The sequence below is a fragment of the Agarivorans sp. D1326 genome (genome assembly GCF_056958115.1).
Genome location: NZ_JBTWEN010000016.1, coordinates 1 through 56,628, shown reverse-complemented (window position 1 = coordinate 56,628; position 56,628 = coordinate 1). Strand labels below are relative to the sequence as shown.

Annotated in this window: 61 protein-coding genes and 2 tRNA genes (1 of these 63 only partly in view); 30 read left to right on the top strand and 33 right to left on the bottom strand. The window is 42.6% G+C overall.

Annotation, left to right across the window (positions count from 1 at the left end; genetic code table 11):
* Both ACYFDN_RS21015 and ACYFDN_RS21010 read right to left on the bottom strand, forming a co-directional pair.
* A protein-coding gene (locus tag ACYFDN_RS21015) for a response regulator (protein WP_152784898.1) crosses the window boundary here: on the bottom strand, nt 1–716 show its start. The gene continues 859 nt to the left of window position 1, outside the view; only the first 716 of its 1,575 coding nucleotides appear in the window; its start codon is at nt 714–716; its stop codon lies beyond the left edge, outside the window.
* A 29-nt stretch (nt 717–745) separates the two neighbouring features.
* Entirely contained in the window at nt 746–1,780 is a 1,035-nt protein-coding gene (locus tag ACYFDN_RS21010; RefSeq protein ID WP_406611380.1) for an HD-GYP domain-containing protein, read from the bottom strand.
* Nucleotides 1,781–2,260: 480 nt separating this feature from the next.
* Between ACYFDN_RS21010 and ccoN the strand changes: the two genes are divergently transcribed.
* From ccoN to ttcA, 11 genes are all read left to right on the top strand, one after another.
* The gene (ccoN, locus tag ACYFDN_RS21005) at nt 2,261–3,694 is read left to right on the top strand and encodes a cytochrome-c oxidase, cbb3-type subunit I (protein ID WP_016401486.1); all 1,434 of its coding nucleotides are present in this window, start codon (nt 2,261–2,263) and stop codon (nt 3,692–3,694) included.
* Nucleotide 3,695: 1 nt separating this feature from the next.
* Nucleotides 3,696–4,298 carry a cytochrome-c oxidase, cbb3-type subunit II gene (gene ccoO, locus ACYFDN_RS21000; protein ID WP_016401487.1) on the top strand — a complete coding sequence of 201 codons (603 nt, stop codon included), beginning with the start codon at nt 3,696–3,698 and terminating at the stop codon, nt 4,296–4,298.
* Between the two features lie 10 nt (nt 4,299–4,308).
* Entirely contained in the window at nt 4,309–4,491 is a 183-nt protein-coding gene (locus ACYFDN_RS20995) for a cbb3-type cytochrome oxidase subunit 3 (protein ID WP_016401488.1), read from the top strand.
* On the top strand, nt 4,488–5,456 hold the full coding sequence (gene ccoP / locus ACYFDN_RS20990) for a cytochrome-c oxidase, cbb3-type subunit III (RefSeq protein ID WP_016401489.1): 969 nt from the start codon (nt 4,488–4,490) through the stop codon (nt 5,454–5,456). The genes ACYFDN_RS20995 and ccoP overlap by 4 nt, the downstream gene beginning before the upstream one ends.
* 84 nt (nt 5,457–5,540) lie before the next feature.
* Nucleotides 5,541–6,023, top strand: a complete 483-nt coding sequence (locus ACYFDN_RS20985) for a FixH family protein (RefSeq protein WP_483512593.1) — start codon at nt 5,541–5,543, stop codon at nt 6,021–6,023.
* Nucleotides 6,013–8,400, top strand: a complete 2,388-nt coding sequence (locus ACYFDN_RS20980; RefSeq protein WP_483512592.1) for a heavy metal translocating P-type ATPase — start codon at nt 6,013–6,015, stop codon at nt 8,398–8,400. Before ACYFDN_RS20985 ends, ACYFDN_RS20980 begins: the two co-directional genes overlap by 11 nt.
* Nucleotides 8,397–8,570, top strand: coding sequence for a cbb3-type cytochrome oxidase assembly protein CcoS (gene ccoS, locus ACYFDN_RS20975; RefSeq protein WP_016401492.1), 174 nt, complete (start codon nt 8,397–8,399; stop codon nt 8,568–8,570). Before ACYFDN_RS20980 ends, ccoS begins: the two co-directional genes overlap by 4 nt.
* Nucleotides 8,554–9,219 carry a sulfite exporter TauE/SafE family protein gene (locus ACYFDN_RS20970; protein ID WP_483512590.1) on the top strand — a complete coding sequence of 222 codons (666 nt, stop codon included), beginning with the start codon at nt 8,554–8,556 and terminating at the stop codon, nt 9,217–9,219. The genes ccoS and ACYFDN_RS20970 overlap by 17 nt, the downstream gene beginning before the upstream one ends.
* A gap of 68 nt (nt 9,220–9,287) precedes the next feature.
* A complete protein-coding gene (locus tag ACYFDN_RS20965; RefSeq protein WP_016401494.1) occupies nt 9,288–10,034 on the top strand; it encodes an FNR family transcription factor in 747 nt (248 codons plus the stop codon).
* Between the two features lie 135 nt (nt 10,035–10,169).
* The gene (uspE, locus tag ACYFDN_RS20960; RefSeq protein ID WP_016401495.1) at nt 10,170–11,102 is read left to right on the top strand and encodes a universal stress protein UspE; all 933 of its coding nucleotides are present in this window, start codon (nt 10,170–10,172) and stop codon (nt 11,100–11,102) included.
* An 80-nt stretch (nt 11,103–11,182) separates the two neighbouring features.
* Nucleotides 11,183–12,079, top strand: coding sequence for a tRNA 2-thiocytidine(32) synthetase TtcA (gene ttcA, locus ACYFDN_RS20955; protein ID WP_483512588.1), 897 nt, complete (start codon nt 11,183–11,185; stop codon nt 12,077–12,079).
* Here the strand turns inward: ttcA and ACYFDN_RS20950 are convergent.
* Together ACYFDN_RS20950 and cobB are read right to left on the bottom strand one after the other, a co-directional pair.
* Nucleotides 12,076–12,834 carry a glucosaminidase domain-containing protein gene (locus ACYFDN_RS20950; protein ID WP_483512587.1) on the bottom strand — a complete coding sequence of 253 codons (759 nt, stop codon included), beginning with the start codon at nt 12,832–12,834 and terminating at the stop codon, nt 12,076–12,078. The genes ttcA and ACYFDN_RS20950 overlap by 4 nt on opposite strands.
* Nucleotides 12,831–13,550 carry a Sir2 family NAD+-dependent deacetylase gene (gene cobB, locus ACYFDN_RS20945; protein WP_483512602.1) on the bottom strand — a complete coding sequence of 240 codons (720 nt, stop codon included), beginning with the start codon at nt 13,548–13,550 and terminating at the stop codon, nt 12,831–12,833. The genes ACYFDN_RS20950 and cobB overlap by 4 nt, the downstream gene beginning before the upstream one ends.
* Nucleotides 13,551–14,066: 516 nt before the next feature.
* Here cobB and ACYFDN_RS20940 point away from each other — a divergent pair.
* From ACYFDN_RS20940 to ACYFDN_RS20925, 4 genes are all read left to right on the top strand, one after another.
* A complete protein-coding gene (locus ACYFDN_RS20940; RefSeq protein ID WP_016401499.1) occupies nt 14,067–15,092 on the top strand; it encodes an amino acid ABC transporter substrate-binding protein in 1,026 nt (341 codons plus the stop codon).
* Nucleotides 15,093–15,162: 70 nt separating this feature from the next.
* A complete protein-coding gene (locus tag ACYFDN_RS20935) occupies nt 15,163–16,359 on the top strand; it encodes an amino acid ABC transporter permease (protein WP_483512585.1) in 1,197 nt (398 codons plus the stop codon).
* Nucleotide 16,360: 1 nt separating this feature from the next.
* Nucleotides 16,361–17,452: an amino acid ABC transporter permease gene (locus ACYFDN_RS20930; protein ID WP_483512584.1), complete on the top strand. Its 1,092-nt coding sequence runs from the start codon at nt 16,361–16,363 to the stop codon at nt 17,450–17,452.
* Nucleotides 17,453–17,466: 14 nt separating this feature from the next.
* Nucleotides 17,467–18,225, top strand: coding sequence for an amino acid ABC transporter ATP-binding protein (locus tag ACYFDN_RS20925; RefSeq protein WP_016401502.1), 759 nt, complete (start codon nt 17,467–17,469; stop codon nt 18,223–18,225).
* Between the two features lie 73 nt (nt 18,226–18,298).
* Here the strand turns inward: ACYFDN_RS20925 and ihfA are convergent, their stop codons facing one another.
* The 7 genes from ihfA to thrS form a co-directional block, all read right to left on the bottom strand.
* Nucleotides 18,299–18,592 (bottom strand): integration host factor subunit alpha, encoded by a 294-nt coding sequence (ihfA, locus tag ACYFDN_RS20920; RefSeq protein ID WP_016401503.1) that lies wholly within the window; start codon nt 18,590–18,592, stop codon nt 18,299–18,301.
* Nucleotides 18,593–18,594: 2 nt separating this feature from the next.
* The gene (pheT, locus tag ACYFDN_RS20915; protein ID WP_483512583.1) at nt 18,595–20,982 is read right to left on the bottom strand and encodes a phenylalanine--tRNA ligase subunit beta; all 2,388 of its coding nucleotides are present in this window, start codon (nt 20,980–20,982) and stop codon (nt 18,595–18,597) included.
* 12 nt (nt 20,983–20,994) lie between these two features.
* The gene (gene pheS / locus ACYFDN_RS20910; RefSeq protein WP_016401505.1) at nt 20,995–21,975 is read right to left on the bottom strand and encodes a phenylalanine--tRNA ligase subunit alpha; all 981 of its coding nucleotides are present in this window, start codon (nt 21,973–21,975) and stop codon (nt 20,995–20,997) included.
* Between the two features lie 259 nt (nt 21,976–22,234).
* Nucleotides 22,235–22,588, bottom strand: a complete 354-nt coding sequence (rplT, locus tag ACYFDN_RS20905; RefSeq protein ID WP_016401506.1) for a 50S ribosomal protein L20 — start codon at nt 22,586–22,588, stop codon at nt 22,235–22,237.
* 18 nt (nt 22,589–22,606) lie between these two features.
* Nucleotides 22,607–22,804, bottom strand: coding sequence for a 50S ribosomal protein L35 (rpmI, locus tag ACYFDN_RS20900; protein ID WP_016401507.1), 198 nt, complete (start codon nt 22,802–22,804; stop codon nt 22,607–22,609).
* Nucleotides 22,805–22,904: 100 nt separating this feature from the next.
* Nucleotides 22,905–23,447, bottom strand: coding sequence for a translation initiation factor IF-3 (gene infC, locus ACYFDN_RS20895; protein WP_084681800.1), 543 nt, complete (start codon nt 23,445–23,447; stop codon nt 22,905–22,907).
* Nucleotides 23,448–23,450: 3 nt separating this feature from the next.
* Nucleotides 23,451–25,376, bottom strand: coding sequence for a threonine--tRNA ligase (thrS, locus tag ACYFDN_RS20890; RefSeq protein WP_483512581.1), 1,926 nt, complete (start codon nt 25,374–25,376; stop codon nt 23,451–23,453).
* A gap of 206 nt (nt 25,377–25,582) precedes the next feature.
* Here thrS and ACYFDN_RS20885 point away from each other — a divergent pair, with 206 nt between their 5' ends.
* Nucleotides 25,583–25,786 carry a CPXCG motif-containing cysteine-rich protein gene (locus tag ACYFDN_RS20885; RefSeq protein ID WP_152784874.1) on the top strand — a complete coding sequence of 68 codons (204 nt, stop codon included), beginning with the start codon at nt 25,583–25,585 and terminating at the stop codon, nt 25,784–25,786.
* Here the strand turns inward: ACYFDN_RS20885 and ACYFDN_RS20880 are convergent.
* Entirely contained in the window at nt 25,783–26,403 is a 621-nt protein-coding gene (locus tag ACYFDN_RS20880) for a riboflavin synthase subunit alpha (protein ID WP_483512580.1), read from the bottom strand. The two genes, ACYFDN_RS20885 and ACYFDN_RS20880, sit on opposite strands and share 4 nt — an antisense overlap.
* Between ACYFDN_RS20880 and ACYFDN_RS20875 the strand changes: the two genes are divergently transcribed.
* From ACYFDN_RS20875 to ACYFDN_RS20855, 5 genes are all read left to right on the top strand, one after another.
* On the top strand, nt 26,402–27,799 hold the full coding sequence (locus tag ACYFDN_RS20875; RefSeq protein ID WP_483512578.1) for an MATE family efflux transporter: 1,398 nt from the start codon (nt 26,402–26,404) through the stop codon (nt 27,797–27,799). The genes ACYFDN_RS20880 and ACYFDN_RS20875 overlap by 2 nt on opposite strands.
* Nucleotides 27,796–28,788, top strand: coding sequence for a DUF3080 family protein (locus ACYFDN_RS20870; protein WP_483512576.1), 993 nt, complete (start codon nt 27,796–27,798; stop codon nt 28,786–28,788). The genes ACYFDN_RS20875 and ACYFDN_RS20870 overlap by 4 nt, the downstream gene beginning before the upstream one ends.
* A 157-nt stretch (nt 28,789–28,945) precedes the next feature.
* A tRNA-Val gene (locus ACYFDN_RS20865) sits at nt 28,946–29,022 on the top strand.
* Between the two features lie 403 nt (nt 29,023–29,425).
* Nucleotides 29,426–30,451, top strand: a complete 1,026-nt coding sequence (locus tag ACYFDN_RS20860; RefSeq protein ID WP_483512575.1) for a hypothetical protein — start codon at nt 29,426–29,428, stop codon at nt 30,449–30,451.
* Nucleotides 30,452–30,686: 235 nt separating this feature from the next.
* Nucleotides 30,687–30,763: transfer RNA gene (locus tag ACYFDN_RS20855), tRNA-Val, on the top strand.
* A 29-nt stretch (nt 30,764–30,792) separates the two neighbouring features.
* On the opposite strand, the gene modC is transcribed toward ACYFDN_RS20855, so the two are convergent.
* From modC to nifL, 10 genes are all read right to left on the bottom strand, one after another.
* Entirely contained in the window at nt 30,793–31,506 is a 714-nt protein-coding gene (modC, locus tag ACYFDN_RS20850; protein WP_483512574.1) for a molybdenum ABC transporter ATP-binding protein, read from the bottom strand.
* Entirely contained in the window at nt 31,497–32,177 is a 681-nt protein-coding gene (gene modB, locus ACYFDN_RS20845) for a molybdate ABC transporter permease subunit (protein WP_016401516.1), read from the bottom strand. Before modB ends, modC begins: the two co-directional genes overlap by 10 nt.
* A 22-nt stretch (nt 32,178–32,199) precedes the next feature.
* A complete protein-coding gene (gene modA, locus ACYFDN_RS20840) occupies nt 32,200–32,967 on the bottom strand; it encodes a molybdate ABC transporter substrate-binding protein (protein WP_483512573.1) in 768 nt (255 codons plus the stop codon).
* A gap of 16 nt (nt 32,968–32,983) precedes the next feature.
* Nucleotides 32,984–33,820, bottom strand: coding sequence for a TOBE domain-containing protein (locus ACYFDN_RS20835; RefSeq protein WP_483512572.1), 837 nt, complete (start codon nt 33,818–33,820; stop codon nt 32,984–32,986).
* A 258-nt stretch (nt 33,821–34,078) separates the two neighbouring features.
* Nucleotides 34,079–34,705: a nitrogen fixation protein NifQ gene (locus ACYFDN_RS20830; RefSeq protein WP_483512570.1), complete on the bottom strand. Its 627-nt coding sequence runs from the start codon at nt 34,703–34,705 to the stop codon at nt 34,079–34,081.
* 8 nt (nt 34,706–34,713) lie between these two features.
* Nucleotides 34,714–34,977: a 4Fe-4S dicluster domain-containing protein gene (locus ACYFDN_RS20825; protein WP_483512569.1), complete on the bottom strand. Its 264-nt coding sequence runs from the start codon at nt 34,975–34,977 to the stop codon at nt 34,714–34,716.
* Complete coding sequence (nifB, locus tag ACYFDN_RS20820; protein ID WP_483512568.1) at nt 34,977–36,293, bottom strand: nitrogenase cofactor biosynthesis protein NifB; 1,317 nt, start codon at nt 36,291–36,293, stop codon at nt 34,977–34,979. The genes ACYFDN_RS20825 and nifB overlap by 1 nt, the downstream gene beginning before the upstream one ends.
* A gap of 145 nt (nt 36,294–36,438) precedes the next feature.
* Nucleotides 36,439–36,906 carry a transglutaminase-like domain-containing protein gene (locus tag ACYFDN_RS20815; protein WP_483512567.1) on the bottom strand — a complete coding sequence of 156 codons (468 nt, stop codon included), beginning with the start codon at nt 36,904–36,906 and terminating at the stop codon, nt 36,439–36,441.
* Nucleotides 36,906–38,453: a nif-specific transcriptional activator NifA gene (nifA, locus tag ACYFDN_RS20810; protein ID WP_016401524.1), complete on the bottom strand. Its 1,548-nt coding sequence runs from the start codon at nt 38,451–38,453 to the stop codon at nt 36,906–36,908. Before nifA ends, ACYFDN_RS20815 begins: the two co-directional genes overlap by 1 nt.
* Entirely contained in the window at nt 38,453–39,994 is a 1,542-nt protein-coding gene (gene nifL / locus ACYFDN_RS20805) for a nitrogen fixation negative regulator NifL (RefSeq protein ID WP_483512566.1), read from the bottom strand. The genes nifA and nifL overlap by 1 nt, the downstream gene beginning before the upstream one ends.
* Nucleotides 39,995–40,302: 308 nt before the next feature.
* Here nifL and rsxA point away from each other — a divergent pair, with 308 nt between their 5' ends.
* The 8 genes from rsxA (at nt 40,303) to ACYFDN_RS20765 (ending at nt 46,254) form a co-directional block, all read left to right on the top strand.
* Entirely contained in the window at nt 40,303–40,881 is a 579-nt protein-coding gene (gene rsxA / locus ACYFDN_RS20800) for an electron transport complex subunit RsxA (RefSeq protein WP_483512565.1), read from the top strand.
* 12 nt (nt 40,882–40,893) lie between these two features.
* Complete coding sequence (locus tag ACYFDN_RS20795; protein WP_483512564.1) at nt 40,894–41,418, top strand: RnfABCDGE type electron transport complex subunit B; 525 nt, start codon at nt 40,894–40,896, stop codon at nt 41,416–41,418.
* A 9-nt stretch (nt 41,419–41,427) separates the two neighbouring features.
* A complete protein-coding gene (gene rsxC / locus ACYFDN_RS20790; RefSeq protein WP_483512563.1) occupies nt 41,428–42,897 on the top strand; it encodes an electron transport complex subunit RsxC in 1,470 nt (489 codons plus the stop codon).
* Complete coding sequence (locus ACYFDN_RS20785; protein WP_483512562.1) at nt 42,897–43,901, top strand: RnfABCDGE type electron transport complex subunit D; 1,005 nt, start codon at nt 42,897–42,899, stop codon at nt 43,899–43,901. The genes rsxC and ACYFDN_RS20785 overlap by 1 nt, the downstream gene beginning before the upstream one ends.
* Nucleotides 43,902–43,903: 2 nt before the next feature.
* Nucleotides 43,904–44,518: an electron transport complex subunit RsxG gene (gene rsxG, locus ACYFDN_RS20780; RefSeq protein ID WP_338626358.1), complete on the top strand. Its 615-nt coding sequence runs from the start codon at nt 43,904–43,906 to the stop codon at nt 44,516–44,518.
* Nucleotides 44,515–45,201: an electron transport complex subunit E gene (locus ACYFDN_RS20775; RefSeq protein ID WP_483512561.1), complete on the top strand. Its 687-nt coding sequence runs from the start codon at nt 44,515–44,517 to the stop codon at nt 45,199–45,201. The genes rsxG and ACYFDN_RS20775 overlap by 4 nt, the downstream gene beginning before the upstream one ends.
* A gap of 9 nt (nt 45,202–45,210) precedes the next feature.
* Nucleotides 45,211–45,477: an RnfH family protein gene (locus ACYFDN_RS20770; RefSeq protein WP_483512560.1), complete on the top strand. Its 267-nt coding sequence runs from the start codon at nt 45,211–45,213 to the stop codon at nt 45,475–45,477.
* A gap of 237 nt (nt 45,478–45,714) precedes the next feature.
* Nucleotides 45,715–46,254, top strand: coding sequence for a flavodoxin (locus ACYFDN_RS20765; RefSeq protein ID WP_016401533.1), 540 nt, complete (start codon nt 45,715–45,717; stop codon nt 46,252–46,254).
* Nucleotides 46,255–46,305: 51 nt separating this feature from the next.
* On the opposite strand, the gene ACYFDN_RS20760 is transcribed toward ACYFDN_RS20765, so the two are convergent.
* The 7 genes from ACYFDN_RS20760 to ACYFDN_RS20730 form a co-directional block, all read right to left on the bottom strand.
* Entirely contained in the window at nt 46,306–46,488 is a 183-nt protein-coding gene (locus ACYFDN_RS20760; protein WP_483512559.1) for a hypothetical protein, read from the bottom strand.
* 101 nt (nt 46,489–46,589) lie between these two features.
* Nucleotides 46,590–46,997 (bottom strand): DUF3465 domain-containing protein, encoded by a 408-nt coding sequence (locus ACYFDN_RS20755; protein ID WP_483512558.1) that lies wholly within the window; start codon nt 46,995–46,997, stop codon nt 46,590–46,592.
* Nucleotides 46,998–47,392: 395 nt separating this feature from the next.
* Nucleotides 47,393–48,277: an ethanolamine ammonia-lyase subunit EutC gene (gene eutC / locus ACYFDN_RS20750; protein ID WP_483512557.1), complete on the bottom strand. Its 885-nt coding sequence runs from the start codon at nt 48,275–48,277 to the stop codon at nt 47,393–47,395.
* Nucleotides 48,274–49,677, bottom strand: coding sequence for an ethanolamine ammonia-lyase subunit EutB (locus ACYFDN_RS20745; protein ID WP_483512556.1), 1,404 nt, complete (start codon nt 49,675–49,677; stop codon nt 48,274–48,276). The genes eutC and ACYFDN_RS20745 overlap by 4 nt, the downstream gene beginning before the upstream one ends.
* A gap of 66 nt (nt 49,678–49,743) precedes the next feature.
* Nucleotides 49,744–50,784 carry a TRAP transporter substrate-binding protein gene (locus tag ACYFDN_RS20740; RefSeq protein WP_152784836.1) on the bottom strand — a complete coding sequence of 347 codons (1,041 nt, stop codon included), beginning with the start codon at nt 50,782–50,784 and terminating at the stop codon, nt 49,744–49,746.
* Nucleotides 50,785–50,871: 87 nt separating this feature from the next.
* Nucleotides 50,872–52,194 (bottom strand): TRAP transporter large permease, encoded by a 1,323-nt coding sequence (locus ACYFDN_RS20735; protein ID WP_483512555.1) that lies wholly within the window; start codon nt 52,192–52,194, stop codon nt 50,872–50,874.
* Nucleotides 52,191–52,700 (bottom strand): TRAP transporter small permease subunit, encoded by a 510-nt coding sequence (locus ACYFDN_RS20730; RefSeq protein ID WP_483512554.1) that lies wholly within the window; start codon nt 52,698–52,700, stop codon nt 52,191–52,193. Before ACYFDN_RS20730 ends, ACYFDN_RS20735 begins: the two co-directional genes overlap by 4 nt.
* 406 nt (nt 52,701–53,106) lie before the next feature.
* Between ACYFDN_RS20730 and ACYFDN_RS20725 the strand changes: the two genes are divergently transcribed.
* Entirely contained in the window at nt 53,107–54,066 is a 960-nt protein-coding gene (locus ACYFDN_RS20725) for a helix-turn-helix domain-containing protein (protein ID WP_483512553.1), read from the top strand.
* 66 nt (nt 54,067–54,132) lie between these two features.
* Here the strand turns inward: ACYFDN_RS20725 and ACYFDN_RS20720 are convergent, their stop codons facing one another.
* The 4 genes from ACYFDN_RS20720 to ACYFDN_RS20705 form a co-directional block, all read right to left on the bottom strand.
* Nucleotides 54,133–55,050, bottom strand: a complete 918-nt coding sequence (locus ACYFDN_RS20720) for a hypothetical protein (protein WP_483512552.1) — start codon at nt 55,048–55,050, stop codon at nt 54,133–54,135.
* Nucleotides 55,051–55,148: 98 nt separating this feature from the next.
* Nucleotides 55,149–55,550: a hypothetical protein gene (locus ACYFDN_RS20715; protein WP_483512551.1), complete on the bottom strand. Its 402-nt coding sequence runs from the start codon at nt 55,548–55,550 to the stop codon at nt 55,149–55,151.
* Nucleotides 55,551–55,663: 113 nt separating this feature from the next.
* Nucleotides 55,664–56,017, bottom strand: coding sequence for a hypothetical protein (locus ACYFDN_RS20710; RefSeq protein WP_483512604.1), 354 nt, complete (start codon nt 56,015–56,017; stop codon nt 55,664–55,666).
* A 31-nt stretch (nt 56,018–56,048) separates the two neighbouring features.
* On the bottom strand, nt 56,049–56,474 hold the full coding sequence (locus tag ACYFDN_RS20705; RefSeq protein ID WP_483512550.1) for a hypothetical protein: 426 nt from the start codon (nt 56,472–56,474) through the stop codon (nt 56,049–56,051).
* Nucleotides 56,475–56,628: the final 154 nt, after the last annotated feature.

The window sequence follows — 56,628 nt, the reverse complement described above, 5'->3', positions numbered from 1 at the left end:
ATAACCGGAATGTGTTGTGAGTTTGGATGTTGACGGAGCTTTTCTAACACTTCATAGCCATCCATTTCGGGCATCATTACATCCAGTAATATCAGATCTGGTGGCGTCTCAGAGCAACAAATCTCTAAGGCCTTTTTCCCAGTTTTAGTCAGTAGCACGCGGTAGTCATCGCGTAATAAGCCGCCTAACAATGTGAGATTTTCTGGCGTATCGTCAACGACCAATACGGTGTTTTGTTTTGATTGGGCTAAAGGCGCTGCAGCCACAGGCTCTGGTATGGGTAGTTCTTCGAGTTCGGGCTCCTCGCTATTTGCTAAGGATTGGCGGTTTCTCACATCGCCTTTTGCTGCTTGTTGTAACCTAGACTGCAACAATGCAGTGGTGAAAGGCTTAATAATAAGATCGGTTACGCCTTCGCTTATGGCTTCTGAAACTCTATCGCGCTCAGCTTCTGCGGTAATCATAATAAACGGGATGTGTCGCCATGTTTCTGATTGCCTAACTGTCTTAAGAAACTCGATGCCACTCATCACCGGCATATTCCAATCAGACAAAATTAGGTCGATATGCCGTTTCTTCAATACATTTAGCGCTTGTGCGCCGTTCTCTGCTTGTATTACTTGGCCGATGCCAAAGCGACGTAACTGCTCGTAGGTGATTTTTCTTATTGGTGCCATATCGTCTACGATTAGCACTGTGAGTTTATTCAGTTGCATGTAAAAGCGTATCCTTCGCGGCCAGCCAACTATTCTTCTAAAGACTCTTTAAATCGTTCTTTTACTTCGAGTATTTCGGGAAGTGCTTCTATAAATAATGGCACTAACTTGGGGTCGAAATGAATTCCAGCTTCACTTTCTAAAAGCTCGATGGCCTTTTCTACTGGCCAAGCATTTTTGTATGGACGTTCACAAGTGAGGGCATCAAACACATCAGCGATAGCAACAATTCGCCCTTCAATAGGAATATCTTCTCCAGCAAGCCCATTGGGGTAACCTTTGCCGTTCCATTTTTCGTGGTGGGTTAATGCTACTGTTCTAGCAAGCTCCAGTAATTCTGAACTATCACCCTCGCCGAGAATTTCACCACCAATTACTGCATGGCTTTGCATAATTTCCCATTCTTCGGCGTCTAACTTTCCTGGTTTTTGCAATACACGATCGGGAATACCAATTTTGCCTATATCGTGCATGGGTGCAGCATTCATAAGTATGTCTGCATCTCTTTCGCTCATTCCTGCGGCTAAACCAAGAATACGCGAGTAGTAACTCATGCGAATAACATGCATGCCGGTTTCATTGTCTTTGTACTCTGCGGCTCTACCTAAACGCTGAATGATTTGTAAACGGGTGGTATTAATAACGTCGGTTTGTTCTTTAACCTTCCGGTCTAACTCGCGATTTTGATTGTACAAAGCAAGTTGCGTTTTCACCCTTACTTTCACTACCGGTGGGCTTACGGGTTTTGTGATGTAATCAACAGCGCCTAGCTCTAGGCCTCTTAGTTCATCAGCGGGGCTTATTTTGGCGGTAACAAAAATAACCGGGATATGGCGAGTGCTTAAATCTTCTTTTAAACGGCGGCAAACCTCGAAGCCGTCGATGCCTGGCATCATAATATCTAGCAGTATTAAATCTGGTTTATTGGCTTTAGCAACAATCTTTAATGCCATATCGCCATTTCGTGCCACTTGCAGCTTATAATCATTTCGCAGAATGCCTGCCAATACGTCGATGTTCTCTGGTGTATCGTCCACAATGAGAACAGTGGCCCTGTTTTCCATAAAATATCCTTGTTTACCAATCCATCGATAAAAATAGCTAGTAGTAACTATAGGCTTAAAATCAACAATTTAATAACAATGACGCTTAAAAAACATGCGTTTCATTAGATATACACGAATGTTTAGACTTAAGTCTAATTAGTGCCAACACTGAGCTAAAGCGCATCGCAAAAATCTAATGTTACGTAAAGCAGATTTTTGGTTACGCGAATGTAAATTATTGGCTCATAATTGATCTAGATCAATGCGGTTTGTTTGTTGGAAAAGATTTGTTAAATATTTAGCGAAGATATGCAAATAACTAGTTTTTCAAACTGTTATTTGATCAGTCGATGAAGTATGATCGCGCCGTTAAGCTACTGCTTGTAGGCTCTATTCGTGCTAAACGTGAAAGTAGTTTAACAATTCGTTTCATGTTGTTGATGCCAATGCATCAAACTCGCTTAAACAAATAATAAATAGCAACGGAAGCATGTATTTATGAACCAAGCAGCTAGCACAGAGACTGATTACAACTACACGGTTGTTCGACAGTTCACTGTAATGACCATTGTTTGGGGTATAGTTGGCATGGGTGTTGGTGTATTAATTGCTGCGCAATTAATTTGGCCTGCACTTAACTTCGATACTCCTTGGCTAACTTATAGCCGGTTACGTCCCCTTCACACAAACGCCGTTATTTTTGCATTTGGTACCAGTGCATTAATGGCTTGTTCCTTCTACGTGGTACAGCGTACTTGTCAAACCCGATTGTTTGGTGGCCCACTCGCCTCCTTCGTATTCTGGGGTTGGAATTTGATTATCGTCTCGGCTGCGATAACACTGCCTATGGGTTTCACTACTTCAAAAGAGTATGCGGAACTAGAATGGCCAATTGGCATAGCAATCGCGATTGTATGGGTGGCTTATGGAATAGTCTTCTTTGGCACCTTGGTCAAAAGAAAAACCTCGCATATCTATGTTGCTAACTGGTTCTTTGGTGCATTCATTATTACCGTTGCTGTATTGCACATTGTTAACAATGCGGCTATTCCGCTAACAATGACTAAGTCGTACTCGATTTACGCCGGAGCTGTAGATGCAATGGTGCAGTGGTGGTACGGCCATAACGCGGTTGGCTTCCTGCTTACTGCTGGCTTCTTGGGTATGATGTACTACTTCGTACCAAAACAAGCTGGTCGCCCTGTATACAGTTACCGCTTGTCTATTGTTCACTTTTGGGCACTAGTATCTATTTACATTTGGGCCGGTCCTCACCACTTACACTACACTGCATTGCCTGATTGGGCACAGTCTTTAGGTATGGTGATGTCTCTTATCCTATTCGCTCCTTCTTGGGGTGGTATGATCAACGGTATTATGACCTTGTCTGGTGCTTGGCATAAACTTCGTTACGATCCAATTCTACGTTTCCTAATTGTTTCTTTGTCTTTCTATGGTATGTCTACCTTTGAAGGCCCAATGATGGCAATTAAAACGGTTAACGCCTTATCTCACTACACAGACTGGACTGTTGGTCACGTTCACTCTGGTGCTTTAGGTTGGGTTGCTATGGTATCAATTGGTAGTGTTTACCACCTAATACCTGTGCTATTTGGCCAAGGCCGTATGTACAGCACTAAATTAATTAACACCCACTTCTGGCTTGCGACTATTGGTGTAGTTCTTTACATCGTAGCGATGTGGATCTCTGGTGTTATGCAAGGTTTGATGTGGCGTGCGGTAAACGAAGATGGCACCTTAACATATTCATTTGTTGAGTCTCTGCAAGCTTCTTACCCGTTCTACTTTGTTCGCTTTATCGGTGGTGTGTTCTTCTTAACAGGTATGTTTGTTATGGCTTACAACGCATACAAAACCATTACTGCTGAGAAAGGCTCCCTAAAACCAATTGAACACGGACAGGAGGCATAACATGAAGCACGAGTTAATCGAAAAGAATGTTGGTTTACTGGCCATATTCATTGTTATCGCAATTAGTTTTGGTGGTTTAGTACAAATCACCCCACTAATTTTTCAACCTGAAACTACCGAACCGGTAGATGGTTTAGTGCCTTACACTGCTCTAGAAATGGAAGGTCGTGATATATACATCCGCGAAGGCTGTAGCAACTGTCATAGCCAAATGATTCGTCCATTCCGCGCAGAAACTGAACGTTATGGTCACTACTCGGTAGCTGGCGAAAGTGTTTGGGAACACCCGTTCTTATGGGGTTCTAAGCGTACTGGACCTGATCTAGCACGTGTTGGTCAACGTTATTCTGATGAATGGCATCGAGTGCACCTAATTAATCCACGCGATGTAGTACCTGAGTCAAACATGCCTGGTTTCCCTTGGTTAGAGGAAAACTTAGTAGATAGCTCATTAACAGGTAAGAAACTCGCGCTATTTAAAAACCATTTTGGCGTGCCTTATACCGATGCAGACATCGAAGGTGCAGAAGAAGCCGTTAAAGGCAAAACTGAAATGGAAGCTTTAATAGCCTACTTACAAGTGTTGGGTACAGCATTAAAATAAGGAGTTAGTTATGGACTTTGGTACATTTAGTGGCCTATATACAGCTTTCTTAATGGCGATTTTTGTAGGTATTTTTGCCTGGGCCTACAGTAAAAAACGCAAAAAGGATTTTGCTGAAGCTGCAAACTTGGTTTTTGCCGACGAGCCTGAAACTAGCCCGACAAAGGAATTTGAAGGAGCACAGAAAAAATGAGCACATTTTGGAGCGTGTGGATTACTGTAATAACCTTAGGCAGCATCGCAGGATGTTTCTTGCTGCTAAGGGCATGTAATAAGAACAACACCGGCGTAAAAGAAGGTGAATCAATGGGCCACGAGTTCGACGGAATTGAGGAGTTAAACAACCCTCTTCCGAAGTGGTGGTCTTATATGTTTATTATTACCATTGTTTTCTCGTTGGTTTATTTAGCGGCCTACCCTGGCTTAGGTAACTGGCAAGGTTTCCTTGGTTGGAAGAGCTCAGAAATGGGTATTAAGAGCATTGCAGAAGGTCAAGAGCGTGTAGCTGCTTACGACGGCAATGTTGCCAACCAATACCAAGGTGAACTTGATAAAGCTGATGCACGATTTGGTGAAGTTTTCCGTCAAGTTGCGTACAACGAGTCTGGCGAATACCGAAGCGTAGAAGAGCTTTCTGAAGATCCAGCTGCGGTTAAAATTGGTCAGCGTTTGTATCTACAAAACTGTTCGCAATGTCATGGTTCTTCGGCTCGAGGTGGCAAAGGCTTCCCTAACTTAACTGACGGTGATTGGTTATATGGTGGAAGCGGCGAAGCGATTAAAGCTAGCCTTATGCACGGTCGTCAAGGCCAAATGCCTGGTTGGGAAGCAGTATTAGGTGATGACGGTATTAAAGAAGTTACCGCCTATGTTCTAAGCTTATCTGGCCGTAAGGTAAACGATGTTGATGCCGCCAATGGTAAAAATCGTTTTGCAGTATGTGCAGCTTGTCACGGCGCTGACGGCACCGGTAATCAAACGCTTGGCGCACCAAATTTAACCAATGGCATTTGGTTATACGGTGGTTCACGCCGTGCAGTTGAAGAAACCCTTCGCTACGGCCGTAATGGTGTAATGCCAGCTTGGAAGGATATTCTAGGAGAAGATAAGATCCAGCTTATTTCCGCCTACGTATATCAGCTTTCTAAGAGCGAATAGACTTAAAATTTATAAAAAGCGACGCCTATGCGTCGCTTTTTTTTGTTATATTTAAGCCCCCCTTGTGAATGGAAGTATGCTGTTATGCAACAAGTTTGGTATAAACAATTTTGGCCGTGGTTTTTAATCGCGCTACCTATGGCTGCTGTGGTTGCAAGCCTGTTTACTTTTTATATAGCTGCTACAACCAACAACGATATGGTGGTTGAGTCTTACTATAAAAAAGGTAAAGCAATTAACGCTGACTTGTCGTTAATCGAAAAAGCTAACCAATTGGGGATCAAAGCCGCTGTAGCACCTGCTAATAATGGTTTGGTATTAGATATAGTTCTGCCTGACTCTCTAAAGAACCAACCACTTAAAATTGAACTAGCACATAAAACCCTCGCTAAAAATGACCGCAGTTATGTCGTTACTGCTGATGCAAATGGTCGCTACCGCTTTGGCGATGATTTAAATGAGTCTGGCCGCTGGTTTATTCGAATTAGTCCAATGGATGATTCCTGGAGACTGCAGGAAGAACTACAACTACCGCTTTACAACGCAGAAGAAATCGATGGCAAGTAATCAAGGCCTGTGTTTCCACTGTAACGAAGTAATTCCCAAAGGCGTAAATTTACATGTTTCAATTCTTGGCAGCTCTCAAGCGATGTGTTGCCAAGGTTGTGCTGCCGTTGCGCAAACAATTATTGAAAGTGGCTTAGAAGATTATTATCAACATAGAACAGCTGCCGCCCCAAGTGCTCAAGGGTTAGTACCAGACGCCTTGGTCAAAATGTTGGAGTATGATGACGAAAGCGTTCAGCTAGAGTTTGTTGCACAAAATGAAAACAGCAAGGAAGTTTTACTCTCTATAGAAGGGATCGCCTGTGCCGCTTGTGCTTGGTTAATCGAAAAACAATTATCACATATTCCCGGTGTTCAAAAAATTCATGTTAACTCGACCACCCAGCGAGCGACGCTGGTATGGGATGATAAGCAAGTTAGGTTAAGTCAATTACTACAAAGTATTCATAAGCTTGGCTATAACGCCAATCCCTTTCAAACAGATAAACAAGAAGAGATAGATCGAAAGCTATACCGCAGTCATTTACTTAAATTAGGTGTAGCCGGCCTAGCCACTATGCAAGTAATGATGTTTGCTATCGCCCTATATGGTGACTTGTTTGCAGACATGGAGCTTATCTATCGAGATTACTTTCGTTGGGTGAGCCTTATTATGGCAACCCCAGTATTGCTGTTCTCTGCACAGCCGTTTTATTTTGGTGCTTACCGAAGCCTTAAAGCTAAAACGCTCAATATGGATGTACCCGTTTCCATTGCATTATTAGGCGCCTATAGTGCGTCTCTTTATGCCACGATAAACGGCACCGGTGAAGTTTATTTTGAATCGGTTTCCATGTTCACATTTTTGTTGTTGCTGGGCCGGCTTCTTGAATTGCGAGCAAGACGCAAGGCCAGCGAAACCAGTTCAAATATGCTTAAGCTAGTGCCTAAGTTAGCCATGCGAATTGATGAGACCGGTCAGCAACAAAAGGTTGCGGCGAGCCAGCTTAAACAATCAGACATTATCGTGATTTTACCCGGCGAAGTAGTACCTGCCGATGGACAAGTTGTGTTTGGTGAGAGTGAATTTGATGAGTCTTCGCTTACCGGCGAATCATTGCCTATCACTAAGAAGCTAGGTGATAAGGTTTTTGCCGGTACCATTAACCATGAACAAACCGTTCATTTAGAAGTTGAAGCGGTATCTCAAAACACCTTTATTGCCAATATCATGCGTTTGCAAGAGCAGGCTCAAAGCGAAAAACCTAAGATAGCAACAATAGCCGATAGCGTAGCTCGCTACTTTGTTTTTGGTTTATTGGTGATAGCTGCACTTACCTACACCTACTGGCATTTTCACTCACCTGAAGATGCGTTCTGGATTACCTTGGCGGTTTTAGTTGCTACTTGTCCCTGCGCCTTATCTTTAGCAACCCCAGCAGCACTAACTGCAGCTACACACAAACTATCAAAAACAGGCTTATTGGTTAAACGGGGACACGTGTTAGAAAGTTTGGCCAAAGTTACGTCTGTGGTATCTGATAAAACAGGCACACTTACCGAGGGCAAGTTACAGATTAAACAAGTGAACTGCCTTGGCGATGTAAATGAGTTAACAACTCTTAATCTGATAGGAGCTTTAGAAGCACAAAGCTCCCATCCCATTGCTAATGCCTTCAGCGAATACCAGAACTACGCTGCAACTAATATTGAGCACCATACTGGCTTAGGTTTAAGTGGAGAAGTAGACGGTAAAAAGTTGAAACTAGGTAAAGCTTCTTTTTGTGGTCAAGCTGCTGAGCCAATAGCCGGAATGCTCGAGTTGGTGTTAATGGTCGAAGATAAGTTGGCTGCTAGAGTTTATCTTTCAGATACCATCAAAAAAGACGCTGTTAGTTTTTCACAGGGCTTAAAGGCTCGAAAAATTTCACTTTCAATGTTAACTGGGGATGACTCCGCGCAAGTGGAATATGTTGCAGAACAGTTACATATCACTGACATTGCTAGCGGCGCTTTACCCCAACAAAAACTCGAAGTAGTTAAAACTAAAATGCAAAACTCCCCCCACCTATTAATGCTTGGTGACGGAGTAAACGACGGCCCTGTTTTGGCCGCCGCACCGCTTTCAGTTGCTATGGGTTTGGGCACCGACATCGCTAAATCTAGTGCTGACGCTGTATTGTTAGGCAGCAAGCTTTCTACCTTGCTCACCGCCATGGATCTCGCTAAAAAGACTAAAAAGATTATTGCTCAAAACCTCGCATGGGCCTTAGGGTATAATGCCTTAATATTACCTTTAGCAGTGGCTGGAATTGTTACTCCTTATATGGCTGCTATTGGTATGTCATTATCGTCTTTAGCGGTACTCACTAATTCCTTAAGGTTAAACAAGCAATGAGTATTATATTTGTCTTGATCCCCATCGCTCTCATCTTTGTTTGTGTAGGAATTGGTATATTTTTCTGGGCTGTTAAAAGCGAACAATTTGAAGATTTAGACCGTCAAGGTATCAACATTTTGTTTGATGATAAGAACAAAACCAAACAAGACAATGATCCTACAGACTGATTTTGTAGCAGCCTTTATCACCGGTTTATTTGGCGCCACACACTGCATAGCAATGTGTGGCGGCATCGCATGCATACTAGGTTCTCGTGCTAATAACTCTTCCAATAAACTTTTAGTAAGTATCGGATTTAACCTAGGTCGGATCCTAAGCTACTCTATTGCCGGCGCTATTGTTGCTGGTTCCATACAAGCAATTAGCCAAGTTCATCAATCATTTTATATGCTCGTAGCTTTACAATGGTTCGCAGCAATAATGCTCATTTTACTGGGCATCCACCTTACTCGATGGTGGTCAATTCTCACGCCAGTAGAACAACTTGGCAAAGGCTTATGGTCAAAGGTGCAACCTAAAGCAAGTAAGATGTTGGCGCTGCAGCATCCAGCAGCCAGTTTACCATTAGGTATGTTATGGGGTTGGCTACCTTGCGGTTTGGTTTATTCAACATTGGTACTAAGTGCTAGCCAAGCACATTGGCTAAACGGAGCAGGCGTGATGTTTAGTTTTGGTTTAGGTACGTTTAGTGTAATGCTGTTAGCTGTATTACTGGGCCAGCAACTAACCAAACTAATGACAAATCGCGTATTACAGGTTTGTTCTGGACTGAGTGTTTTGAGTTTAGGGATCTACCAAGTTGTTACATTGTTGTAGCAATAGATCTAGAAAATTTATTACATAAAGAGTAGAATTGCCTCGAACTCCTATAGCATAGTTTGAGTATGAGCATTAACCCAAAAGCTAGTCAAAGAATCCAAACTGGTGGTTGTGAAATTCACTGCCAAGATTGCAGTATCGCCCAGTTATGTATCCCTTTCTCTCTTAATGAGACAGAGCTAGATCGCTTAGATAGTATTATCGAGCGTAAAAAGCCTATTCAGAAAGGCGAAGAAATATTTGCTGCAGGCGATAAGCTAAAAAGCTTATACGCCATTCGCTCAGGTACAATTAAGTCCTACACCATTACCGAACAAGGTGATGAACAAATTACTGGTTTTCATTTAGCTGGCGACTTAGTTGGCTTTGATGCCATTAATAGCCAAGAGCACCCTAGTTTTGCCCAGGCTCTTGAAACATCAATGGTATGTGAAATTCCTTTCGACACCATGGATGAATTGTCTGCCACAATGCCTAAGTTACGCCGTCAAATGATGCGCCTAATGAGTAATGAGATTGTTGCAGACCAAGAGATGATTTTGCTACTAAGCAAAAAGAATGCTGAAGAACGTTTAGCTGCCTTTATCTATGGTTTATCACAACGCTTTTCGGAGCGAGGGTTCTCTCCAAGAGAATTTCGTCTGACTATGACTCGTGGTGATATCGGTAATTATTTAGGCCTAACCGTAGAAACCATTTCCCGTTTACTTGGTCGTTTCCAAAAAGCAGATATGATTGCGGTAAAAGGTAAGTACATTTCAATTACTGATCGTGACGCCCTACGCCAATTGGCTGGTACTAAACAAAGCTAAGTACCTAATAACACTGACCTGATTTACATCAATCTATCGAAAGAAATCTAGGTCAGTGTTAACTATATCTAATTTATTCCTACCAAATTAAGCTAAAGTTAAGTAGCTATTCCAGAAGATTCTAGGAGCTGCTTTATGATTAAGTATCGTAATATTTTAGTGGTCATCGACCCTCTTCACGACACCCAGGCGGCCTTGTCTCGTGCTGTTTTTCTTGCGCAGAAAGAAGACAAAGCAAAAATCAAAGCTCTACTTACTATTTACGACTTTTCTTACGAGATGACATCCATGTTATCTGGAGAAGAGCGCGAAGCTATGCGTTCAGGAGTGATAGAAGAACGTAATGTTTGGCTAAATGAAGTAATTGCTGCAACAAACACTGCTGGGATAGAAATAGAAACCAAAGTAGTTTGGAACAATCGCTTATACGAGAGTGTCATTGAAGAAGTTCTCGACTTTGGCCACGACCTTGTTGTTAAAGCGACACACCCACACCCTACTTTACAGTCGATTATTTTTACCCCAAACGATTGGCATATTTTGCGTAAATGCCCCACTCCAGTGTTAATGGTAAAAGAACATGACTGGCCAACCGAAGGCAAAATTGTTGCGGCGATCCACGCAGGAGCAGAAGATGAAGAGCATCACAAATTAAACGAGCGAATCGCTAACGAAGCAAAAGACCTAAGTAAGTTGCTAGACGCCAATTTGCATGTGGTAACAGCCTATCCTGCAGCACCGGTAAACATTGCGATAGAGCTGCCAGACTTTGATCCACTTAAGTACAACAAGAATGTCATGGAGTTTCATAAAACGGCTCTTAATAAATTTGTTGAAGAACAATTTGAGCAAGTGGTCACCACACACCTTGAGGAAGGTTTACCTGACGATGTAATCCCTGAAGTAGCAAACGAAATAGATGCAGAAATTGTTATTTTGGGTACCTCAGGTAGAAGCGGGTTTAGTGCTGCACTTATTGGCAATACGGCGGAACACGTTATTGACCAATTAGACTGCGATTTATTGGCGCTTAAACCGCAAAATTTTGTGAGTCCTTTTCAAAAATAGATAAAGCTAAACTGACGTTAAACATTGCTTAAGCAAAGCGGGGTTATATAATAGCCCCGCTTTTTTATTGGGAACACACTATGTCAGTTACAGCAAAACAACAATACAACCACAACAAGCTACAAAAGCGAATTCGACGTCATGTTGGACAAGCTATTGCCGACTACAACATGATTGAAGATGGCGACAAAATAATGGTTTGTTTATCTGGTGGTAAAGACAGTTATGCAATGCTAGACATACTATTAAACCTACGCGCCCATGCTCCGATTAACTTTGATGTGGTTGCTGTCAATTTAGATCAAAAACAACCGGGTTTTCCCGAGCACATTTTGCCCGAATATCTAAAAGGCTTAGATATTGAATTCAAAATCGTAGAAGAAGACACTTATTCAATAGTTAAAGACAAAATACCGGAAGGCAAAACGACTTGCTCACTGTGTTCGCGTTTGCGTAGGGGCATTTTGTATCGAACGGCCACTGAACTAGGAGCGACTAAAATCGCCTTAGGCCATCATCGAGACGACATATTAGAAACTTTATTTTTGAATATGTTCCATGGAGGCAAACTTAAAACCATGCCACCGAAGTTGGTTAGCGATGATGGTAAACATGTGGTTATTCGCCCTATGGCTTATTGTAAAGAAAGCGATATGGAAAAATATGCAGAGCTGAAATCTTTTCCAATCATTCCTTGCAACCTTTGTGGTTCTCAAGAAAACCTACAACGCCAGGCGATTAAGCAAATGCTTAACGATTGGGAAAAGCGTTTTCCCGGAAGAATCGAGTCAATGTTTAGATCGGTACAAAATGTAGTTCCTTCACACCTACTCGACCATCAACAATTCGACTTTAAATCGATAAATCGAGATAGTGGAATCATTGATGGTGGTGATATTGGCTTTGATGCGCCAGAGTTAGAAGACCAGCCAAGCCAACAAAGCCAAGCTGGTATAGTGCAAGTTGTTGAGCTTTAACCTGCGATAATCGGTGTTCGGGTTGGCCAAATGTTTTGGTTAACCCTCATCATTTGCTGTAACTCTTCTACGTAAGCTTCGCCTCTTTCAGAATAACTGCTCAGTTGAGTAGCTAGTCCCATCGCGTTTAATTCTCCGCTAGAGCGTGCCAGATTTCGTTGTTGCTGGAAACCTTTGTAAGCTGGGTGGCTATTTAAGTTATTCATATACACACTCACCGACTCATACACACTATCGAACTTTCTTACTTCGTGGTTAGCCCCATCGTTTCGATTTAAAGGAACTAATCCGCAGCCCTTCTTATAACACCATTGCCCAAATAAGTTATTACCTTCACGGGCAAATCGCGACGTTCCCCAAGCTGATTCATTTGCTGCCTGTGCAAGCACCAAAGCTGGTGGAATAAGGTCTACTTTAACTAATAAGTGTTGAACTTGGGATTTTTCATCCAGCGATGGGTCAACTCGATAGAGTTCTGTAAGCTGAGTTAATGTCTGTTTTTGATTCTTAGAAAGGCTTGAGCCCTTAGCTAACGTTGCAGCTATAGTTTCCACCTCAGAGCGTTGCTGTAATATCTTATTATTGCTTGCTTCAATTAGTGGAGTGATGAAGTCAGTAAAGCTTTGCTTTTTCTGTTGAACATTTTCAATTTCGTGCAGCGGAGGTAAGCTTTGTGACTGTGCTTGCTGCTCTAGGGATTGTTCACAAGCAACTAAAAAAACGGCTACCAATACCGGTAAAATTATTCTTTTCAATTATTAACTCTTAGTTCTGAAGTGAGTTCACTAAGAAACTCAGGTACTAATTCACTGGCTGGGCCGTAATAACGTTCGCCAAATTCGCTCTGCATTTCCGAGGGTTCAAGGTTTAATTCTATAGTGCGCGCATCGTGACTTGCCGCTTCGTGAACAAAACCTCCTGCAGGAAATACATGACCAGATGTTCCGATCGCCATAAATATATCACAGTGGTTCAGCTGGTGATAAATTCTATCTAAACCAATTGGCATTTCGCCAAACCAAACTACATGAGGTCTAAGTCGCGTCGGAAACTGACAGCAAGTGCACAGCACGTCGCTACCTAAGTCTTGCTTCCACACTGTTGTCTGGTTACTGACTGGGCAACGTGCTTTTAGTAACTCACCGTGCATATGTAACACATTCTTACTGCCTGCTCGTTCGTGTAAGTCATCGATATTTTGGGTGATAACCAATAATTCGATGTCTTGATGTTTCTCAAGTTCTGCTAAAGCAAAGTGGGCAGGATTTGGATGAACATTCCCTTCTTGTAGCTGCTTACGACGTAGATTATAAAACTGGTCAACAAAATCAGGAGAGCGTTGATAGGCTTCAGGTGTTGCTACGTCTTCTACTCGATGCTTTTCCCATAGCCCGTCAGAATCTCGAAATGTTTGGATGCCTGACTCAGCAGAAACACCGGCGCCGGTTAAAACAATGACATTTTTTTTCATATTCATCTTCTTTTCTTCAATTTCAGGTAGAAGCTACTATAAATATATAATAAGTCAGCATAAGACCCCATCCTACTTAAGTTGTAACACAGTATTTTACGCCTATTTGTAACTAAGTGTTAACATACTAGCCAGTAGGAATTTCGACATAAAGTAGAATATCTAGTTTCTCCTTCCATACTACGTTTCAAAATCTAACTTTTGCGACATATCTCGCTTTTAGCACTTTTAAGGTAACTAAATCAGGGAATTATCGCTAGCTGTGCTAATCTTGATCTAGCGCAACAAAAACTTGATAAGCCAAAAACTTAAACGGCTTGATACTATATTCATTTATATTGAATAGATTTGCGCTAGTGGTCAGTTATTCGGCATTCTACCGCGATTGCGGTGTTACAATAATGTTGACACCCAATATTTGAATGTTTATGTTGTTATTGGCTCAAATTAGCACTCAAGCAAATTTTTCGAGTGATATACCCCACAATAGAAGACAAACTGTACAGGGAAGAAAACATGTTAAAAAACACGCATATTAAAGCCGCAGTTGCTGCTGTTGCTCTAGCATTTGCTGCTAACGCAAGCGCTGCTGAAGGAACGTTAGACAATGTAAAAAGTAAAGGTTTCTTACAATGTGGCGTTAGTACTGGCTTACCAGGTTTCTCAAACCCAGATGCCGACGGTAACTGGCAAGGCCTTGATGTTGACGTATGTCGCGCAGTAGCTGCAGCCGTTTTAGGTGATGCATCCAAAGTTAAATACACTCCCCTTACTGCGAAAGAGCGCTTTACTGCACTTCAATCAGGCGAAATTGATATTCTTTCTCGTAACACTACTTGGACTCTAACACGCGATAGTTCACTAGGTTTGAACTTTGCTGGTGTTAACTATTATGACGGCCAAGGCTTTATGGTAAGTAAAGAGCTGGGTGTTTCTTCAGCTAAAGAATTAGACGGCGCTGCTGTTTGTATTCAATCAGGTACTACGACTGAACTTAACCTAGCGGATTACTTCCGTGAGCACGGCATGAAATACACTCCTGTTGTGTTTGATACTTCAGACCAAACAGTTAAAGGTTTTGAAGCAGGCCGTTGTGACGTTCTTACTTCAGACCAATCTCAGCTTTATGCACTACGCATTAAACTAGCTAAGCCAGATAGCGCGATGGTATTGCCTGAAATCATTTCTAAAGAGCCTCTTGGCCCAGTTGTTCGTCAAGGTGACGACCAGTGGCTAAACATTGTAAAGTGGTCTCTATTTGCGATGATCAATGCTGAAGAGTATGGCTTAACTTCGGCTAACGCAGACGACATGCTTAAATCTACTAACCCTAACGTTCGTCGTATCTTAGGTTTAGAAGGTCCTAAAGGTAAAGGTTTAGGTCTAGATGACAAATGGGGCTACAACATTGTTAAGCAAGTAGGTAGCTACGGCGAGTCTTTTGAGAAAAATGTTGGTGCAGGTTCTCCACTAGGTATTGCACGTGGTGTTAATGCCCTTTGGAACGACGGCGGCTTCCAATACGCTCCACCAATTCGTTAATTTCTACCTTATTAGAGCAGGGCTTGCCCTGCTCTCTTCGTTTTAATCCTACATTACTAGGTTACATTATATGGCTGCTCATCCTTCCTCAAAGGATAACTCAGCAAATAGTCTTCGTAAGATCTGGTTTGATCCCAACGTAAGAGCGCTAGTTTTCCAAATTATTGTCGTTATCGGTGTTATTGGCTTCTTCTATTACATCATCAGTAACGCGCTTTTCAACTTAGAACAACGTGGCATTACCACTGGTTTTGGTTTCATGAACCAAACCGCAGGCTTCGGCATTATTCAATCATTAGTCGAATACGATGAAAGCCACACTTTTGGTCGAACTTTCGTTGTTGGACTGTTAAATACAATTTTAATATCGATATTAGGTATCATTTTTGCCACCATCCTCGGGTTTATTATGGGTGTGGCTCGATTATCTAGTAACTGGTTAATTTCTAAAGTTGCCACGGTTTACATTGAAACCATGCGCAACATTCCTTTGCTACTTCAAATATTTTTCTGGTACTTTGCAGTGCTTCGGGCTTTGCCAAGCCCTCGACAAAGTGCCCATATAGGCGAAGCGGTTTTCCTCAACGTACGTGGTTTATATATGCCAAGTCCGGTGATGGAAGCTGGGTCTAACATAGTGGTATTTGCTTTTATCGCTGCCATTATCGGTTCGTTCATTATCGCTAAGTGGGCTAAAAAGCGCCAAATGGCTACCGGTCAACCCTTTCCGGTTTTCTCGGTATCAGCAGCTCTAATTGTACTACTGCCACTACTTACATTTTTTGTAATGGGTATGCCTATTTCACTAGATTACCCAGCCTTAAAAGGTTTTAACTTCCAAGGTGGTATGGTTGTTATCCCGGAACTTGCAGCTTTGTTAGTTGCTTTAACGACCTATACAGCTGCGTTTATTGCAGAGATTGTTCGCTCAGGCATTTTAGCGGTTAGTAAAGGTCAAAGTGAAGCAGCTGAATCACTCGGTTTAACTCGAACGCAAGCCTTAAAATTGGTGATTATTCCGCAGGCTATGCGAGTAATTATTCCGCCACTCACCAGCCAATATTTAAACCTTACTAAGAACTCATCATTAGCTACTGCCATTGGTTACCCCGATTTGGTCTCAGTGTTCATGGGAACAACTCTTAACCAAACTGGACAAGCTATTGAAGTTATCGCCTTAACTATGGCGGTTTACTTAACTATCAGTATTACAACTTCAATCTTGATGAACATTTACAACAAGAAAATGGCTTTAGTGGAGCGTTAATATGTCAGAGCATCAATTCAAACCTGATTTAGCTCCACCTAACCTCAGCGTAGGCTTTGTGGGTTGGCTAAAGAAAAATTTGTTTTCCTCATGGATAAACAGCTTTTTTACTCTGTTTATTCTTTATCTAATTGTTCCACCACTAGTATCTGCCATTCAATGGGTGTTCTTAGAAGCAGATTGGATAGGAGATAGCCGAGAGGCTTGTACCAGCGACGGCGCATGTTGGGTGTTTGTAGCAGATCGTTTCTCTCAGCTAATTTACGGCTTCTACCCTTCTGCAGAACGCTGGAGAGTAAATATTGTCTTTGTTACTTTCCTGATACTAATCGCGGCATTGGTATATGAGAAAACACCGCATAAACCAAAAATCGCAATTTTTAGCTTAGTTATCTACCCAGTAATTGTATTTTTCTTGTTACTCGGCGATTCATTTGGCTTACCTAAAGTAGAAACCCACCAATGGGGTGGTTTAATGCTTACTTTGGTATTAGCTATTGTAGGCATTGTAGCGGCCTTGCCATTTGGTATTTTATTAGCGCTTGGGCGTCGTTCTCATATGCCGATAGTGCGAAGCTTTTGTACCATCTACATTGAGTTTTGGCGAGCGGTACCTTTAATCACCGTGTTGTTTATGGCCTCAGTAATGTTACCGCTGTTTGTAGGCTCTGAAGTTGATTTTAATAAGCTACTTCGAGCCATGATCGGTATCATCATGTTCCAGTCAGCCTACATGGCCGAAGTTATTCGCGGTGGTCTACAAGCTATACCAAAAGGTCAGTACGAAGCTGGCGAAGCATTAAATTTAAGCTATTGGCAGTCTATGGGCTTAATCATCTTGCCTCAGGCTTTGAAGATTACCATTCCTTCAATTGTTAATACCTTTATTGCGCTTTTCAAAGATACTAGTCTGGTATTGGTTATCGGATTATTCGATTTATTGGCTATTGGTCAATCTGCATTAGCAGATCCAGAATGGCTTGGTTTTTCCACAGAAATGTACGTATTTATCGCTTTTGTATTTTGGGTGTTCTGTTTCGGTATGTCTCGCTATTCGATTCATCTTGAGAAGAAACTACACACAGGACATTAATAAGGAAATTTTACATGACATCTAATCAAACAAACCCTGAAGTAGTTATTCAGCTCAAGGGAATGAACAAATGGTACGGTGAGTTTCACGTACTAAAAGACTTAGATCTTACCGTAGCCAAAGGCGAAAAAATTGTTATTTGTGGCCCTTCTGGTTCGGGCAAATCGACCATGATTCGCTGTATTAACCGCTTAGAAGAGCACCAAAAAGGCGACATCATTGTTAACGGCACCGAGCTACAGAGTGATCTCAAAAGTATTGAAACGGTGAGAAGTGACGTGGGAATGTGTTTCCAACACTTCAATCTATTCCCTCACCTAACCGTTTTGCAAAACTGCTGCTTAGCGCCAATTTGGGTGAAAAAGATCCCTAAGGCAGAAGCAGAAGCCACAGCAATGAAATACTTAGAGCGGGTTAAAATCCCAGAGCAAGCTGATAAGTACCCTGGGCAGCTTTCAGGTGGTCAGCAGCAACGTGTGGCTATCGCTCGAAGCTTATGTATGAATCCATCCATTATGTTGTTTGACGAACCTACTTCGGCACTCGATCCAGAAATGGTTCGTGAAGTACTAGATGTAATGGTTGAACTGGCGAACGAAGGTATGACCATGCTTTGTGTAACTCACGAAATGGGCTTTGCTAAACAAGTCGCAGACCGTGTGATATTCATGGACAGAGGTGAAATCATTGAAGAGAATGAGCCGGTAGAATTCTTTGAGAATCCTCAGTCAGACAGAACAAAACTGTTCTTGAGCCAGATTCTTAATCACTAGAATTTAGTAACTTAAAAAATTGAAGTAAAAGAAAAGGAAGCCAACTGGCTTCCTTTTTTATGTCCTAAATATTCTATTTAGGCTCGGCGTTCTCTACCCTACTCTTGAGCTTTTGCCCAGGACGGAAGGTGACTACTCGACGCGCAGAGATGGGGATATCTTCACCCGTTTTCGGATTACGACCAGGGCGTTGATTTTTCTCCCTTAGGTCAAAGTTACCGAAGCCGGAAATTTTGACTTGTTCCCCACTTTCCAAAGCCACCCGTATTTCTTCAAAAAAAGCTTCTACCACTTCTTTAGACTCTCTTTTGCTAAAGCCTAAGTTTTCAAATAAATTTTCTGCCAGGTCAGCTTTAGTTAATGCCATAACTAGTCCCTCAAGGATGCGTCAAACTCTGTACGTAACGCCTCTACAATGGTGTCAACTGTAGCGGCAATCTCTTTTTCTTCAAGGGTACGGCTTTGCTCTTGCAAGGTTAAACTGATAGCAATACTCTGCATATCGTCTGCAATGCCTTTCCCTTTGTATACATCGAATAAGTTTACGCCAACTAATTGATTTCCGCCAACTTTCTTAATGCAATTTAATAAATCGCTAGCTTTTACCTGCTGCGATACCAGTAAAGCAAGGTCGCGACGGTTTGCTGGGAACTTAGAAACTGGCTGGGCATCTGGCAATTTGCGTTGAGTAACGGCGTCTAATACCAATTCGAATACAAATATCTTACCGCTCAAGCCAAACGCTTTAAGATGCTGAGGATGCAAAGCACCAACGTAACCAACCACTTCTCCGTTGCGCAAAATGTTAGCTGCTTGTCCAGGATGTAAGGCTGGGTTTTGAGTAGCTTCAAAGCTAAAAGAGCCTGCATCAACAGTTTGCTGAATAAGCGCTTCTACATCACCTTTGATATCGAAGAAATCGAGTTCTCGCTCAGTGGTGTTCCAAGCTTCTTGATTAGCATTACCACTAATTACGCCTGCAAGCATTGGAGTTTGGCTAACACCGTTTTCAGCATTTTGGTCAGGAACAAAACGTAAACCTGACTCAAAAACTCGAACACGAGATTGCTGGCGCTTTTGGTTGTAAGAAACCGTGTCTAACAACCCGGTTAACAAGCTTAAGCGCATTACCGACATTTCTACAGAAATTGGGTGTGGCAATACCATTGTTTCTTGCTGTGGGTGCAACAGTTGTTGACGCTTAGGGTCAACAAAGCTGTAAGTCACTGCTTCTTGGTAGCCACGGGCGCAAAGTAACTGACGCAACTTAGTTGCTGGCAGTTCAACTTCTTGATGTTGACTCATTTTTAATGAAGCAACTGGAGAAACATTTGGAATGTTGTTGTAACCGTAAATACGAGCAACTTCTTCGATTAGGTCTTCTTCGATGTCCATATCAAAACGATAGCTTGGTGCAGTCGCGTCCCAACCTTGCTCTGTTTCTGTTACCGACATACCTAAGCGAGTAAGGATTTCACTAACTTGCTGTTTAGCGAAGCTATAACCGACAACTTTTTCTAAACGCGCGTGGCGTAGAGTAATTGTCTTCGCTTTAGGTAATTTAGTTTGGTCACCAGACTCAACGACTGGGCCAACTTCTCCGCCACAAATTTCAACAAGAAGTTGAGTAGCGCGCTCGATAGCTTGGTTTTGTAGTTGGTAATCTACGCCTCGCTCATAACGGTGTGATGAGTCTGTATGCAAACCATACTGTCTGGCTCTACCAGTAATTGCTAACTTACTGAAGAAAGCACACTCTAAGAAAATGTCTTGGCTAGTTTCAGTTACACCAGTTTTCTCGCCACCAAAAATCCCCGCCATTGCAATTGGACCAGTTTGGTCACAAATAGCTAAGGTGTTTTCTTTAAGCTCAACTTCATTACCGTCGAGTAAAACCAGTTTTTCACCATCGTTAGCTAAACGTACATCAATAGAGCCTGTTAGCTTCGCTAAATCAAAGGCATGCATAGGTTGCCCTTGCTCAATTAACACGTAATTGGTGATATCTACAACCGGATCGATTGAGCGAATACCACTGCGACGCAGACGTTCTTGCATCCATAACGGTGTAGCTGCTTTTACATCTACGCCTTTAATTACGCGACCTAAATAACGTGGGCATTGTTCGGTAGCTTCAACATTTACAGTAAACGTGTCGTTGATTGTTACTTCAGCGTTTTGCCATTGTGGTTCTGCTACGTCTAACTGATTTAGTACACCAACTTCTCTTGCTAAACCACGTAGGCTTAAACAATCTGCGCGGTTAGGCGTTAAATCTACTTCAATGATTACATCATCTAGCTTTAAGTAGTCACGTAAGTCGGCACCAATTGGAGCATCACTCGGCAATTCCATAATACCGTCGGATTCGTCACTAATGCCCAGTTCACTGTAGGCGCAAAGCATGCCATGAGAAGGTTGCCCACGTAACTTTGCTTTTTTGATTTTAAAGTCGCCCGGTAACACTGCACCAACAGTTGCAACGGCTACTTTTAGACCTTGTCGGCAGTTTGGTGCGCCACAAACAATATCGAGTAACTCTTCAGCGCCAATATTGATTTTAGTAACACGAAGTTTATCTGCATCTGGATGTTGGCCACATTCAACCACTTCGCCAATAACTACACCGTTAAAATCAGCCGCTACCGGCTCTATGCCGTCAACTTCCAGGCCGGCCATAGTAATTTGTTCTGCTAACTCGTCGCGAGAATTGCTAGGGTTAACCCACTCTCTTAGCCAGGATTCACTAAATTTCATCTCAATTAACCCTTAATTAAATTGTTTTAGGAAACGTAAATCGTTTTCGAAGAATGAACGTAAATCGTTAACGCCATAGCGCAACATGGTTAAACGCTCTACACCCATGCCAAAGGCAAAACCGGTATATTCTTCAGGGTCAATGTTTACTGCACGTAATACATTTGGGTGTACCATCCCGCAGCCCAAAACTTCTAACCAACCATTCTTACCTAATACATCCACTTCGGCTGATGTTTCGGTAAACGGGAAATATGACGGACGAAAACGTACTTGCATGTCTTCTTCAAAGAAATTTTGCAAGAAATCGTACAACACACCTTTTAACTCGGTGAAGTTAACGTTTTTATCTACCATCAAGCCTTCTACTTGATGGAACATAGGAGTGTGTGTTTGGTCGTAGTCGTTACGGTAAACACGTCCAGGAGAGATAATTCTAATTGGTGGTTTTTCCGTCTCCATGGTTCGGATTTGGACACCCGATGTTTGAGTACGTAGTACCAGATTAGGATTAAAATAGAACGTATCGTGGTCAGCACGCGCTGGGTGGTGCTCTGGAATGTTTAAGGCATCAAAGTTATGGAAACCATCTTCGATCTCCGGACCAGATTTAACCTGGAAACCCAACTCGCCAAAAAACGTTTGAATACGTTCAATTGTTCGAGTTACCGGATGTAAACCACCAATCTCATCGGTACGGCCTGGTAGCGTTACATCTACGGTTTCCGCCGCCAATTTAGCGTTTAATTCTTGCTGAACCAATAATTCGCGCTTTTGATTCAATGCTTCTTGGATAGCTTGTTTAGCTTGGTTAATAAGTTGACCAGCTTGAGGACGCTCTTCAGGCGATAATTTGCCAAGTCCCTGTAGCTGTTTAGTCATTAACCCTTTTTTACCTAGGTATTCTACGCGAACGGTATCGAGTTCGTTAATCGCAGAAGCTGCTTCTATGTGAGTCTTCGCCTGATTGATTAGCGCATCAAGATCTAGCATGATTTCCTCATATTCCACCAAGGGAACGGCTGATTTTTAGTGTTTAATAAGACCGGAAATAGTACTTTAATGAGTCGCTGATGGCTAGCGCGGAAGCTTGTTTGCTAAGGATTTTTATAGGAGTTTGTTGGGTATTTGAGCAGACGCTAAAATGTAATGGAAGTTGATGCTTTAACTTGGTGGGATTAACGCCAAATTTGTTGAAAAAATGGTAATAAAAAAGGGAGCCTAAGCTCCCTTTTCACAAACTTGATAAAACTTATAAAGCAGCTTTTGCTTTTTCTACCAATACTGTGAATGCTGCTTTATCAAAAACAGCAATATCAGCTAGGATCTTACGATCGATTTCGATAGATGCTTTTTTAAGTCCGTCAATGAAACGGCTGTAAGACAAACCATTTTGACGAGAAGCAGCATTGATACGTGCAATCCATAATTGACGGAATTGACGTTTACGCTGACGACGGTCACGGTAAGCGTATTGACCCGCTTTAATTACCGCTTGGAAGGCTACGCGATAAACACGTGAACGTGCTCCGTAGTAACCTTTGGCTTGTTTTAAGACTTTCTTATGACGTGCACGTGCTTGTACACCGCGTTTAACTCTGGCCATTCTTAATTTCCTCTAAACTTATGCGTACGGCAACATGCGAACAATTGATGCAACATCAGATGCAGCAATCATACCCTTCGGACGAAGGTGACGTTTTACCTTAGTACGGCGCTTAGTCAGGATGTGACGAAGACCAGCTTGTTTGTATTTAAAACCACCAGAAGCAGTTTTCTTAAAGCGCTTAGCTGCGCCTTTATTCGATTTCATTTTTGGCATTTACATGCACTCCGCATTGCGAGTTTAACAACATATAACTAAAGGCGAACAAAAACAGCTTACTCGTTAAAGTAAGCTGTTTGTTACTTGGATGCCTTAGTTACTTCTTTTTAGGGCCTAACACCATAACAGCTTGGCGACCTTCCATTTTTGGAAAAGCTTCCACAACTGCTAGTTCTTCTAAATCACCTTTAATGCGATTTAAAAGATCAAAGCCTAAGCTTTGGTGTGCCATTTCACGACCACGGAAACGTAGCGTTACTTTAGCTTTATTACCCTCTTCTAGAAAGCGAACCAGGTTGCGTAGTTTTACCTGATAGTCGCCTTCGTCAGTTCCAGGTCGGAATTTTATTTCCTTAACCTGAATCTGTTTTTGCTTCTTCTTCTGTTCTTTTACAGATTTACTCTTTTCGTAAATGAACTTACCGTAATCCATGACCCGACAAACAGGTGGTTCAGCATTCGGACTAATTTCAACTAAATCAACGCCAGATTCTTCGGCTATGTTTAGCGCTTCATTCAAACTTACAATGCCGATGGACTCGCCATCTAAGCCATTAAGGCGTACTTCTTGAGCTTGAATTTCTTCATTTATCTTATGTGCTCTTGCAGCTTGTTGCTGACCACGTCTTCCGGTTTTTATAATTTATACCTCAATACAATTATTGTCACGATTGGTGATTTCTTGCTTAACTTGCTCAACAAACTTGTCAACTGCAAATTTGCCTAAGTCATCACCCTTACGAGTTCTAACCGCAACCTCATTACTTTCGACTTCTTTATCGCCGACAACTAACAAATAAGGAATACGCTTTAGAGTATGTTCGCGGATTTTAAAGCCTATCTTCTCATTTCTCAAGTCCGCAATGGCTCTAATGCCCTGTTTATTTAATTTTTTTACTACTTGATGGACAAAATCAGCCTGTTTATCGGTAATATTCATGACAACAACCTGTCGAGGAGCTAACCAAGTTGGGAAGAAGCCAGAATATTCCTCTGTCAAAATACCAATAAAGCGTTCAAGTGAACCTAAAATGGCGCGGTGAATCATTACTGGTACATGGCGTTCATTGTCTTCTCCAACAAATGAGGCAGACAAACGGCCTGGCATCGAGAAATCTAACTGAACAGTACCACATTGCCATGCTCTATCTAGGCAATCGTGGAGTGTGAATTCAATTTTAGGGCCGTAAAACGCACCTTCACCCGGCAAGTAAGAAAACTCGATACCTTTTGATGTTAATGCATCAGCCAGGGCTTTTTCAGATTTATCCCAAGTTTCATCGTCACCTACTCGCTGCTCTGGACGAGTAGAGAGTTTTACTTCAACCTCTTCAAAGCCGAAGGTTTTGTATGTTTCGTAAACCATGTCGATACACGAAGCTACTTCATCTTGAATTTGGTCTTCAGTACAGAAGATGTGTGCATCATCTTGGGTAAAGCCGCGCACACGCATCAAACCATGTAAAGAACCAGATGGTTCGTTACGGTGACAAGAACCAAACTCAGCCATGCGCAACGGTAGATCACGGTAAGACTTCAAACCTTGGTTAAAGATTTGAATATGACCCGGACAGTTCATTGGCTTAACAGCGTATTCACGGCTTTCTGACTGAGTAGTAAACATTGCATCTGAATACTTATCCCAGTGTCCTGATTGCTCCCACAAACTACGATCCATAATTTGCGGCGCTTTTACTTCTTGATAATCGTACTTAGTTAACTGCTCACGTACATAAGTTTCTAACTGACGGAAAATAGTCCAACCAGAGTCATGCCAGAACACCATACCTGGTGCTTCTTCTTGCATGTGGTAAAGGTCTAGCTGCTTACCAATTTTACGGTGGTCGCGCTTAGCGGCTTCTTCAAGACGTTTTAAGTATGCAGCTAGTTGTTTTTTATCTGCCCATGCGGTGCCATATACACGTTGCAACATTTTGTTTTTGCTATCGCCACGCCAATATGCACCAGCTACTTTCATCAATTTAAAATGATGACAGAACTTCATGTTAGGTACGTGTGGACCGCGACACATGTCTACATATTCTTCGTGATGGTAAAGCCCAGGAGTGGCACTTGCCTCAATACCTTCGATAATCTCGAGCTTGTATGGTTCTTCGCGTTGTTCAAATACCGCTTTTGCTTCCGCTAGAGGCACTGTCTTTTTAACTACATCGTAGTTAGTTTTAGCCAGTGCTTTCATGCGTTTTTCAAGATTCTCAATATCTTCTTGAGTAAGCGAATGCTCTAAATCGATATCGTAGTAAAAGCCATTATCAATAGTAGGACCAATAGCCATTTTAGTTTCAGGCCACATTTGTTTAATGGCATGCCCCAATAAGTGAGCACAAGAGTGACGAATGATTTCTAAACCATCTTCGTCTTTAGCGGTGATAATCGCTACTTGAGCATCTTCAGATATAAGTTCACAGGCATCTACACGTTCACCGTTTACACGGCCAGCAATACACGCTTTAGCTAAGCCTGGGCCGATATCGGCTGCGATATCCATAGTTGAAACTGGGTTTTCGAATTGACGTTGACTACCGTCAGGAAGAGTAATAACTGGCATATTTATCCTTGCTCATACAGTGGTGATGCCTACCAAACATCACATGATTTAGTCGATAAAATTGAGTACTTAATGCACTTAAAAGATGGGCAATATTAAAGGTCTGAGCAGATAACTTCAATAGCTTATGGTTTATTGATCTTGATACTCGTTGATCTCACCAATTTGAACCATAATTAGACAGTGGACATATTGGAGTTGTTGTTATGAAAAACTATGTCGAAAAAATGATTTCTTGCCCAACCTGTGGTCACCACACTCCCCTTATTATGGATGCGAGTAACGGTGACCAAGACTTTTATGAAGACTGTCGAGTATGTTGTAACCCAATACACTGTCGTTTACAGGTTGATGAAAGCAACGATAAATTATTGGCCTTTGTAGACGCCGACGACGAGCAGTACTTTTAACTTAACCAACGTTTTAAGTCACCGCTTACCGCCAAGTTTTTGATGGTATCAATCGCTGTCTGAGTTGCGCTGTCTATTTCAATATTTACTAAATCATTTACTTGCTTGTCACCTAGGGTAGTAACCCGCAAGGTTTCGGGAATAATGTGCAGCCAGAACCCCTGCTCACTCAGTTTTCCAACCGTTAAACTGGCGCCGTCAACACACACAAAGCCCTTATAGATAACATAATCGCGCCACGCCTTATCTAAGGCTAGATGAATAGCTAAGTTGTTCTCTGTTGGTAACAACTCAATTATTTTAGCAGTACTATGAATATGGCCAGAGACAAGGTGACCACCAATTTCGTCCCCTACCTTCGCTGCGCGTTCAATATTTACTAAATCCCCTTCTTTTATTGTGCCTAAGTTTGTTAGACTTAGCGTTTCTTGAATCAAGTCGAATTGAACACCTTGTTCGCTAATGCTTACCACCGTTAAACAAGTTCCGTTTACGGCCACACTAGCGCCTATTTTCAAGCCTTCGGTATCCGCTAAATCAACCCAGAGCTGCATAAATCCTGGTGATAACTCGACTTTGACTACTTTTCTTTTATTCTGAACAATTCCGGTGAACATGAAGCATTTTTTCCTGGGTTTTAAACAACGATTTTCCAAAGAGTGTTTTGCCATACTGCGGCTAGCAGGGCCAATTGTAGTTGCTCAACTTACCATAACCGGTATGAGTTTTGTTGATACGATTATGGCAGGCTCGGTAAGCCCTACCGATTTAGCCGCTGTGGCTGTTGCCGCTAGCTTTTTTAACCCAATTATTTTGTTACTACAAGGCATATTAATGGCTGTTACGCCTCTAGTTGCCTATCAAATCGGTGCAAAACAAGCTCATAGGGGCGGCAACATATTTCGCCAAGCATTGGTGATTTCGATGTTTCTTGCCGCTGCTGCTTGGGCCATTTTATGGTTTGCGCCTAATGTTTTTAACATTATGGATGTCGAAGAGCAGCTAGTTGGTCTAACAAAACAATACTTGTATTTTGTTAGTTTTGGATTGCCTGCTTTTGCTTTATACCAAGTATTGCGAGGGGTTAACGAGGCCTGCTCAAACATTAAAGCCATTATGATCATTGGCATAATGGGCTTGCTAATAAACATCCCGATTAACTACATCTTTATTAATGGTTTGTTTGGCATGCCAAAACTGGGTGGCGCCGGCTGTGGTGTTGCCACGGCAATGGTTAATTGGTTCATGGCTGTAGCCATGTTGATTTACGCCACCAGAAGTAAAACCTTATTACCACTTAACTTGTTTGAACGATATCAAGGGATTGATTGGCCAATCGTATCGCGAATATTCAAATTAGGTTTGCCAATTGGCGGCGCCATATTTTTTGAAGTAACGCTGTTCTCTATGATTGCTTTGCTGTTATCGCCACTTGGCGCAGACATTGTAGCTGCTCACCAGATTGCGCTTAACTTCACCTCAATGGTATTTATGTTGCCATTAAGCATTGGCATCGCACTTACTATTCGTGTTGGCAATTTTATGGGTGAAAAGTCGCTAGATAAAGCACAAGTGTGCGCCTATAGCGGAATTATACTTTCCATTATTATTACCTTGTTTATAGCTACCGCAACTATCGTATTTCGTCACGACATTATCGCTTGGTACACAGAAAACACCACCGTAGCTGCCATTGCAGCTCCACTATTTTTGTTAGCGGCCACCTATCAGCTATCAGATTCAATGCAGGTATGTTGCGCCGGTGCGCTTAGGGGTTATCAAGATACTCGTTTCATTTTAATCGTTACCCTAATTAGTTTTTGGCCAATTGGCTTAGGTGTTGGATCTATACTTACATTTACTGATTATTTAACCGAAGAGCCAATGGGAGTGATCGGTTTCTGGATAGCCATAGTACTAGCACTAACTGCCTGCGCTATTGGTTTGTGCTGGCGACTAATTTGGGCGAGCAATAACCCAGACAAACTTCACTTAATAAATAAGGAAGCATGAGCAAAAAACAGCTTGTTGTTTACTCATTTTTAGCACTGGGTATAGGTGCATTTTCTTATGGGCTAATTTATTGGCAAAAGCCGCTTAGTGAGCGGCTTTTTCAAGACTATAGCTCTAGGTTAAATAGAGTGCTTTCCATTTCAATAAAGGCTCCGAAACAAACACCTTCACTTCCACAAATTTATTGGCGGGACTACTTAAAAAAAGAGCCAGCGTTATCACTATCACTGCTAGACAGCATTACCCTTAAACACTGCGGATTAGACCAACTGGTTTTCGAGAAGAATTCGAGCTTAGGTAAACATGCTAGTGCCGACTACACGCTGGTTTGGCATATTGATTTGATAAGCGGGCTACAAACTTGCTTAGCCAACAACCACATAGATGCTCAGCTAAAAGCCTCGCTACAGCACATACTCGATACAAAACGTGCAGCAATTAATGTTTACTGGCACAACTTTTTGGTTAACGAACTAAGCATTAGGCACTTGTGGTCTAGCCAACAAGCTATTGGCAAAAATCCGCTTCCTTCCTACCGAGCGCTTGCTACAAACTTAACAGAGTTAAGCCACATACACGGTGAGCTGGTCACCAGCCACAGCATAAACAAGAAACAACTTCTGCAGTTAAGTGAAAAGCTGCAAAAAGGCGTAACTATTTTGGCTCTCCTTCAAGAGCTTAATGCAACTAGTGCTTGGCTTAACAAGGTCACCATGGCGCTAGATGCTCGTCAATTCTCCTGCCAAGAAAGCAAAGCCGATTACGATATCTTACGCAATATTCTAACTAACGTTTATGCAGTAAAGGTGCAAGACTACCTTGCTGAGCTCGATCAAAGTGCCAATGCAGTTATAAATTCTTTGTCTCCACTAATGCAGCAGTCACACGCCGAACTGTTAGCACGCGCAAGCACTATACATTTAGAATTTAAACAAGCTAACCGCAAACACGTAAAACAATGGAAGCAAATACTCGATAGCTGTACGTGAGTTTAAAGCAACATCTTTTGATGCTTTTGAGTTTGTTTATGCTAATTACAGAAACACTGTTTAATCATTGAACATTCAGTTCTCATAATCATTATCAGCAGTTGACGCATGCCTGCAGTTACAGTACCTTTCTCGCCGTAGGCTAAAACCTCACAATACAACCGTAGCTCAGTTGGTTAGAGCACCACCTTGACATGGTGGGGGTCGGTGGTTCGAATCCACTCGGTTGTACCAAGCTTCGACACAATCTATTCACTCAAACGAATCAGGATTGTGCCAATGTCATATCAAAATCAACCAATATCCCTTAGCACTTCAGTGCCCCAAGCAATTGACTACTATGTAGAAAGCCGTGGTGTTTATCACAAGGGCTACGTTAACAGTCACCGCTACCAGTACCGCAGATTAAAATCCCACTTCAGCAGCTACTCATTAAAACAACTATCCCCAGAATTGATTACTGACTTCATACAGTTGCGTCTCCAAACAGTCTCTAAAGCAAGAGCAAAGGCACACTGAAACAAGAAAGAGCATTGCTAACTTCAGCGTCAAATCAGTAGTTTAAAGCTGTAGTAGATTGGTTTGTAACAATCCTTTTGATAACATAATCAAAAGTGTATGAGTATAGGGTTTAGAATTGCAAACTGTTTACATTGTTGGAGCTGGAGCAAGTGCTGAGTTAAATCTGCCTGTAGGAGACAAACTTAAAGGCATTATCGCTGACAAAGTGTGCATAGAGTTCACGCATTACAGAGAGCCAGCAAAAGGAAGTAAGCTGATGTATAAAGCTATAACGGACTACTCTGAAAGTGACGAAAAATTTAAATCTTTGATAGACACTGGAAAGAAAATAGCCGAAGTACTACCTCATCTTTCGATATCCATAGATAATTACATTGATTCAAGGCGTGATAACCCAGAAGTCGCATTCTTAGGAAAACTCGCGATAGTCGAATCAATCTTAGAAGCTGAAGGAAAAAGCCTATTTTCACAAACATATGCCGGTAATAAAAACAACAAGCTTGACTTTAAACTAATTAAAAACACTTGGTATTTAGAGTTCTTCAAGAAGCTAACTGAAAACTGCACCTCTGATGAGTTGGAGGCTAGGTTTAAGTTAATCACACTTATAATCTTTAATTATGACAGGTGTATAGAGCATTTTCTCTATCACGCCCTGATGAAGTATTATGACCTACCTAAAGAAAAAGCAGCCGATTTAGTTAACTCTATCGATATTTACCACCCTTACGGCAAGGTTGGTAGATTCTCATGGCAAGAAGGAAGTGAAGAAGTAATTGAGTTCGGTATGGTACCCACACCAGATGAGCTTTTATCTATCTCTAAATCAATCAAAACATTTACAGAAAGTACTGACGTAGAGGAAAGTGAAATTCTAGCTATAAGGCACGCGATGGGAAGAACATCACGCATGGTTTTCTTGGGTTTCGCCTACAACAAATTAAACATGGAACTATTAAAAACAAGCAGTAACCCCAACTCTTGTAGGATATTTGGCAGTTGCTACGGAATGTCTGACTACAATACAAGTCAAATTAAGCACAAACTGGAAACCATGCGAAAAGTGAGTTCTATGACTAACCTATCAAAAGAAAAGTGTAGTGACTTTTTAGTCAGTCATTCATTCGGTATTGGGTACTAAATAGAATCACCTTGGTAATATTGTGCCGAATAGCTCACTGAATAAGCAAACAGTTTGTTACTTGTTTCTAGCTGTTGACACAAATCTGGCACAATCATACCATGCACCCCGTAAACAGATTGTGTCGGATCTAGACATACACTGATACTAGCCAAGTCTTCTATAGGTATTACACCTTGACATGGTGGGGGGCGGTGGTTCGAATCCACTCGGTTGTACCAAAATCTAAAACGATATTCGCGTAGCTCAGTTGGTTAGAGCACTACCTTGACATGGTAGGGGTCGGTGGTTCAAATCCACTCGCGAATACCACCTTCTAACCGTCCCTACTCTTTCATTTTTCATACAGCCTTTAAGTAATGTTGCTGAGTTCGCGCTTGCGGTTCTAGGTTTAAATTGCTTAAGTAAGCTTGCTGGCTTACCCGCCCTTGTTCTAAAAACACCATATAATTGGCTAAACGTTTAACCTCTTCTAAGTCGTGGCTTACATATACAACCGGAATCGAAAGCTGCTGGTGTAGCCTTTCCAAATAAGGAATGATCTCTTGTTTTAGAGTAGCGTCTAATGCTGATAGCGGTTCGTCCATTAACAATAGCTTTGGTGAACTTAGCAAAGCTCTGGCAATTGCAACACGCTGGCGTTCTCCCCCCGATAAGCAGCTGGGTCTGCGTGTTAATAAATGTGAAATACTCAATAACTCACAGGTATCGCTAATACTTACTTTTCGTTTTTCTGGACGTGTTAAGCGGTGACCAAACAACAAGTTTTGTTCTACATTTAGATGCGGAAATAAACTGGCCTCTTGGAATACATAGCCAATTTCTCTTTGATGAGTAGCAAGATAGATCCCTTTCTTATCATCTTGCCAAACCTCACCATTAACAGAAAAATAGCTACCACTAAAACGATCTAAACCAGCCATTGCGCGTAAACACGAGGTTTTACCAGAACCCGAAGGGCCAAACAAAGCAGATACACCTGTTTGGGGCAGCGTAAGCTCAATGTTCAACGTAAAGTCATCACGCTGGCTGTGCAATTGCAATTCTAAGCACATAGTTTAAGCCTCTGTTTAGTAAAATCATTCAAGCTGTAGATAATTAACAAGGCAACAAATGAAAACACCAGCATTCCGCCCGCTAACCAATGCGCTTGTCCATATTCTAATGCCTCAACATGGTTATATATCTCTATCGACATCACTCGCGTTTCACCTGGAATATTGCCGCCAATCATAAGCACTACGCCAAACTCTCCAATGGTGTGGCAAAAGCCCAAAATAGCAGCGGCAAAAAATCCTGGCCTAGCAAGCGGAAAAGCGACTTTCCAAAACACTCGCCAAGGACTTGCACGTAACGTCATAGCTACTTCTAAGGGGCGTTTACCTATTGCTTCAAAAGCATTTTGCATGGGCTGCACAACAAACGGTAAGGTATGCACTACACACGCAATCACAATGCCAGTGAAGGTGAATGGCAATCGCCCTACTCCTAGTTGCTCAGATAAACTGCCTAAAGGGCCGTTTGGCCCAAGCAGCAGCAGTAGATAAAAACCCAATACAGTTGGCGGTAGCACTAGCGGCAACGCGAACATTGCACCTATTAGTGACTTTAAAGACGATTGAGTTTGCGACATCCACCACGCCAATGGCGTGGCAATAATCAATAACACCAAAGTAACAACACAGGCCAACTTAAGCGTTAGATAAACCACTGTTATATCGGGCATATAGCACTCCTTTGCCATTTGACTACTTAACGTCGTATCCAAAATCTCTAATTAGCTGTTTAGATTGTTCTGTTTGCAAATACGCTAAAAATTGTTTTGCGGCCGCATTGTTACTGCCTTGCTTGAGTAACACTGCGTCTTGTTTAATTGGTGAGTACAGCTCATTTGGCACTAACCATACCGAACCGCCATTTAACTGCTTATCAACGAGTACTTGAGATAAAGCAACAAAACCCAGATCAACAGCGCCAGAACTAATTTGTTGGTAGGTTTGTCCAACAGATTGCCCCTCTACAAATTTGGGCTCAAGTTTGTTGTAAACACCAAGATTTTTCATTGCGCTAACCGCGGCAGCCCCATAGGGAGCCGTTTTAGGGTTACAAATAGCGATATGCTTTAATTCTTCTTTTAGTATTTCACCTTTGCCGTCCACTAACTCTGGGTTGTTCGACCAAAGCACCAAAGAGCCAAGGGCATAGGTAAACTGGCTTTTTGGCTCAGCTAATCCCTCTTCCACTAATAAACTAGGTCGTTGTTGATCCGCAGCTAAAAACACCTCAAAAGGCGCACCATTTTTAATCTGTGCATATAACTTACCTGTTGAACCAGCAGACACTTGAACGTGATGCCCGGTTTCTTTTTGGTAGTGTTCGACCAAGGCCAAAACAGGTTTATAAAAATTTGCAGCAACAGCAACTTTAATTTCTGCCGCTTGAAGGCTTGTTATCTTTAGTGTTGCTACAACCAGTAAAACCCAACTAACACATAACTTGCTTAATAGTTTTTTCATTACTACTTCCTAGAGTTTAATAACTACAAATAATGACTGCGGATGCACTAAAAGAGACGGCTACTTGGCACTGCTCTTTTATATCGAGTTGTTCCTCAAGTACGCTTGGAACAATAGCGGATAAGTTTTTTTGTTCGGCTAGCTGGACACTAATATCCAAGTTGTCTGGACCTTTGTTTATACGGCTAACCCGCCCTACAAATTGGTTAGTGTTACTTTTGGCGGTATCTGCACCTTTGCGTATGCTTACTTGAGAAGCTTTTATCAAGCACAATACTTCGCTTCCTAACGTAAGATTTAGCTCTTCTACAGATTCCATAGACAATAAGGCGTTAACGGTTAGTTGGCGGCTTATTGCCACTTTAACTAAGCAGTTAACTGATTTTTTATCAATCAATACAACTTGGCCGAGTAGTTGATTTCTTGCGCTGCAACGCAAACTCATACGGCGCATTAGTTGTCTAAATTCAACTACGTTTAGCTGCTCATCACAGGGGTCGTTAATTTTCGGCTTCAATTGTTCAAAAGCTTGTTGGTACTCAAGCTCTAAGGCTCGGTATAAACTTAACAGGCCAATTCCGTAATCGGTCAGCTGAGTTCCACCTCCATGTTTACCGCCACTTTTTTTAATGACCAAAGGATGTTCAGATAAGTTGTTAATTGCATCTAGCGCATCCCAAGCTGCTTTATAAGACATAGGAATAGACTTAGCTGCTGCACTTAGAGAACCGTATTCAGTAATGGCCTCTAAAAGCTTTATTCGTTTATCACTAAGAAATGGACCTAGCTCACTGCAAAGCTTAATTTTTCCCATTAATGGTTGGTTGGTATTATTAAGTTCTCTTAAGGTCATATTCGCACCTATACAACGCCTTTAGGCGCTCAGTTAAATTGAACAAATGCGAACTAACCGCATCGTTAGTTACCTTATTGCAAGCACGACACCAACCATCAAATATCGTTAAAAAACCCGTTAACATTAGGGTTGAGCAACAAAGTAAGGTGACTAATAGCTGTAGCGAAGTTAACAATCTACGCTGTATTGTTAGGTATATAACGAAGACCTAAAACAAGAAAAAAGGGCTAAATTAATTAGCCCTTTGAAACAGTTTTAATCAACAAAGCATTCGGAATAGGATGAACATTCCTGACAACTTGGTGCTCTGCAAACGTAGTCCCCACCTTGTTGGCAAAGCTGACGGTAAAAGAAACGTTTCCAGCGCATATTGTTAGTATTTTGCTGATGTAATAACGGAAAGTTGTACTTAAGTAATTCACCAAGTTCACTGCGGTTGCGCAGCCCTAAGCTATGCCAAAGATGCGATTGAGATAAACAGGCAGTAGCCACAATAATTGCCATTTGAAAGGCAAAAGGCACTTTGTCGTTGCACTGAGCAAATAGCAGCGCACTTAGCTCGTTGCGTTCTTGCATGCGTAGTTCAAATACTTCTTCTAGTACTTGAGCGCGTTTACGCAAACCCGCTTTAAAAGGCTGTTTCCACAAAAGCTCTTGTTTACTAATATCGTCACTAGCAATAGCCCGTTTTAAGTCCATATAACTGGCATTATCTAAGCCAAGACCATAAGGCAGTTCGGCTTGGCCATTTAACTGACTATGAATGATCAACTTAAACCAATTTCTATTGTGCATAGACATTGGCGGGCAAACCCGAGATAAAGCTTGTTGCCACTCTGTACCTATAAAACTAGTGGTTTCTTGAAGAGTTTGTATTTCCATAAACGCTCCTAACTTAAGGCAATAACGTTGGCTTCTTGGGGCAATCCGGTTAACGACCCCGGTGGATTTAACGCACAACCGTTTGCATCAACAATGGCGTTTTCAACAGGGCAAATTTGAGCACATTGAGCACCATTAACATTGTTTGCACACTCATCACAGCGGTGTGCAATAACCGAAAATTGTTTATCGCCACTGGTAACGGCTTTACTGGGGCAAACCTCTTTACAGGCATAACACGCTATACATGATTTAGTAATTGATAAGGCCATTAGCTACACTCCCCCATGCTACAGCTGGATTTGCTTGAATTTGCCTGTTGCGCAGCTAACTGCTGTTGAAGATCTTCAAGAGCGCCCCGTATATCCCGCAAGGCATAATCGGTATTTGCTTTTACGTTCATTGCAGACAACTCCTGCTGCGGAGCATGGCCAATTCGACTACACAAAATTGTGTCGACGTGTTTTAGTTGGCTTAAATCTTTGACTGCGGAGTCATCGCACTGTTCACTGCCTTGGCAATACTGCTGCCAAGAAAAGTCATCTAACTGAGTAATCTCGTCTGCGCTTACTCGATACATAGAAAACTGCGTGGCGTGGCCAAAATGCTGATCAATCAAGCTCAAACTACTACTAGCAACAGCAACCTGTATCGACCTTGCTACCTGTGCTGGCTCACTATTCTCGAGCGCAGCCAAATCTATGTCTTGGCCTAACTTACCTACAGCGTCAGCGCGACATTGCTGGCAATGAGTCATTTGCTGCATACTCTGACCGGCTTGCTCTCTAGCAAGGTTTAGCTCTTGCTTGGTGGGTTCTCGCTGACCCATTAAACCAAAGTAAGTACCGTGTGCTGGATCAGAGATTAGCGGCATGATGTTATGAATAAAGGCACCATATCTACCCAATTCTTTAGCCAGCGATTCAATATGGAAATCGTTGATCCCTGGGATCAATACCGTATTAACTTTTACTAGCATCCCCGCCTTAATAGCCGCTTCTAAACCCAGTAATTGGCGATCAATTAGGGTTTGCGCTGCTTCTCTGCCCCTCAAGCGACGTTGGTTGAAATACACCCAAGGGTATATACGTTGGCCAATATCAGCATCAATACAGTTAATGGTAATGGTTAAATGCCTAACGCCTGCTTCCATCAGCGACTCAAGTTGATCTGCTAAGGCCAAACCATTAGTAGAAACACATAGGTGAACATCTGAATCTACTTTGTCTATGGCCTTTAAGCTCGCCAAAGTAGCCTTGGGATTAGCCAAAGGGTCTCCTGGCCCAGCAATACCTACTACTTGGGTTTCTGGAACATGCTGTTTAACTTTTACAAAACGCTTTACTGCAGCTGCTGGAGAAAGCAACTTAGAGACGACGCCGGGTCGGGTTTCATTACTGCAATCAAATTTTCGATTGCAGTAATTACATTGAATATTACAAGCAGGCGCTACAGGTAAATGTATTCGCGCATACTGATGGCCTTCTTTTGAAAAGCACGGATGTTTTGCTACTAAAGCAGCTTGTTTACTGGCTTGTGCGCTTAACGGATTCTCTCCATTGGCTTGCTTAAGTGGTTGTATTGTCATGAAAAGCTTCCTTGTACACTACTATAAAGTAGCTAGTGCAAGGGCCATTCCAAAAAACTTTTCATTTAATTACAGTGACTTATTAACCAGTTGCTTGAAACGTGTGGGTTTAACTGTCGTGTTTGTTGGAAACACGACAGCCTTGCTAACATGCGTTTTTCACAAATTTGTTCATGCCTAGGTAGCTAAGGTGATAACAAATTTCATTTGGCAAAAACCATTTGTAAACTGTAATCGCTCTATTCCTAGAGGCGGTTTTTAGTAGGCACGCTAAACTTAACGGGCCTTTTAGAAAACCATTGTCGATACAGTAGTAGTCTTGGTCCTGTTGGAAAGTGCAAACGAAGTGCCCAGAGTTTGAGACTTTGCCAAAATCTCCCCAAGCTACAAACAAGAGTTTTGTTTCTAATAGGTCTAGGGCTTGTAAATGATGAAGAGTAAAAGCGGCTAGGTCATAACAAAAGCCATGACCATCGCGTAAGGTTTCAGCCGGAGTTTTCCACCAGAAGCCATTTAAAGCGGCTTGCTTACGCTGTTGTTGATTTGTATAGCTAAGCCGCTGTTGCATAAACTGGCATAGGTCGGTTACATCGCTAAATGCCAGCTGTTCCATTAAAGCTGTCTAACGTTAATATTCATTACTTGAATACGATAAGCTATTTGCCTTGGTGTCATATTGAGCAGGCGAGCTGCTTTAGCCTGCACCCATCCAGCTTGCTCTAAGGCTGCAATAACTCGCTCCCTCTCGTCCATTTCCTGGCTTTCCAAGTTAACTTTTTCGATGCTTGGCCGTGGACTAATTTTAGGACCATCTAAACCATCGATAACAATTAAATCTTGATCAATTACCCCACTTTCGCTCATCACAGATGCGCGTTCGAGCAGGTTCTCCAATTGACGAACATTACCGGGCCAGTCATAAGCCATCATCATACGAATGGCGCCATCGGTAAGTTGTAGCTTGCGCCGTTGTTGTTTAGCCAGTTTTTCAATTAAAAACTCGGCTAAGTCGGGTAAGTCTTCAATTCGGTCGCGCAGCGGTGGCGGGAACATAGGCATAACATTTAGTCGGTAATACAGATCTTCACGAAAACGATCTTGTTTAACCTCTTCTTCTAGGTTTCGATTTGTTGCCGCTAAAATACGCACATCTACGTTAATGGTTTGGGTACTGCCTACCCGTTCAAACTCGCCTTCTTGAAGAACTCGCAACAGTTTTGCTTGAAACGCAGACGAGATTTCACCAATTTCATCTAAAAACAGAGTGCCACCGTCAGCCATTTCAAAACGGCCTTTGCGCTGTTTTACCGCTCCGGTGAACGCGCCCTTTTCATGACCAAACAACTCCGACTCCAACAAGTTGTCGGGTAAGGCTGCGCAGTTAAGTTTGATAAAAGGTCCGGTAGCTCTGGGCGAATTGTAGTGAATAGCATTGGCAATAAGCTCTTTACCGGTGCCCGATTCACCGCGAATAAGTACCGTGCTATCCCATTTAGACACCAAGCGAATTTGCTCAAACACTCTGCGCATTACCCGAGAATGACCAACGATGTTGTCCATGCTGTAATTGCTTCTTACTTTGCGCCTTAATCTGTCGCGTTCAGCTTCCAATTGGTCAGTTTGTACGGCGACGTCTTTGGCAAGTAATACACTTTTTGCGATTAAATTTGCGGTCATCTCTAAAAACCGGGTGAACAAAGCTAGTTTTTCTGGAGCATCTATTTGTGGTTGAGCGGCTAGTACGCCTAATACTTCATTGGATTTCTTAATCGGTACGGCAATAAACGGTAAATCTAATGCGTACAAATCAAGTTTATCTGCAAAGCGTAAATCGTTAGACACTTTGCTTAAAACAATAGGCTGTTTCTGTGTTAACACCGTACCAACGATGCCCTCGCCTGGACGATAACGAATGTTTTTAGCAACACTGTCGTTGGCATGATTCGGCGTGTGCACTGTATCAACACTAAGCATTTGCTCGTTTTCGGCAATGAGCGCTAACATTGCATGTTGTAACATGGCTTTGTCGTGTAACACTTGCAGCACTTTGTTTACGCTTTGTTTGTAATCCAAGCTATTGGTTAATACGCTGCTTACGTCGTACAAGGCTGCCAAGTGTTGCTCGGCGATATGTGATTCTCGTTTTGTTGAATAGTCCATTATTCACCTCGCTTACGGCTACGAAGAGGAAGAACGATGCGAGCTTTACAGCCGCCTAATGAAGTTGATAAGTACTGAACGGTACCGCTGTGTTCACTCACTACTTGTTGCACAATGCTCAAACCAACACCACGACATCCGCTGTTATTACTTGGTTTGGTGCTGTAAAAAGGCTCAAATACCTTTAGCTGTAACTCCTTTTTAATGCCAGGCCCACTGTCTTCGACAGTGACTTCTATTTCGTCATCAACTAATTGAGTGCTACAAACAATTTCACGGCGTGTTTTCTTGCCGTAATCGATAGCTTCTATCGCATTATCTATAAGCTGTTTTAAGGCCACTCGAATACGAGAAGGCTGGCCAGTTAACGAAGGTAAGGTACCGTTTAAACTTAGTTGCATGGTTATGCTGCGATTTAATAAACGGTCGCTGGATAACTCGGTCACTTCATGCACCAATTGATTAATGTTTACCGACTGGCTAGCCTCGTAAGGTTTACGGGGTAAGGCGCTTTCTAGTTGGGCAATTGCAGCGTGGCCCGCTTCTAAACCTGCTTGCATTGCTGCCGTTCTGGCACAACTATTTGATACCCCACAAAACATCTGTAAGGCTGAATCAATCATGTTGATTGGCCCTTGGATCTGATGAATTGCCGCATGCAGCGCCTCTTGCATACTATGTAAGGCTTCTGATTCTTCGGTAGAACGGCGTAGTTCTGATAACTGTTGCTGGGCTTGGCGGCGTCGTTCCTTGGTTACCTCACTTAAGGTAATAACCAAGTAGCGGCTAACTTTAGGTACAAAATAATCATCAACTTCAGACCCGCTGATATTCACAGTAGATACGCAACAGCTAAACCAGCGTTTACGCTTGCCCTTACCTACTTCAACATTAAAAGTCTGTCCTTCGTTAAACGAGCCATCAACTTCCTGTTTCCCTTTTAACTGTTTTAAAGCAATCGCTACAGGCTCATCGCTAAAATCGCTGCGCAAGGTTTTGTAAGAAAGGTTATCTAATACAACTTGATGACTTTGGTCGAGCAAGGCGATAGCAACCGGCGCTGTATTAAGCACTGCCTCAACCATCAACTTTTGATTAGCCGCTATAGTTTGTTGCTGATGGCGTTCACTAATATCTCGATGAACACTCATATAGTGGGTAATACTGCCTTGCTGGTTACGTAAGCCGGTTATCGATAACTCTGCAAGATAGCGTTGACCATTTTTCTTCTTGTTAACTAAACGCCCTTGCCAACTCCCTCCGCTACTAATGCAAGCCCATAGTCCTTGGTAGACTTCGTTTGGCGTTGTCTTATAACTAAGTAAAGAATGGTTTTTTCCAATCAAATCCTTTTGCTCGTATCCGGTGATCTCGGCGAACCGCTTATTTACAAACATAAAGTTTGCGTTTAAATCACTTACCGACATAGCCATTGGCATTTGCTCTAACACACTAAAGCATTGCGATAGGATTTGGTTTTCACTTAATGGAGCAAGATCTTCAAAGGCCTGCTCTAAGGTAGATTTAAGTTCATTCATCATTCAATCAATCCTTTGCATTGCTGAGTTAATCGCTGAACATACAGCTACAATGCAAGCGGCATTCCTCCCTGCGACACTACGTGCCACGAGGGTCGGCTGAATAAACATTGTTTGATTTACAACAATTTTAACTAATCTATCAGTTAAAATTGTTGTATTTGTCACCCTAAAATTGCCCTTAGAAACTCTGCCAACAAGCGACTAAAGCCCCGTATTACTCGGGTTCTTTCCCCAATATGGTTCATTTCACCAACTTGGTACATGCAATGCAGTACTGCCATTAGTAGTACAACTGTGTGGAGTATTTGATGGCCGACTACCTTCTGATTTTTATTAGCACTGCCGTGGTAAACAACGTGGTGTTAGGCAAGTTTCTTGGTTTGTGTCCGTTTATGGGGGTATCAAGCAAAATCGATAGCGCCTTAGGTATGGGTTTAGCAACCACCTTTGTATTGTGCTTAGCAGCTATCGCCGCATGGCTAATAGAAGCGCTGCTACTTGCTCCCTTAGGCATTCAGGTAATGCGAATTTTGGTGCTCATTTTGGTCATCGCTGCTGTGGTTCAACTTACCGAACTGATCATTCAAAAAAATAGCCCCGAGCTTTACCAGGCCTTAGGCATATTCCTGCCCCTTATCACCACCAACTGCGCCGTGTTAGGTGTTGCCTTGCTGGTTGTTCAAAACAACATGAATTTTTTACAAACCCTTTGTTATGCCTTTGGTTCTGCAGCAGGTTTTAGCTTAGTGATCGTGTTATTTGCAGGCTTACGACAACGCTTAAAGCTGGCCAAAGTACCAGCAGCGTTTGCTGGCTTACCGATAGCATTTATTACCGCTGGATTACTGTCGATGGCCTTTTTAGGTTTTAGCGGCTTAGTGAACTAATAGGAGAAAGCCATGATTTTAATATCAATCATTTTACTAATCCTACTAGGAGCAAGCCTTGGAGCATTGCTGGGTTGGGCCTCTAAAGCACTAAAAGTAGAAGGCGATCCACGAGTCGATGAACTCGAAGCCATGCTACCCGGTGGCCAATGTGGTCAATGTGGCGAACCGGGCTGTCGTCAAGCAGCTGAAGCCATGGTTAAAGGTAATTTGGCTCCTACCAGCTGCCCGCCTGGCGGCAATGGCCTTGCATCCAGCATAGCCAACTTACTAGGCGTAGAAGTGAGTAATGATCCCGATGCTGTACCTGTTGTGGCTTATATAGACGAAAGCCAATGCAGCGGCTGCACTCGCTGTTTTAAAGCCTGTCCCTTTGATGCCATTGTTGGCGCCAGTAAACAGATGCACACGGTCATTAGTCAGGTTTGTACTGGTTGTCGTTTGTGCGAGAAAGCTTGCCCGCAGGGATGTTTAAGCATGCAAGCCCAGCAAGTACAGCTTAATACTTGGCAATGGCCAAAACCTCAAACGGCTTAAGGAGTGACTATGTTTAATCTAAAACCTAAACCGTTTAGCGGTGGCGTTCACCCCAAGGGCTATAAAGAGCTTACCCAGCAACAAGATATAAGCAAAAGCTTTGTGCCAGACCGGGTGTACTTAGGTATGCAACAGCGCAACGGCTCCATGCTTAACAGCCTCGTAGCGATTGGTGACACGGTAGTTAAAGGTCAACTTATCGCCCGTGGTAGTAACGACATGACGGTGCCTTTACATTCACCAGTAAATGGCACTGTAGTAGACATAAAGCCCTACTTAAGTAGCCACCCATCTGGAATAAAAAGCCAGACCTTGGTCATTGCCAATAACGGTGACAAACACTGGGGTATTGATTACCCGCCAAGCGACTACCAAAAACTTAGCCACGAGCAAATTGTTGAACGAGTACTCGAAGCTGGCATTGTTGGCCTAGGTGGAGCAGGTTTTCCAACCGGGATAAAGCTGCGCTTAGCCCGTAAGTCTAAAGTACATACTTTGCTCATTAACGGTGGTGAATGTGAACCTTACTTAACCTGTGATGATCGCCTTATGCGCGAACAAGCTGCCGAGATCATCGCGGGCATAAAGGTAATGGCAAAAGCCATCGGCGCAACAAACTCTATTATTGCGATTGAAGATAATAAACCAGAGGCGATTAACGCTATTAAACAAGCGAGTGATGGCTTTAGTGGGATCAGCCTTAAAATTGTACCTAGCCTTTACCCCATGGGCTCTGAGCGTCATTTAATTAAAGCAGTCACCGGTATTGCTATTGGTCCCGGACAGTTAAGTACTGCTCAAGGCATATTGGTGCACAACGTCGCTACAGCTAAAGCGGTTTATCAAGCAGTGCGTTATCAGCGCCCCCTGATCGAACGCGTGATCACCGTATCAGGGGATGCCATCGAGGCTCCCGCCAATATCACCGTACCTATTGGCAGCTTAGTATCACAAGTTATTGCAGAATGTGGCGGCCTAAAAGCCGAAGCGAAAAGAATGATTGCTGGTGGCCCAATGATGGGACAAGTATTGCCATCTCCCTTTGTGCCGATAGATAAAAGTGTCGGCGGTCTTTTAGCCTTAAGCGAAGAGCAAATTAACCAGCGGCAAAGCCAAGACTGCGTGCGCTGTGGTAACTGCGTAAAAGTATGCCCAATGGGCTTAATGCCCTTTCAAATGGCCGCGCATAGCAATAATGATGACTGGCAAGGCGCACAAGAATTTGGCTTAGACTCCTGTCTATTGTGTGGTGCATGCAGTTACATTTGCCCTTCTAGTATTCCTCTCGTGCAGTATTTCCAGCACGCAAAATCTAACATCAACGCGCAACGTAGCATGATGCAAAAATCAAACTTAGCCCGCCAACTTACCGAGGCACGTCAACAACGCTTAGCCCGCGAAGCAGCGGCTAAAAAAGCAGCCAAAGCAGCTAAACGTAAACGCCCTGCTCGTTCTCGCAGTACTCAAGGAGAAAGCTAATGGCTATAAACAACCCAATAGCAGCACCACATACCCACTCGGGTTTATCCACTACTAACATTATGTATTTGGTAGTGCTCGCTCTTAGTCCAGCGGCTTTATATGGGGTATGGATTTTTGGCTTGCCTGCTGCATTAGTCATTGTTAGTTGCTGCATTAGTGCATGGCTTAGCGAGGTAATTTGCCTGCAACTACAAGGTAAAAATTGGTTAAGCAGTATAGATGGTTCGTCACTGCTTACCGCGCTGCTACTGGCCATGAGTTTACCTGCCAGTACCCCTTGGTGGGTGGCCAGCTTTGGTTGCATATTTGCCATCGTGATTGGTAAACATGTTTACGGCGGTCTTGGCCATAACCCTTTTAATCCCGCCATGTTAGGTCGGGTAATGCTGTTAATCTGTTTTCCAATAGAGCTGACTAACTGGCAAGCCATTAGTATCCCAAGCGTTGGTTATGACGGCTTAATATTTAGTCAACAATGGTTAGGCATCGACGGTGTAAGCTCGGCAACCCCTCTCGCTGATTTAAATCAAATCGTTGAATGGAAGGGGCTACTACTTGGTGAACATGCCGGTAGCTTAGGAGAAACAAGCGCCTTGCTTATAGCCTTAGGCGGGCTGTTTTTAATTTGGCGCGGCATCATTCGCCCTTATATACCCTGCGCGTTGCTGCTTGGCTTAACTATTCCTGCGAGTATTGCGCACTGGCTGCACCCTCAAGACTTTGCCTCGGGATTAGCACATTTGCTTTCTGGTGGAGCCATGTTAGCGGCCTTTTTCATTGCTACCGATCTTGTCACCTCACCCACTAGCCCTCGAGGCCAAATACTGTTTGGTGCTGGTTGTGGCTTACTTATTTGGCTAATTCGTAGCTTTGGTAGCTACCCAGAAGGTGTAGCATTTGCGGTGCTAATCATGAATGCGGGTACACCAGTAATCGACCACTATTTAAGGCCAAAAATATTTGGCAGCCAATCATTATTTAAACGCAGCAAAGGAGCTTAATCATGACCTTACCTTGCGTTGAAAAACATATTAACAGCAGTATCTACCAATCTATTTCGTTAGCCGTTGCTGTGGGCCTCTCTAGCGCACTGTTGTTGGGTTTAAACACAATTACAGCGCCAGTAATCGCCCAACGTGTAAACGAAGACAAGCTGGCGGCTATTGATTTAGTCATGCCAAGTTCTTACTACCAAAATGCCTTGTTGGCTACCGAGCACCCTTTTGAAGTTGAGCAGCGAAACTACACCGTTTACAACGCGCTAGACCAACAAGGCCAAACCAGCGGCTACGTAGTGCAAGTTACAGCTAAAGGCTACGCTGGCCCAATTAACTTACTAGTTGGTGTAGACGCATCTCTCGCTATCTTAGGCGTTCGTGTATTAAGCCATAGCGAAACTCCCGGTCTTGGCGACAAAATTGAAGTAGCCAAACATCCTTGGATTTTAAGTTTTAACCAAAAAAGCCTGAGTAATACTTCAAAAAAGGCATGGGCAGTAAAAAAAGACGGTGGAGAGTTTGATCAATTTACCGGCGCTACCATTACGCCACGCGCAGTAGTAAACGCAGTGCATCAAGCTTTAAAGGATTTAGAGTTAAAACAGGGAGAGAAGGCATGAACAATTACAAAAACATCATTGCTGACGGTTTATGGAATAACAATGTGGTACTTGGCCAGTGTTTAGCTCTTTGTCCGTTGTTGGCGGTAACGTCTAGCGCGACCAACGGTTTAGGCCTTGGCTTAGCAAGTTTGGTGGTGGTGGTAATGGCAAACTTGATCAGCGCCCTAAGCAAAAACTATGTTAGCCGTGCGGTGCGCATCCCAATAAACATATTGATGATAGCCACCTTGGTTACCATTACTGATATGTTATTGAACGCTTGGGTTCATCCCCTACATAAAGTATTAGGCCTTTTTATTCCGCTTATTGTCACCAACTGCGCCATTTTGGGCCGAGTAGAATCCTTCGCCAGCAAACAGGCTCCAGTACCTGCAATAATAGATGGTTTCGCAATGGGCATTGGTTTTACCTGGGTATTGGTGTTTTTAGGTGGTGTACGGGAGATTATTGGCTCAGGCACCTTGTTTGCCGACGCCCACATATTGTTGGGCCCCGCTTTCAAAGCAATAGAGTTCACGATAATCCCCGATTACCGAGGCCTGCTGTTAGTAATTTTACCGCCTGGTGGATTTTTAGTTCTTGGTGGATTGCTTAGCCTGCATAGGCTCATCCAGCAAAAACTAGAAAACAGAGCGAAACCAGCAGCGGTTTGCTCAGCCAAAGTTAGCGTTCAGCAATAGGGGGTTACTATGTTAGTGAGTATTGCCTACGCCACTCCTCAGCAGCAACTTTGCATTAATGTAGAAGTGGTAGAAGAAAGCAGCGTGATTAACGCCTTGCATCAATCAGGCATCTTAGATTTATGTACGGAAATACAACTGGATAAACAAAAAGTGGGAATATTCGGCAAATTTGTAACCTTAGAAAGTCAGCTGGTTGCAGGAGACCGAATAGAAGTTTATCGGCCTATCACATGGAAGCCCCCAATAGAAAAAGATGAAGACGATGATGATTAAGCAACAGACCAGAGCCTAGTTCTAAATCAAATAAGCAATAAGCTAACAACTTATTGCTTATTTGCATCTATTCATCCGCTCGCTTCGTCTTAAAACAAACAATCTTCAACAATAGCTCTGTTGTATTTATAACAAAAACAATAAGCACTAATCATAAGTCATTGTAATTGCGTAATATAATTAGTGGATTACATCTTGCAGTAAGCTATATAAGCCAGCTATTTAAGGAGTACTATCATGGCAGATGTAGGAATCTTTTTTGGGACAGACACCGGAACAACACGAAAAATTGCTAAGCAAATTCATCAGCAATTAGGCGCTGATCTTAGCGACAAACCGCTTAATATTAATCGCGTTGATATCGACACCCTAAGCAGTTACAAAATGTTAATCCTAGGCACCCCAACTTTAGGCGAAGGCCAACTACCCGGTCTAGCCGCAGACTGCCAAGCCGAAAGCTGGGACGAGTTTTTACCGCAATTAGAAGTTGCAGATTTCTCCGGCATAAAAGTCGCGTTGTTTGGTTTAGGCGACCAAGTAAACTACGCTAGCGAGTTTGTAGATGGATTAGGTGAGCTTTACGACGCCATCGCAGAAACCGGCGCAGATCTCGTTGGCGAATGGCCAGCAGAGGGCTACGAGTTTGATGATTCATCAGCCTTGTTAGACAACGGTAAATTTGCAGGGCTAGTGCTAGATAACGACAACCAGAGTGAGTTACATGCAGAACGAATGGCTGGTTGGCTAGAGCAGATAAAAGCAGAGTTTGGCGTTTAACCACTTACCTTCTTATAAAAAAGAGCGCTTAAGCGCTCTTTGTTTATTGCCTTATTGAAACTCTTCACCCTTATTATCTAAGGTTTTGCAGCCACATTGTTGGCATACTATGTAGCGGTCTAACAAATCTAAAGAGGCGCCAACCGCACTTGCAGTACCACCAAAAAAGCCTTCCATAAACGCTTTAAGCTGTTCAGTTTTGCTAGTGCCATATTTAGACGGTTTTTGCTTCATTAACTCTTTGTGAGCGGTCTCTTCACCTCACTTTTTACAATACTGCTTAAACATACAACACTTCCTTGTTTAATAATAATCAGTTCTCTATGCCAGTGGTCTTAATCGTATTGCACACCGCGATGCTTTAACCAACCGTCTATGTGGCGACCAGCGGGATCATGATGAGTCCAATGAATCACTCCACCCTTATTGTTCCATTCGTACTCACCGAAAAACTCTACCTTATCCCCTACTCTTAAGTTTTTGAGGCGCGGGGCTAAATCGATATTGTGAGCAACCAACAGGGTTTGGCCATTGTTTAACTTAAGAATAAATCGTTGATGGCGTGAGCCCTGTTCGTCATCCGCTAATACTCTTACAACGTAACCTGAGCTATTAACCTGCAAATCACTGACTTTGTTCTTAAAAGCTGAGGCGATTTGCTGCTCACCACTTGCTAGTGCAAATAAACTAAAACACGCTAAGCTCAACAGCACTGCGAATTGATATAAAGGTTTAAAAGACATAGAGAATCTGTTCCTAAATAAGCTAAAACACTTAGTTAATAATTAATATTATCAATATAACTTATGAAGTTCATCAAATAACAATCACTAAATGCTAGAAATTGGCTGACTAAGCCTTAGGATTAACTAGGGTATGTTGATCTTTGGAGTTGAAATTTTGTTCGAGATAAGCGGGCTTTAATCGCGGTAAGCACTTAGAAGCCTAGTGGGCTAAGCAATAAGGGCTTAACAAGGAGTAAAGTTCGCTTATCCGAACCTTTCAGGCAGCATTTCTTAGCCATTTATTCAGCGTTAGCGAGTAATTATTAAGCCCACTTAACTGCACACTCACTGCCTTGCCTAAATGGCTAATAAATCGCTGCAAAAACCATCAGCAAAGATCAACAGGCCCTACATTATTTATCTTTGGCAGCCGACACTAGAAATTGGCTTTTGGGGCTAGATTCGAGATTTGAACTGTCTTCAACCACCAATGAACGGTCTTTTAAACCTATGCCTGTACATTTAGTTTTCATTGACTCGGTTAATAGATAAAAGGCTTTATGGCTGGCTTCTTCATAACAAAGGCCTTCTGGGCGTATGTTAGAAATGCAGTTTCTGCTTGAATCTTTAGCGCCGCGTTTAGGGTTCCAAGTAATATAAATACCCATGCTGTCAGGCGATGTAAGACCAGGACGTTCGCCAATTAAAATTAGGGTAATTTTAGCCTTTAGGCACTCACCTACATCATCTCCTACCGCCACGCGCCCCTGTGTAACAATGGTTAAAGGCGCTAAAGACCAAGAGTATTTATCATCCTTAGTTAACTTGGTCACCAAACTTTCTATCACCGGCGCAGCATGGCGTTGAATAGCGGTTGAAGAAAGCCCATCGGCTACAACAATAGCTAAGTCATACTCTTGACTACTTTTCTCTCGATGCTTTAGCAAACTTTGCCACGAGACTTCGCAGAGTTGGCGGCCAAGATCGGGGCGCTGTAGATAGGTCATTCGATCATTAGCTTTGCTGCTTACTACCATGGGAGCATGTTTTGTATACGTTTGAATAATTGATGAAGCTTGTAGTTTCTCTATAAGACTTTCTACAGCTAAGGCCTTATGCACTGCGTCTATCGCGCGTGCATGGTCTAGTTGAAAAGGTAGCAGCTGCTGCGTAGGAATACTGGTTCCAGCACGTCCAAGCGCAATACGCGCCGACGTAAACTGCTTTAAAGCCTGCCAAGGATTTTCGGTGACTAAACCAATAGCCTTGTTGCTTGATTTTGTAGAAGGCTTACTCATAGTTCATTTTTCTCAACTAAGGAGATAGGCGAGCTAAATGCTTGGGCAAGATTTTGATTTAGTTTTACTTTCTCTACGTCATTAAATATATCCATGTTACTCAACCAAGTCTCAAACTCTGGCGCAGGTTTTAAGCCGAGCACTTTGCGAGCATAAAGCGCATCATGAAAGGAGGTTGTTTGATAATTAAGCATGATATCGTCAGAACCAGGAATGCCCATAATAAACGAGCAACCAGCCACCCCGAGCAAGGTAAGCAAATTGTCCATGTCATTTTGATCGGCATAAGCATGGTTGGTGTAGCAAATGTCACAGCCCATCGGTAGGCCAAGCAACTTGCCACAAAAATGATCTTCTAAACCTGCACGAATTATTTGTTTACCATCAAACAGATATTCAGGGCCAATAAAGCCTACAACCGTATTAACCAAAAACGGATCGAAGTGGCGTGCTACCGCATAAGCCCTGGCTTCGCAGGTTTGCTGATCAACCCCAAAATAGGCATCTGCCGATAGCGACGTTCCCTGACCAGTTTCAAAATACATTACGTTGTTGCCAACGGTTCCTCGCTTTAACGACAATGCGGCCTCTTGGGCTTCTTGTAGCACATTGAGATTCACACCAAAGGTGTCATTGGTGCCTTGCGTTCCGCCAATGGATTGAAAAACCAAATCAACAGGCGCGCCTTTCTCAATGGTTTCGATGGTGTTTGTCACATGAGTCAATACACAAGACTGGGTTGGAATTTGGTAATGCTGAATCACTTCGTCTAAAAAGTTTAGGAGCTTGATAGTTTGCGGGACATTATCAGTGGCTGGGTTAATGCCTATTACGGCGTCACCATTGCCATACATTAAGCCATCAAAAATTGTCGCGGCAATGCCATCTAAAGAGTCTGTTGGGTGATTTGGCTGTAAACGAGTAGATAGCCGATTTTCTAATCCAACAGTGTTACGAAACGCCGTGATTACACGACACTTCTTCGCTACCAAGATTAAATCTTGGTTACGCATTATCTTGCACACTGCAGCAACCATTTCGGGGCTAAGCCCAGGCCGGAGCGCCGCTAATGCTTCGGCGTCGGCTTCGTCACTTAATAACCAATTGCGAAAATCCCCAACGGTCATATGCGAGATGGGTGCAAATGCCACGCTATCGTGGCTATCAATAATTAGTCGGGTAATCTCGTCAGTTTCATAGGGAACCAGCACTTCGTTTAGAAAGGTTTTTAAAGGCAAGTTAGCTAATGTCATTTGCGCTACAACACGCTGCTCGGCAGTTTCTGCACTCACACCCGCAAGAATATCGCCCGAGCGCTCTGGGGTAGCCTTTGCCATTAGCTCGGCTAGTGAGCCAAAGTTGTATACGGTGTCCCCTTGTTGCCAGCGATACGCTGCCATAGCTATACCTTTCGTTGTACTTAAAATAGCAGCAACAACGACTTACGCCGTTGCTGCTGTGGTTTGTTAGCTGTAGCGGTAAGGCCTACCTGCTTTTTCCATGTCAGCGTTGTATTTCTTAAAGATTTCTACAATCTTAGCCTTAGTTGGCGATTCTTTGGCGATTTCATCCCAGAATACATGTGCCTCTGCTTCAACCGTAGCCCATTCTTCATCAGGAATGGAAGTTAGCTTCATATCACTACCCTCGACTCGCAGTTTAGCTTCGCCACCCCAGTACCACCATTGACGGTAATAATGTGATGTATCTAAACATAGCCCTAGAAGCTCTTTAAGGTGATCAGGTAATGCATTGTAGCGATCCATATTGGCAAAGAATGAACCAATCCAAGCACCAGAAATATTGTTTGTTAAGAAGTAATCGGTAACCTTAGACCAACCCACGGTGTAGTCTTCGGTAATGCCCGACCAAGCAATACCGTCTAGTTCGCCGGTTTGCAGAGCCACCTCAACATCTTCCCAAGGAATAGACACCGGCACCACACCAAACTTAGCTAAGAAGCGACCGGCAGTTGGGAAGGTAAATACTCTTAACCCTTTAAGATCTTTAAGGCTAGTAATGGGCTTTTTAGTGGCAAAATGACAAGGATCCCAAGCACCTGCAGAAATGTGCTTAACACCTACTTTGGCGTACTCTTCTTTCCAAATTTTGTCTAAACCATATTGATTAAACAATACAGGCACATCCAGTGAATAACGGCTACCAAATGGGAAGTAACCACCAAAGGTGGTTACTTCTGTAGGCGAAGCCATAGAGTCATCATCAGATTGAACCGCATCAATGATGCCTTTTTGCATGGCGCGAAATAGCTCGCCCGTTGGCACCAGTTGGTCTGCAAAATAGAGCTCAATTTGCATTTCTTCACCGGCAATACGGTTAAAGGCTTCAATGGCCGGCTTTATTACATGCTCAGCTAAAGCTGGACCTGCATAGGTTTGCATACGCCATTTAATCTTCGGGCTAGCGGCAAAAGTTTTGGCCGGAGCCAACATGGTACCCGCGGTAAGTGCAACAGCACTTGTTAAAAACTTACGTCTTGAGTTCATTGTTATCCCTCCAGTGGATTATTGCTAGCAGACCCTTGCCCGCCTTAAGGTAAATATTGGTTAATAAGCTTATGAATAAATTACGTTTTACTTGCCATATACATAATCAGGAAGCCATAAAGCTAAACTTGGAAAAACCATCACTAGGATTAATGCAAAAACCATAATGCCGACAAATGGAACTACCGAACCGTAAATGTCACGCAGGCTAATTTGCGGCGGAGCCATAGCCCGCATTAAAAAGAGGTTGTAGCCAAAAGGCGGCGTCATATAGGCAATTTGGGAGGTCACGGTATAGAGAACGCCGTACCAAATAAGGTCAAAACCTAGTGCATTAACCAGAGGCACATATAACGGCGCAACAATCACCAACATAGCGGTGTCGTCTAAAAAGGTACCCATCACCAAAAATGACAACTGCATTAAAATAAGAATCGCCCAAGGCCCAAGCCCAAGCTGCTCGGTAAACAAATGTTCAATGGATTTTACTGCGCCCAAGCCATCAAATATGGCCCCAAAACCAAGGGCAGCAAGAATGATCCACATAAACATACAAGAGATAGCCAAGGTGCTGCGCACAGAGTTCTCAAATACCTGTTTGGTCATTCGCCTTTTTAAAATAGCGGCCAAGAACGCTGCCATTGCACCAATAGCCGAGCTTTCTACTAAGCTTGTCCAGCCGTTAACAAAAGGAATCATCATTGAGGCAAAGATGCCAAGGGGTAACAGCCCTGCCCTAAGTAGCCTTAGTTTTTCGGCCATGGGCACTTTACGTTCTTCTTCGCTTAACACTGGGCCTAAGCTTGGGTTAATCCGACAACGTACTGCAATATAGATAATGAACAGTGTTGCCATCACCAAACCTGGAATAATACCGGCTAGCCACAGCTGACCTACTGGCTGGCGCGCGATCATTGCATAGAGCACTAATACCACCGAGGGAGGCACCAATATGCCTAAAGACGAGCCGGCCTGAATAACCCCGGTGACCATTTTTTTGTCGTAGTTACGCTTTAACAGCTCTGGCAGTGCAATGGTGGCACCTATCGCCATCCCTGCCACCGACAAGCCATTCATTGCCGATACCAGCACCATAAGCCCAATAGTGCCAATGGCCAATCCACCGGGCATTGGCCCCATCCAAACATGAAACATTTTGTAAAGGTCGTCGGCAATTTTTGATTCCGACAGCACATAGCCCATGAAAATAAACATTGGCAGCGTAAGCATCGGATACCAATTCATTAGCTTCATGCTGGCAGTAAACGGAATTTCTGCGCCGCCAGTACCCCAAAGTAATATGGCGGCAATTGAGGCTACCGCGCCTATTGCAGCAAATACACGTTGACCCGTTGCCATTAGCAACATCATCAACGAGAACATCATTGTTGCTATCATGCCGTAACTCATTTGATCTGAACTCCTCGAATAACTGCAATATCTTTAATAAATTGGGAAATAGCCTGCAAAATCATCATCATAAAACCGGTGCACATTAGTGCTTTAATAGGCCACAACAATGGGCGCCAAGCAGAGCGAGTTCGTTGGCTATATTCAAGGGAGTAAAGTGTGCTTTCTAAGCCACCGTATAGCAGTACGATTAAATAGAAAATCAAGAAGAAGATGGTGAATGCATCAACCCAAGCGCGTTTTTTAATTGACCAATTCCCGTAAAATAAGTCCATGCGCACATTGGCATTTAGCTGCATCGCATAAGCGCCACCAATAATGTAGTAAGCAACCATCATGAATTGCGCAGACTCTAAGGTCCAAAGAGACGGCATAAAGAAAGTTTTTGATACCGATGACCACATAAGCACGCCAACAATCAAAAATATCCCATACATCATCAAGCGACCAACTCTTCGATTGAACGCATCAACATATTTGACATAGGCAATAATAAAACTCGGCATTAACTTTCCTTTTTATACGAACACATGGGTAAAACCTTTTTCCCATTTACAGCTGTTAGTTCTTAAAGCAGTACAACTGGCTATTTTTTACTCACACCTAGGGTCCAAATATTCCAGCTATACATCGAAGAACACTTGCAAGAATTGGCCTTGTGATTCCCTGCTAGTCAAAGATTAACTAGCCATATTGTTGCCCGTATTTATTAACAAATAGGGCAATATATTCTTAACATTTTAACTGGACCAGTTTTTGCTGCTTCTTGCATCAACAACTATAAGTAAGGTTTAGCAATAGCTATTCCGATTAACTATCAATAATTGGCAAGATTAAATTTATATATAAAACAATAAGATAACAGGCATATCGCCCTAAATTGGTTCAGAGCTTGAATCGAGGAAGATAAATATGGTGACAAATACGCAAACAAACGGTGACTCATTGTTGTGCACAATTCACTCTAATGATGCAAATCATCAAGCGGCAAACTTAGTTAACTGGCAGCAAGAGTTTGATCAACTAAGCCAAGGTCGCTTTGTTGGCCAAATAAATGAAATTAACTTCTCGAATATTCATGTATTTCGCGAAGACACAAACCAAGAGCTAAGGCAGCAATGCCGTGTCGAAAAAGGAGGATTATGGATAGGTTTTAGTAGCAATCTAAAAACTTGTCGTATTAACAACCAAACTACCCGCCATAGTCAGTTTTTATGCCGACCAGGTAGCCTAGACTTCGAATTGCTCACGCCCGAACACTTTTCTATTTATGGCTTGGTATTGCACAAAAGTTTATTCAGCCAATTAGAAGAACAACAAGATGACCCGATTATTAGCCAAAGTTTTGATAGCCTATGGTTAGATAATATCCCCGCCAATACCTTACAAACCTTTCAGCTATACCTATCACAACTGCTACAAACAGAAGGCAGTCGCTGGAGCAGCAACACCCAAGCGCTTATTTTAGAAGACGCGGTGCTTAACCTGCTTAGCCAAGCACAAAAACCCGCTGTAGTTAGCCACCCTGCGTTAGATCAACGCCAGCGCATTATGCAACGGGTTAAAACCTACCTTACAGAATCTCGTCTTAAAAATCCTATTACCGTTAGCGAGCTATGTGCTGCAGTGCATGTTAGTCGCCGTACCCTGCAATATACCTTTAGCCAGTGCTGCGATATGACACCAAAACAATACATTCAGATAATTCGGCTAAACCAAGTTAGGCGAGCATTACTAAATAGCCAGCATCAACAAACCATTGCCGAAGTGGCATTTGATTATGGCTTTTTTCATTTAGGACAATTTTGCCGGGATTACAAACGACTGTTTTGCGAAACACCCAGTGAAACCAGACGACGAGAGTTTGCCTAACCTTGTGTTGTTCGAAATAACAAGCGCAGGCGTTATTCCTGCTTTAAATTCGAAGGAGCTTGCAAGCTACCAAAGTGGCATTTGGCTTATTGCATCACTTTGAACAAAGGTCCCGACAAATTGCTCTACGGTTTCTTCACCATTGGCATAGAGTACATATAGATTGTAAGTAAGCTCGCCTTCACCGTCGCCTTGGGTGGCATCACTCACTATCGGTTGAACTTGTAGCGTAGCTGTGGAACTTAGCTCGATTAAAACCGGCGAATCAAAAACTAGCTCAGAGACTGGATTTAAGTGATTTAAATTTATCGTTTGCTGGTTGTTGGCAGCATTTAATGGTGATCCTCCGTCGCTTGCCTCACCGCCTGTCGAATATAAGTTTTTGGCTCTAAAACCGTAAACAGTTACTAAGTCTTGCCCTTGGTTTTTAAACAGCATGTTAAGTTTAGGCGGTTCAATCAATCCCGATATATAACTAATCGCGGCGCTATGCCACAGATAATCAGGCGTGGTGTCATCAAACTCAGCGTACTTCGAGATTTTTGGATCTCGTAGCATTTTAGTTTTTATAGATTCTGGTATTTGACTAGCACGCCAAGGGGACTCAGCGTTTTGATTATTTGGGTATAACCACTCAAGGTTAGCGCTATCGCGTTGCCAGAAAACTTGATGAACAGCTAGGCCTTTCGCGTTCACAATATAAGGTGTGCTCGAGTAAACCCACATGGATGCATCTTCTTGGTAACCCAAGTTTCTGTTGTTGTATTCTCGTAAAGGCTCCCATAAATCGTCTACTGTTAAGCCTTTAAGCTTCCATGTCCCAAATTCTGAGCTAACTTGATCGTCGGGTGAAATATAGACACTGTTTAGCACCAAATTGCTTGGTGCCTCTATTGAAGGAGTTACAGTGGAAGAACACCCCAAACTCAGCCAGAACACTGCCGCAAACATAGCAGCTAGAAAACCCTTAATGGTTAGATTCATCCTATCCTCTCAAATTGTAAACCTAAGAACTAACTAGAAGTAAATGGTCTACTTAACTGGCGGTAAATGAGTAAAAACCGGCAAGCAGTGGTTCTACATTATTGAATATATTCAACTAATTGGCCATGAGATAATAAGTAAAGTTCTGGGTATGGTGCTAAACCATGATCTTTCAACAACTGATTTACATCCCTGTAGGTGCGTACTATCTGTTTCTGATCTAGCTTGGCCACTTCAACAATGTTTTGTTTAAATACCGGGTCTGTTTTTATGGGCAAATAGTCTAGATAGAAACGATCGCAAGCTTTGAGATTCTCAGAAAATAATCTCGCAGTAAGGCATTGTTCAAAATCCTCGATGGCTTGGCTATCTGCTTCTTGTTGAGCTGTTATAGGACCGAAGCTAGCAAAATAAAATAGTAACCCCGCAGCTAACAAAGCGGTACTGCTTATAGCGAGCCAAGTCTTCTTATCGCTTAAAATACTCAATGCCTCTTGCATGTCTCTATTGTTTATTAACCCCGCAGTGCCAGTCGGGTTGATTTGTAGTGGTCAAGTTAAATTGGCCACGGTTTTGTATTCAAGCCAATAGCGTTGCTCTGACTCATTTGGTGTTAGACCGCCGTTATATTGATGCGGCCTGATTTGGCTGTAATAAGCACAAAGATGATTGCCCACTCGCTATCTTGAATTGCCTCTCGAAAATCAACCAGCAAAAATGTTAGTGGGGCTACGATTACTACAGCTACCCCCAAGTATGGGATCATACTTAAAAACACCTTTATGAGCCCAGACGATACTTTTGCAATAAACAAAAGAACGTTGACATAAAAAAATACAGCAATGCAAGTTGCAACCATCCCCACTAAAACTGTTTTTAATACTTCAATGATCATATTTTCACATAACGCCGCCATAAGCGGCGCAAAAGGCTTGGCTAAACTTAGCGAAGAAGGAGCGCAAGCCAAGCTTTTTGCGTCCTTATGCTTGATGGCTTTGTTATGTGTTGCCTACAAGCTCTAATAAAAATTCTGATATTTCTTGGCGTAACTCTAAATTACTACATTTAAGTGCGTTTTCATTTGCTATAGAAGCCCAATTAATTGCTGCACTGTTGTTGTTTAATTCAAGATAACGCTCTGCGAGAGCTAATTGTGACGATGCTAAAAATTCGACTAAGTTTAGTTTTTTAGCAACTTCAATTGCAACTGAATAAATACGAATTGCCTGTTCAGCACTTTTTGTATAGTCAGCTAATGTTTCCCATTGAAATGGATGATCTTTATTTGAGCCTTTGTTTGTTTCACATATTGCGTTTAATTGTTGATAAGTATCCCAATAGTTTTTAGTTAAACCTGCTCCTGAAGAGTTGACCAATTCACAAGCTAAATCTAAAACTGAATTATAAATTGTCTGATCAATCATAAAGACACATAACGCCTCAATAACGCGACCAAACCCGAAGTGTTTTTCGGTGATAGTATGTCGCTTGCAGTAGCGCCCAAAAACACACAGGAGTATGGGGCGCTTTTGATTGGCCTGTTATAAGGCTATTCAAATGGGAGTTCTACTGTATACG

Bases quoted from the DNA above. Each gene is read 5' to 3' on its own strand.
- ACYFDN_RS20930 (WP_483512584.1), top strand. From the start codon at position 16,361: ATGTCAGAGCATCAATTCAAACCTGATTTAGCTCCACCTAACCTCAGC.
- ACYFDN_RS20795 (WP_483512564.1), top strand. From the start codon at position 40,894: ATGATTTTAATATCAATCATTTTACTAATCCTACTAGGAGCAAGCCTT.
- rsxA (WP_483512565.1), top strand. From the start codon at position 40,303: ATGGCCGACTACCTTCTGATTTTTATTAGCACTGCCGTGGTAAACAAC.
- ACYFDN_RS20885 (WP_152784874.1), top strand. From the start codon at position 25,583: ATGAAAAACTATGTCGAAAAAATGATTTCTTGCCCAACCTGTGGTCAC.
- ACYFDN_RS20985 (WP_483512593.1), top strand. From the start codon at position 5,541: ATGCAACAAGTTTGGTATAAACAATTTTGGCCGTGGTTTTTAATCGCG.
- ACYFDN_RS20720 (WP_483512552.1), bottom strand. From the start codon at position 55,050: ATGAATCTAACCATTAAGGGTTTTCTAGCTGCTATGTTTGCGGCAGTG.
- rsxG (WP_338626358.1), top strand. From the start codon at position 43,904: ATGACCTTACCTTGCGTTGAAAAACATATTAACAGCAGTATCTACCAA.
- ACYFDN_RS20725 (WP_483512553.1), top strand. From the start codon at position 53,107: ATGGTGACAAATACGCAAACAAACGGTGACTCATTGTTGTGCACAATT.
- ACYFDN_RS20880 (WP_483512580.1), bottom strand. From the start codon at position 26,403: ATGTTCACCGGAATTGTTCAGAATAAAAGAAAAGTAGTCAAAGTCGAG.
- ccoP (WP_016401489.1), top strand. From the start codon at position 4,488: ATGAGCACATTTTGGAGCGTGTGGATTACTGTAATAACCTTAGGCAGC.
- rpmI (WP_016401507.1), bottom strand. From the start codon at position 22,804: ATGCCAAAAATGAAATCGAATAAAGGCGCAGCTAAGCGCTTTAAGAAA.
- pheS (WP_016401505.1), bottom strand. From the start codon at position 21,975: ATGCTAGATCTTGATGCGCTAATCAATCAGGCGAAGACTCACATAGAA.
- ACYFDN_RS20715 (WP_483512551.1), bottom strand. From the start codon at position 55,550: ATGCAAGAGGCATTGAGTATTTTAAGCGATAAGAAGACTTGGCTCGCT.
- ACYFDN_RS20745 (WP_483512556.1), bottom strand. From the start codon at position 49,677: ATGGCAGCGTATCGCTGGCAACAAGGGGACACCGTATACAACTTTGGC.
- ccoN (WP_016401486.1), top strand. From the start codon at position 2,261: ATGAACCAAGCAGCTAGCACAGAGACTGATTACAACTACACGGTTGTT.
- pheT (WP_483512583.1), bottom strand. From the start codon at position 20,982: ATGAAATTTAGTGAATCCTGGCTAAGAGAGTGGGTTAACCCTAGCAAT.
- ccoS (WP_016401492.1), top strand. From the start codon at position 8,397: ATGAGTATTATATTTGTCTTGATCCCCATCGCTCTCATCTTTGTTTGT.
- ACYFDN_RS20770 (WP_483512560.1), top strand. From the start codon at position 45,211: ATGTTAGTGAGTATTGCCTACGCCACTCCTCAGCAGCAACTTTGCATT.
- modB (WP_016401516.1), bottom strand. From the start codon at position 32,177: ATGCCCGATATAACAGTGGTTTATCTAACGCTTAAGTTGGCCTGTGTT.
- ACYFDN_RS20925 (WP_016401502.1), top strand. From the start codon at position 17,467: ATGACATCTAATCAAACAAACCCTGAAGTAGTTATTCAGCTCAAGGGA.
- ACYFDN_RS20730 (WP_483512554.1), bottom strand. From the start codon at position 52,700: ATGCCGAGTTTTATTATTGCCTATGTCAAATATGTTGATGCGTTCAAT.
- ACYFDN_RS20735 (WP_483512555.1), bottom strand. From the start codon at position 52,194: ATGAGTTACGGCATGATAGCAACAATGATGTTCTCGTTGATGATGTTG.
- nifL (WP_483512566.1), bottom strand. From the start codon at position 39,994: ATGATGAATGAACTTAAATCTACCTTAGAGCAGGCCTTTGAAGATCTT.
- ACYFDN_RS20935 (WP_483512585.1), top strand. From the start codon at position 15,163: ATGGCTGCTCATCCTTCCTCAAAGGATAACTCAGCAAATAGTCTTCGT.
- uspE (WP_016401495.1), top strand. From the start codon at position 10,170: ATGATTAAGTATCGTAATATTTTAGTGGTCATCGACCCTCTTCACGAC.
- ACYFDN_RS20995 (WP_016401488.1), top strand. From the start codon at position 4,309: ATGGACTTTGGTACATTTAGTGGCCTATATACAGCTTTCTTAATGGCG.
- ccoO (WP_016401487.1), top strand. From the start codon at position 3,696: ATGAAGCACGAGTTAATCGAAAAGAATGTTGGTTTACTGGCCATATTC.
- ACYFDN_RS20875 (WP_483512578.1), top strand. From the start codon at position 26,402: ATGAAGCATTTTTTCCTGGGTTTTAAACAACGATTTTCCAAAGAGTGT.
- ACYFDN_RS20940 (WP_016401499.1), top strand. From the start codon at position 14,067: ATGTTAAAAAACACGCATATTAAAGCCGCAGTTGCTGCTGTTGCTCTA.
- ACYFDN_RS20965 (WP_016401494.1), top strand. From the start codon at position 9,288: ATGAGCATTAACCCAAAAGCTAGTCAAAGAATCCAAACTGGTGGTTGT.
- ACYFDN_RS20825 (WP_483512569.1), bottom strand. From the start codon at position 34,977: ATGGCCTTATCAATTACTAAATCATGTATAGCGTGTTATGCCTGTAAA.
- ttcA (WP_483512588.1), top strand. From the start codon at position 11,183: ATGTCAGTTACAGCAAAACAACAATACAACCACAACAAGCTACAAAAG.
- nifB (WP_483512568.1), bottom strand. From the start codon at position 36,293: ATGACAATACAACCACTTAAGCAAGCCAATGGAGAGAATCCGTTAAGC.
- ACYFDN_RS20830 (WP_483512570.1), bottom strand. From the start codon at position 34,705: ATGGAAATACAAACTCTTCAAGAAACCACTAGTTTTATAGGTACAGAG.
- cobB (WP_483512602.1), bottom strand. From the start codon at position 13,550: ATGAAAAAAAATGTCATTGTTTTAACCGGCGCCGGTGTTTCTGCTGAG.
- rplT (WP_016401506.1), bottom strand. From the start codon at position 22,588: ATGGCCAGAGTTAAACGCGGTGTACAAGCACGTGCACGTCATAAGAAA.
- ACYFDN_RS20760 (WP_483512559.1), bottom strand. From the start codon at position 46,488: ATGAAGCAAAAACCGTCTAAATATGGCACTAGCAAAACTGAACAGCTT.
- ACYFDN_RS20755 (WP_483512558.1), bottom strand. From the start codon at position 46,997: ATGTCTTTTAAACCTTTATATCAATTCGCAGTGCTGTTGAGCTTAGCG.
- ACYFDN_RS20765 (WP_016401533.1), top strand. From the start codon at position 45,715: ATGGCAGATGTAGGAATCTTTTTTGGGACAGACACCGGAACAACACGA.
- thrS (WP_483512581.1), bottom strand. From the start codon at position 25,376: ATGCCAGTTATTACTCTTCCTGACGGTAGTCAACGTCAATTCGAAAAC.
- ACYFDN_RS20815 (WP_483512567.1), bottom strand. From the start codon at position 36,906: ATGGAACAGCTGGCATTTAGCGATGTAACCGACCTATGCCAGTTTATG.
- eutC (WP_483512557.1), bottom strand. From the start codon at position 48,277: ATGAGTAAGCCTTCTACAAAATCAAGCAACAAGGCTATTGGTTTAGTC.
- ihfA (WP_016401503.1), bottom strand. From the start codon at position 18,592: ATGGCATTAACTAAAGCTGACCTGGCAGAAAATTTATTTGAAAACTTA.
- ACYFDN_RS20740 (WP_152784836.1), bottom strand. From the start codon at position 50,784: ATGAACTCAAGACGTAAGTTTTTAACAAGTGCTGTTGCACTTACCGCG.
- ACYFDN_RS20870 (WP_483512576.1), top strand. From the start codon at position 27,796: ATGAGCAAAAAACAGCTTGTTGTTTACTCATTTTTAGCACTGGGTATA.
- ACYFDN_RS20980 (WP_483512592.1), top strand. From the start codon at position 6,013: ATGGCAAGTAATCAAGGCCTGTGTTTCCACTGTAACGAAGTAATTCCC.
- modC (WP_483512574.1), bottom strand. From the start codon at position 31,506: ATGTGCTTAGAATTGCAATTGCACAGCCAGCGTGATGACTTTACGTTG.
- ACYFDN_RS20785 (WP_483512562.1), top strand. From the start codon at position 42,897: ATGGCTATAAACAACCCAATAGCAGCACCACATACCCACTCGGGTTTA.
- ACYFDN_RS20970 (WP_483512590.1), top strand. From the start codon at position 8,554: ATGATCCTACAGACTGATTTTGTAGCAGCCTTTATCACCGGTTTATTT.
- rsxC (WP_483512563.1), top strand. From the start codon at position 41,428: ATGTTTAATCTAAAACCTAAACCGTTTAGCGGTGGCGTTCACCCCAAG.
- ACYFDN_RS20705 (WP_483512550.1), bottom strand. From the start codon at position 56,474: ATGATTGATCAGACAATTTATAATTCAGTTTTAGATTTAGCTTGTGAA.
- ACYFDN_RS20835 (WP_483512572.1), bottom strand. From the start codon at position 33,820: ATGACCTTAAGAGAACTTAATAATACCAACCAACCATTAATGGGAAAA.
- ACYFDN_RS20775 (WP_483512561.1), top strand. From the start codon at position 44,515: ATGAACAATTACAAAAACATCATTGCTGACGGTTTATGGAATAACAAT.
- modA (WP_483512573.1), bottom strand. From the start codon at position 32,967: ATGAAAAAACTATTAAGCAAGTTATGTGTTAGTTGGGTTTTACTGGTT.
- ACYFDN_RS21010 (WP_406611380.1), bottom strand. From the start codon at position 1,780: ATGGAAAACAGGGCCACTGTTCTCATTGTGGACGATACACCAGAGAAC.
- nifA (WP_016401524.1), bottom strand. From the start codon at position 38,453: ATGGACTATTCAACAAAACGAGAATCACATATCGCCGAGCAACACTTG.